The organism is Shinella yambaruensis (assembly GCF_022899355.1).
GTDB classification, from domain to species: domain Bacteria; phylum Pseudomonadota; class Alphaproteobacteria; order Rhizobiales; family Rhizobiaceae; genus Shinella; species Shinella yambaruensis.
In genome coordinates, this window is record NZ_JALJCK010000003.1 from 508,169 (window position 1) to 564,448 (window position 56,280).

Consider the following 56,280-nt stretch of genomic DNA (forward strand, 5'->3'; position numbering starts at 1 on the left):
AGGCCGAAGACGGACCATCCACGCATCACCATCGCCAGGCCGGAGGCATCCACCGGCAGGTCGAAGGAAAAGCGCATCGGCCCGAACCGCTCGACAAGGCGTGCGCCGCTCTGGCTGAGTTCGCTTGAAAAGACATGGCCGGAAAAATCCCGCGTCCAGCACTCGACGCCATCCCTCTCCTCGAAGGAAACGTGCAGGTCGTGCTCGCCCTCCGGCGGAAAGCGCATGACGGCACAGACAAGCCGCGCCAGACGCGACCGTCCCCGCCGCACGCGTCCCCAGCCCGCGGCCCCCGCATCGCCGACAAGGTCGTGCATGTCCCGCACCGGCTGCGGCATCGTGCCGTAGGCCGCGCCGATGACACGGTGGTAAAGCGGCACATAGGGCAGGCTCTCGATCGCGCTATGGAGGGCGAGCCGTTCGAAGTGGGGAGCGAATTGCGCAAGGCTCATCTCGCCCGCCGCCGGCCGCGCGCCCGGCGCAAGGCGTCCCGCCGCGATGGCATCGGCCGCGACATGGGCGGCGATCGTCGGGATCTCCGGGCCGTCGCCATTTTCCGCGATCAGCGTCCAGCGGCGGAGGACCGGCGCCCCCTCGAAAAATCCCTTCACTTCGATCACCATGGCGGAACGATCCGTGCCGAAACGGGCGCTCAGCTTCTGCAGCGGCAGCAGCCATCGAGCGAAGCGCGAAAGCGAGCCCAGCCATCCCCATTTCACCGGCCAGCTCAAGAGCCAGAGCGTCAGGAGCTGAAAGGAGAATTCCGGTCCCGCGCGAAAAATGCTCGCCGGCCGGCCGGGCAGCGACGCCGGAACGATATCGTGATCCGGCACGTCCGCAAGCGCCACCAGCCGCCGGATGGGCGGCCGGCCGGCAACAGCGTAGTCCTGCCGGCGCAACCGGTGCCAGCCCGTCTCCTGCCGCCAGCGCCCGCTGCGCCAGAGGCGCACCGGCTTTCCGACATAGCTGAGGATCGCGGCCGCCACGGAAGCGCCGGCCGTCGCGCGGTTCGAGGCGCTGATCGACATCTCGACCGAGCAAACCCGCTCCATGTCCCGCGCCAGCTCGGCAATGACCGCGCCCGAAAGCGCCGGCACGCTGGAGCCGCCCGAGACCACCACGACACCGGCCGCCCGCGCCGCCGCATCCAGCCGTCCGACACCGCAGACGAAGTCCCGCGCATCCGCAAGGTCGACATAGTGCACCCCGCGCGCGATGCAGGCTTCCGCAACATGGTAGCCGCTGCCCTGAAAGGGTCCGGCCGCATCGATCAGCAGGAAGGGACGATGCGCCTCGAGGACGGGGCCGAGATCGCCATTGCGATCGACGGCAAGCGCCGCTGCATTGGGCAAATCTTCGGCGAGACGCGCCGCCGCCGCCCTGTCGCGGCCCGCGACCAGCACCGCCCAGCCATCCGCCGCCAGCCGCCGGGACAGCCGGGCGCCGAAACCGCCATATCCGCCGAGAACGATGACCCGCTTCACAACACCCGGTCCGCATCCTCCGGCGCGGGGATCCAGCACGCCTCCCGTCGCCCGAACACCCGGTAGCGGTTGCGCGCCAGCCAGCGATAGGCGGGATCGCGCAGGAAGCGCGGGATGAACCGCAGCGCGGACAGCGCCTTCCACGGCCAGCCGAGCCCGGCATAGATCGCCAGCACCGCATCACTGTCCTTGAGCAGCCGGTCGCCATCCACGACGATCATCGATTCGGGATCGGCCGGATCGATGCCGAAGCGGCGGTAGAGCGCTGCGCCGACCGCATTCTGCATGGAGGCAAGACGGAACCGCCGGGCGCGATCGTGCCGGAGCACGAATTGCGCATTGGCCGAGCAGAGAATGCACTCCGCATCGAAGACGATGATCGGGCCTGCCGCGTCGTTCCGGGTCATGTCCTCAACATAGGATGGCGGCGATGCGCCATCAATCCGCAACCGCCGGAGAAAGCCGCTTTTCATAGCGCCAGACCTCCAGATCGAAAGGCCCCTCCGTCGTGTCCAGCCGGTGGACGACGGTCGCGGCAAGGTGCCAGCCGCATTTCTCGTAGAAGCGGGCGGCGCGGTGGTTGCCGATCGCGCAGGCGAGCCAGGCGGTCGCCACGCCACGGGCGGCAAGGCGCCCTTCGGCATCCGCCACGAGCGCGGCGGCAACGCCCCTGCCGCGCCCTGCCGGCGCCACGAAAAGCTGGTCGAGCTCGTCATGCCGGATGGCGCAGAAGCCGAGCGGTGCGTCCGGATCGCCGATCACGCGCACATCCGACAGCATGGCCGTCAGGCGATCGGCAAAACTCTGCCGCGTGCGCAGGCGGGCAAGCGCCGCTGGAAGCACCGCCGCATGCGCATCCTGCCATCCGTCAAACCAGAGCCGCGCCAGCGCCGCGATTTCCGACGGTCCCGGTGTCCTCGTGGTCCATGCCGGCTGCATCCGCTTCTCCCTGACTGGCACGCCGCGATCTTTCAGCGTGTGCCATTGTCGCAAGTCCGCTGCGTTCTTTCGCACGGCATGCTTTAAACGTGGCCGGATGGGCCTTGCAAGTCCGGCCCGTTTGAGGGCTATTCTGCGCGCCAGAAACCTTAAGGGCGAGCCCATGCCGACCACCACCCGCATAGCGAACGACTTCCTGTCGATCGATGTCTCCTCGCTCGGTGCCGAAATGCAGTCGATCACCACCCGGGACGGGGCGGAATGGCTGTGGAACGGCGACGCCACCTTCTGGACGGGGCGCTCGCCGGTGCTCTTCCCGATCGTCGGCAAGGCGCCCGACGATACGCTCTTCATCGACGGCAAGCCCCATGCGATGGCGCAGCACGGTTTCGCCAGGCGACGGGAGTTCTCGCTGGCCGCAGCAAGCGACACGCTGTGCCGCTACAGCCTGGAGGCCTCTGACGAAACCCGCGCCGTCTATCCGTTCGACTTCCTGCTCTCCATCGAGCACAGCCTGGACGGCCCGACCCTCACCGTCGCCGCCGAAGTCGAAAACCGCGGCAGGACCGCCATGCCCTTCGGTCTCGGCTTCCACCCCGCCTTCCTCTGGCCCCTGCCCGGCGCGGCGGGAAGGCCGCATGCCGTGACGCTCGGCAATGCCGGGGAACCGCGGCGCCAGCCGCTGGAGAAGGGCCTGCTGTCGCAAGGCCGCACGCCCTCACCCTTTGCCGCGGGCCGGCTCCGCCTCTCCCCCGATCTTTTCGAGAACGACGCGCTCGTCTTCCCCGAAGGCGCGGGCGACGACCTCGCCTACGGCGCCGAAGGCGGGCCGGCGCTGGCCTTCCGCTTCGAGAACCTGCCGAACCTCGCGCTGTGGACCAAGCCCGGCGCGCCCTTCCTCTGCGTCGAGCCCTGGCACGGCACAGCCGCAGAACTCGGCGGCTCGCGCGAATTGAAAGACCGCCCCTACACAACCGTGCTTGCCGCGGGAGCGCGCGCCCGCTTCGCCTTCACCGTCACCTTCCCCGCCTGAACGCGCAATTCGACGCGCCGGCCCTTCCCTCTTCCCGCCGCACCGCTAGAGTCTCCCCAATGGAATCGGGAGACTTCGCCATGACCGACTTGGAACGCTTCATCGATCAGGGGACCGGCCGGGAGCCTGCCGACATCGTGCTGAAGGGCGGGCAGTTCTTCGATCTCGTGACAGGCGACCTCCTCGCCTCCGACATCGCCATCTCGGGCGATCGCATCGTCGGCACCTGCGGCGACTACGAGGGCCGCGAGGAGATCGACATTTCCGGCCGCATCGTCGTGCCCGGCTTCATCGACACGCATCTGCACATCGAATCCTCGCTCGTCACCCCGCACGAATTCGACCGCTGCGTGCTGCCCTATGGCGTGACGACAGCGATCTGCGACCCGCACGAGATCGCCAACGTGCTCGGCACGGAGGGCATCGCGTTCTTCCTCGACAGCGCGCTGGAGACGATCATGGACATCCGCGTGCAACTGTCGAGCTGCGTGCCGGCGACGCATCTGGAAACGTCGGGCGCGGACCTGCCGATCGAGCGCCTGCTGCCCTTCCGCGACCATCCCAAGGTGATCGGTCTTGCGGAATTCATGAACTTCCCCGGCGTCATCCACAAGGATCCCGTCTGTCTTGCCAAGCTGGAGGCCTTCCAGGGCGGCCATATCGACGGCCATGCACCGCTGCTCTCGGGCAAGGACCTCAACGGCTATCTTGCCGCCGGCATCCGCACCGAGCACGAATGCACCACCGCCGAGGAAGCGCTGGAGAAGATTCGCAAGGGCATGCACATCCTCGTGCGCGAAGGCTCCGTCTCCAAGGATCTCTTGGCGCTGCTGCCGATCATCACCGAGCGCCTTTCGCCCTTCATCGCGCTGTGCACGGACGACCGCAATCCACTCGACATCGCCGAGCAGGGCCATCTCGACTACATGATCCGCACCGCCATCAGCCATGGGCGCGCACCGCTCGCCGTCTACCGTGCCGCCTCGATCTCGGCGGCCAGGGCCTTCGGGCTGCGCGACCGCGGCCTTGTCGCGCCCGGCTGGCGCGCCGACCTCGTCGTCGTCGACACGCTGGAGACCTGCAAGGCGGAGATGGTCTTCTCCGCCGGCCGCAGGGTGGGCGATGGGCTCTTTGAGACGCGCCGGCCCGTCGCACCAGTCGGACTCGACAGCGTCAAGGCCCGCCCGGTCGCCGCCGCCCAGTTCGCCGTGCCCGTCACCGATGACGAAACGCCGGTCATCGGCGTCCTGCCGGGCAAGATCATCACCGAGCACCGCCGCTACCGGCTGCCCACCAAGGGCAACCAGACGACCGTCGATCTCGCGCAGGACATCGTCAAGGTCGCCGTCATCGAGCGTCACGGCAGAAACGGCAACCATGCCAACGGCTTCGTGCAGGGCTTCGGGCTGAAGAAGGGCGCCATCGCCTCGACGGTCGGCCATGACAGCCACAATATCTGCGTCGTCGGCGTCGACGAGGACGACATGGCGCTCGCCGCCAATCGGCTCGGCGAGATCAAGGGCGGCTTCGTCGTGGTGGAGGGCGGCAGGGTGACCGGCGAGATCGCGCTCCCCGTCGCCGGCCTGATGAGCCTCGAACCCTACGAGACCGTCCGCGACACGCTGCACCACCTGCGCCAGGCCGCCTTCGCACTGGGCGCCACGCTGGAGGAACCCTTCCTCCAGCTCGCCTTCCTGCCGCTGCCGGTGATCCCGCACCTGAAGATCTCCGACCGGGGGATGGTGGACGTGGACCGGTTCATGCTGATGGGGTGAGGTTTGCCTTTCCGCGTTCGGTTCCTTCGCATAGAATAGACATGAAAGGAGCGCGACATGACGAAACTGGAGCAGATTGAGAAAAGCGTGTCTGAACTCAGCCCAGAAGAGTTCGACCGGTTTTCCGCATGGTTTGAAGCGCTTCAGGCGGAGCGGTGGGATCGGGACCTTGCCGAAGACACCGCAAACGGCACTCTGGACGAGCTCGCCGAACTCGCTTTGGCTGAATTCCGCAACAATCGGACACGCCCGCTTTGAAGCACCACGCCACGGACACGTTCTGGACGTGTTACGCGGCGCTGCCTTCCCATATACGCGAACAGGCCGACAGGAATTTCGCCCTCCTGAAAGCTAACCCCGCACACCCATCCCTGCAGCTCAAACCCGTTGGCCGCTTTTGGTCGGCCCGGGTGGGCCTTTCCTGGCGCGCCCTTGCCGTCAGGGATGCGGAGACCGACACTCTCGTCTGGTTCTGGATCGGCTCCCATGCCGACTACGACCGGCTCGTCGGACGAAAACGGTAGAACGCTCCCAGAGGGGGACATACCGGCAGACCGTGCTTCCGCAAGGTCAGGAATTGCCGGAAACCCCTACAGCCGCACGCAGGCCATATCCAGCCCGTCCAGCTCGATCGTTCCGTCCTTCAGCTTCGCCCCGAAGCCGGGCACCGACAGGGGGGCGCCGAGTTTCAGCGACTTGGCCGGCACGAATTCGGCCTTTTCATGCGTCAGGTTGAAGACGAAAAGCAGTTTCTCGCCGCCCTTCTCGCGGGTGAAGGCGAGGATGTCGTGGTTGGAGTGCAGGAAGGACATGTCGCCGTCGTGCAGCGTCTCGTGTTCCCTGCGGAAGGCGAGCGTGGCGCGGTAGTGGTTGAACACCGAGCCGGCGATCTTCTCCTGCACGTCGACGGCAAGCCGGGCGTGGTCCTGCGGCACCGGCAGCCAGGGCTTGCCGGTGCTGAAGCCGGCATGGGCCTCGCCGTGCTGCCAGGGCATCGGTGTGCGGCAACCGTCGCGCCCCTTGAAGGCCGGCCAGAAGCGGATGCCGTAGGGATCGCGCAGGTCCTCGAAGGCGAGGTCGGCTTCGGTGAGGCCGAGTTCCTCGCCCTGGTAGAGGCAGATCGAGCCGCGCAGGGTCGACAAGAGGGTGATGGCGAGCTTGGCGATGCGCTCGCGCTCCTCCGGCGCGCGGATGAAGCGGCTGACATGGCGGTTGACGTCGTGGTTGGAAAAGGCCCAGCAGACCCAGCCGTCCGTCACCGCACGCTGGAAGCTCTGCACGCATTTGCGCACATGGTCGGCGGTGAAATCCGGCCCGAGAAGATCGAACGTGTAGCACATGTGCAGCTTGTCGCCGCCGCTCGTATAGTCGGCGACGGTCTTCAGCGAGCGGGCGCCGTCGCCCACCTCCCCCACCGTCGCGCGCCCCTCGTATTCGTCGAGCAACGCGCGGAACCGCTTGAGGAAAGCGACGTTCTCCGGCTGCGTCTTGTCGTAGCGATGGGTCTGCATGCCGTAGGGATTGACGTCCGGCGCATCGAGGCCGACCGCCTCGGGATCGGGCTCGTGGGGCGGGTTGTCGCGCAGCTTCCTGTCGTGGAAGTAGAAGTTCACCGTATCGAGGCGGAAGCCGTCCACACCGCGATCGAGCCAGAAGCGCACGGTCTTCAAAAGCGCCTCCTGCACATCCGGATTGTGGAAATTGAGGTCGGGCTGCGAGATCAGGAAGTTGTGCATGTAATATTGCTTGCGCACGCCGTCCCATTCCCAGCCCGGCCCGCCGAAGATTGACAGCCAGTTGTTGGGCGCCGTGCCGTCGGGCTTGGGATCGGCCCAGACATACCAGTCCGCCTTGGGATTGTTCCGGCTGGAACGGCTCTCGACGAACCAGGGATGCTGGTCTGACGTATGCGAGATGACCTGGTCGATGATGACCTTGAGGCCGAGGCGATGAGCCTCCGCCAGCATGGCGTCGAAATCGGCGAGCGTGCCGAACATCGGATCGACGTCGCAATAGTCCGAGACGTCGTAGCCCATGTCGGCCATCGGCGACTTGAAGAAGGGCGAGAGCCAGATGGCGTCGACGCCGAGCGAAGCGATGTGCCCGAGCCGCTTCGTGATGCCCCGCAGGTCGCCCATGCCGTCGCCGGTCGTGTCCTGGAACGAGCGGGGATAGACCTGATAGATCACCGCCCCGCGCCACCAGTCATCAGCCTTCTTGCGGGGCTTCGCCATGCTTTTTTCGCTCCGGTTTCCAGTTGTCACCGGCAAGATGTAACGCGGCCCCGGCGGGGCGTAAACGGCCGGGACCGCGATTTTTCGAAGGTTGACGCGGGGCCGGTCGATCGGGATGATGCCGGCAAATTCCATAGAGAAGGTTGACCCCATGACCGATGCCGTCACCCTTTCCCCGCAGGAAGCGCGCGACCTTGCCCGAACGGCGCTGATGCGCGTCGGCATGGTGGAGGCCGCGGCGGCGGCCCTCGCCGAGGCGACCGTGGAGGCGGAACTGGCGGGCAAGCCGGCCGTCGGCTTCAGCCATCTGACGGACTATCTCAGAAGTCTCGTGGACGGCAGGATCGCCGGCAAGGCCGAACCGCTCATCACCTCGCCCGTGCCGGCCATCCTGAAATGCGACGCGATGGGCGGCGTGGCGCAGCACGGCTTCTCGATTGCGCGCGAAGAGCTTGCGTCGAAGGCGAAGACCTTCGGCATCGCCGTCTTCACCGTTTGCAACAGTTACACGACCGGGGAACTCGGCTGGTATGCGGCAAACCTCGCGAGCGAAGGCCTCGTCGCCCTCGTCGCGACCAACAGCCATGCCGTGCTGGCCGGCGCCGGCAGCCGCCATCCGGTCTACGGCACCAATCCCCTCGCCTTCGCCGCGCCGCGCGATGACGGCGGGATCCTGCTGATCGACCAGTCGTCGAGCGCGACCGCACTGGTCAATATCCGCGCCGCCGCCGCACGCAGCGAGCCCATTCCGGACACCTGGGCGGTCGATCAGGATGGGCGGCCGACGACCGATCCCTTCGCCGCCATGCAGGGCGCGCTGACCGCCTTCGGCGGCAGCCGCGGCGCCAACATTGCCCTCATGGTCGAAGTCCTGGCCGCGGGCCTTACCGGCGGCAACTGGTCGCTGGACGCCGCCGATTTCCAGGCCGGCGACACCTCGCCGGGTGTCGGGCTGTTCGTCCTGGCGCTCTCGCCGCAGCTCTTCGCCGACAATTTCCCGGCCCGCCTGACGCGGCAGGCGGACAGGCTGTCGACAGACCACAACGTGCACATTCCCGGCCTCGACCGGGTGAAACGGCAGCGCGAGGCCGAAAGCGCAGGCATCCGCTTGCCGCAGCAACTCTTTGACAGTATTTCCTCTTTCCGGCGGAACTAGCCGGGAGGACCTTGGAACATGACGGCACGATTGCTCACGATCGGTGAATGCATGGTGGAACTGATGCAGGCCGAGGGCGGCCTCCTGCGCAAGAGCTTTGCCGGCGACACGTTCAACACCGCCTATTATGCCCGCCAGTACCTGCCCGACGACTGGAACGTCGACTATTTCTCGGCCGTCGGCACCGACATGATCTCCGACGAGATGCTTGCCTTCATGGATGGCCACGGCATCGGCACCGGATATGTCGCGCGCATCGAGGGCCGCTCGCCGGGCCTTTACATGATCCACCTGAAGGACGGCGAGCGCAGCTTCTCCTACTGGCGCTCCGTCTCGGCGGCAAAGCTGCTGGCACGCGACGGCGACCGGCTGCGCGCGGCCATCGACGCGTCCGACATCGTGGTCTTTTCCGGCATCACGCTGGCGATCCTGCCGGCCGAGGATGTCGAGACGCTGCTCGCCGAGCTGCGCCGCGCCAAGGCCGCGGGAAAACGCGTCATCTTCGACCCGAATATTCGCCCGCGTCTTTGGGACGACGCCGAGCGCATGCACGCGACGATCACCGCCGGCGCGCGCGCCGCGACGCTGGTCATGCCGAGCCTCGACGACGAGACGACGCATTTCGGCGATGCCGGGCTGGAGGAAACCATTGCCCGCTACCGCGCGCTCGGCGTCGACGGGCTTGTCGTGAAGGACGGCGCGGAAGGCGCGACCCTCGTCTTCGGCGAGAAGCGCAGCCATGCGCCGTCCGCCAGGGTGGAGAAGATCGTCGACACGACCAGCGCCGGTGACAGCTTCAACGGCGCCTTCCTCGCCCGCCTCGCGACAGGGGCAAACCCCGAGGCGGCGGCGCGCTTTGCCGCGGATGTCGCCGCGGCCGTGATCCAGCATCACGGCGCGCTGGTGGCGAAGGACAAGCTGCCGGAGTGCTGAGGTCACCCGGGCAACGACTCCAGCCCCTCATCCGGCCTGCCGGCCACCTTCTCCCCGTAAACGGGGCGAAGGGGATATGCCGTGCCGGTTTCCCCAATCAATGCCCGCAAGCGCGGCACGTCCCCTCTCCCCGCTTGCGGGGAGAGGGTTAGGGTGAGGGGCAAACGCCATATCCGCCGAAAGGCAAAAAGGCGCTCAGCGCCTCTTCTTCGCCTTGTTCGCGAACGGGTTGTCCGATGCGCGGAAGTGGATGCGGATCGGCACGCCGGGCAGGTTGAAGTCGTTGCGCAGGCCGTTCGTCAGGTAGCGGATATAGGACTCCGGCAGCGCATCGGGGCGCGTGCAGGAGATCATGAAGCCCGGCGGACGGGCCTTCACCTGCGTCATGTATTTCAGCTTGAGGCGGCGGCCGGAAACGGCCGGCGGCGGATGCTGCGTCTGCTGCGCGTCCAGCCAGCGGTTCAGCTTGGCGGTGGAGATGCGGCGGTTCCAGGTGCGGTCCGTGTCGATGACGGCCTGCATCAGCTTGTCGAGGCCGCGGCCCGTCTGGCCGGAAACCGGCACGGCGCGGATGCCGCGCGCCTGCGGCAGGAGGCGATCGGTCTTTTCGCGCAGATCCGCAAGAACGGCCTGCGGGTCATCGATCAGGTCCCACTTGTTGAAGGCGAGCACGGCGGCACGGCCTTCACGCAGCACGAGGTCGACGATCTGGAGGTCCTGCTTCTCGAAGGGGATGGTCGAATCGAAGACGATGACGACCGTCTCGGCAAAACGGATGGCGCGCAGGCCATCGGCGACGGAGAGCTTTTCCAGCTTCTCCTGCACCTTGGCCTTGCGCCGCATGCCGGCCGTATCGAACATCTTGATCGTGCGGCCCCTCCAGTCCCATTCGACGGAGATCGAATCGCGCGTGATGCCGGCCTCCGGGCCGGTCAGGAGCCGGTCCTCGCCGAGGAAGCGGTTGATCAGCGTGGACTTGCCGGCATTCGGGCGGCCGACGATGGCAACGCGCAGCGGCTTCGTCTCATCATATTCCGGCTCGAAATCCTCGTCCTCTCCGGCGCCCTCGGCAGCCGCCTCGGCGCGCACATCGACATCGGTGACGGCCTCGTCGTCCTCGGGAAAGGCGCGGTCCTCGCCAATCGCCGCGACGATGGCGTCGCGCAGGTCCAGCATGCCCTGGCCGTGCTCGGCGGAAATCGGCGTCGGCTCGCCAAGGCCGAGCGTGAAGGCATCGTAGAAACCGCCGTCGGAGCCGCGGGCCTCCGACTTGTTGGCGACGAGCACCACCGGCTTGCCCTTGCGGCGCAGCATGTCGGCAAGCGCCTGGTCGACCGGCGTCAGGCCCATCTTGGCATCGACGACGAAGAGCGAGAGGTCCGCCTCGTCGATCGCCGCCTCCGTCTGGGCACGCATGCGGCCCAGCAGGGTATCGGGCGCGGCCTCCTCGAGGCCGGCCGTGTCGATGATGCGGAATTTCAGGTCGACGAGCCGCGCATCGCCGGGACGGCGGTCGCGGGTGACGCCCGGCGTGTCGTCGACAAGCGCGAGCTTCTTGCCCACGAGCCTGTTGAACAGGGTGGACTTGCCGACATTGGGGCGTCCGACAATGGCGACGGTGAAGCTCATGGATGTGTTCCGTTTCGGTGGCCGGCTAAAGCAATTCCGGTAAAAGGGCGAAGCGGTCTTTCATCCGGAACTGCGTCAAAAACGATACGAGATCAGGAGGACAGCTTGCCGCTTGCGGCGATCAGGTCAAGCAGCATCTGCGCCCGGTTGGCGACGTTGCGCGGGCTCTCGTTGTCGGAAAGGATCGCGTCGAACCATTCCTTGGCGCGCGCATAGTCCTCGTGCTTGTAGGCGGAGAGGCCGAGAACCTCGCGCGCGGAATGGCGCAGCGCGCTCTGGGGCGTGGCAAGCTGCTCGGCTTCGGCGGAAACCTGGTCATAGGTGCCGGTGTCGACGAGGAGATAGGCGGCGCGCAGGCGCGCGGCATCGCGCAGCGCCTGCGGCACGGAACCATCCTTGGCGATCGCCGTGAAGGCATTGACGGCGCCCTGCACGTCCGTCGCCGCCAGCAGCGAGGCGGAGCGCATGCGCGCCAGCACCGGATAGGAGCCGAAGCCGTCCTTCTCCAGTGCGGTCAGAGCGGCGAGCGCCTCCTCGTTCTTGCCCTCGCGGGCAAGCGTCAGGGCGGCCAGGAAGCTGTCGCCGGCGGCCGAGGCCTCGCTGTCGCGCCAGTAGTCGTAGCTCACCTTGCCGATCGTGCCGAGGACGACCAGGACGGCGGCGGCGATGAAGATGCGACCGAAACGCTTCCAGACCAGACGCATCTGGTCGGAGCGCAGTTCCTCGTTCACCTCGCGGATAAAGCTGTCGTCCTGATTTGCCATGTTCTGCCCGGCTCGAATTCACGCTTAAAGTTAGCGCCTTCTACCCCATTTTGGCGGCGTTGTAAGGGGGCAGGCGCGAAAAGCCGGGGATCAGGCGATGATCACGGCAGGGGTGGAACACCGATCACCCATTCGTGAAGCTTGAGGACGATCGCCGCATAGAGCGCAAGGCCGACGACGGCGGAAATCAGATCGTATTTCGCCGAGACGAAGACCGGCAGCCTCGTCTCCCCGGCCGCGATGCGCTTCTTCAGCGTGATGCGCAGGATGACCGCCCAGGCGAGGATCGTCACGAAGAGCAGCACCGAATAGCTCTCGCCATTCGCCAGGAGATGGGCCAGCGCCCAGATCTTGATGGCGACGAGCAGCGGGAACTTCAGCTTCGTGCGGATATGCCCGGCCGGCAGAAAGCCGGCGACGAGACAGATCGAGGCGATCAGCATCAGCGTCAGCGCGATATGCGACAGGAAGGTCGGCGGGAAATAGAGCATCTCGCCGCCATTCTCGCGCGCATCGACGAAACCGTAGGCGATGAGCGCGAGGCTGAGCAGCGAGACGATGCCATGCAGCGCCATCCAGCCCGGCTTGCCGAGGGCGGCGATGCCCGCATTGCGCAGGCCCGGCGCGAAGGGGCGCAGAAGATGGGTGACGATGAAAAGAACAAGACCGGCGATGAGCAACGTCATGAAAATGCCCCTTGAAGAAAAGACGGCCCGCGGCCGTTTCCTCTGGAATAGCCCTCGCACGGCGACAATTCCAGCCCGATCAAAGGATTGCCGCATTCGCGAACCATGAAAACCCCTTTGCAAATTGTCGCGGGTAGCCATGTCGTCTTCAGTCTCGTTCCGGATCGTCCTCCTTCCCCTCGCCGCCGCGCTCGCCGCCGGCCCGGCCCTTGCCAAGGACGACACGATCGAGACCGCTAAGCGCAAGCAGCTCGTCATCGTCTCCTTCGACGGGGCACACGACAACCTCCTGTGGGAGAAGAGCCGCGCCATGGCGAAACGCACCGGTGCGCATTTCACCTATTTCCTCTCCTGCACCTTCCTCTTCCCGAAGGACGAGCGCGCCAATTACCAGGCGCCGCACGAGAAGCGAGGACGCTCCAATGTCGGCTTCTCCCCGGACCGGGAGGACACGATCCTGCGCCTCGGCGAGATCTGGCTGGCAAAGCTCGAGGGCCACGATATCGGCAGCCACGCCTGCGGCCATTTCGACGGCGGCAAATGGAGCGCGGAGGACTGGAAGGCCGAGTTCACCTTCTTCCACGAGACGCTGAAGAACGCCTGGCAGAATGCCGGCGTCGGCGAGCGGGAGCCGGCGGACTGGCAGCGCTTCGTCAAGGAGGACATCAAGGGGTTCCGCGCGCCCTATCTTTCCGCCGGCAGCGGGCTGATCAAGGCGCTGGAGGCACACGGCTTCACCTATGATGCCAGCCTCGTCTCGAAGGGACCCGCCATGCCGGTCGCAAGCGGCGAGATCGCCCGCTTCGCCCTGCCCCTCGTGCCGGAAGGCGCCGCCCGGCGCCCGGTCATCGCCATGGACTACAACCTCTATGTCCGCCATTCCAAGGGCAAGGAGGCGCCGGATAAGAGCGCCGCCTTCGAGGAAAGCACGCTTCAGGCCTATCGAGACGCCTTCACGAAGCAATATGACGGCGAGCGCATCCCCCTCCAGCTCGGCTTCCATTTCGTGGAGATGAACGCCGGCGCCTACTGGCGCGCGCTCGACCGATTCCTGACGGAGACCTGCGGCAAACAGGACGTCGCCTGCGTCAGCTATGCCGAGGCGATGGACATTCTCGCGAAAGAAAAGAAGGCGGCCGGAGCCGCCCTCTGACGGCCAAGCCTACCGCGCCAGCTCCTCGTTGCCGCCAGCCGCGATGAACTGCTGGTCGATGCTCGGCAGCTCCTGCCCATCGATCGCCGCTTCGAAAGCCTTGAGGCGCTTGTGGATCGACTGCAGCTCGATGATCGTCGACCACGAGTTCACAAGATACTGGAACGAGCTGGAGACCTGGCCGAAGGCCGTCAGGATCTGCTGCAGGATGCCGTAGGTGATCTTGCCGGTGACGATGGTCGGCACGAGGATGAAGTAGACGAAGAGGTTGTCGGCCTGCAGATAGAACATGCGGGCGACGTTGAAATAGAGATAGTGGAAATAGAGCCGGAAATAGTTCATCCGGACGTTGTCGAACAGCTCGCGCACCGTCGGGGGCTGGGCCTTGGTCTCGTCGTCCTCGCCATAGACCAGCTCCTTGCGGTAGGCGGCCTCGACACGCTGGTTGCGGAACTCGAGGCCCGGCAGCTTGATCCCCACGAAGGCGAGCAGGAAGGTGCCGAAAGCCGACCAGAGGATCGCCGCCCAGAACAGCGCATGCGGCACTTCGCCGATGACCGGCAGCGGGCCGATATGCACGGAGAGGGCGAAGAGCACCGGCAGGAACGCGATCAGCGTCATCACCGCGTCGATCAGGCTGACGCCGAGGCCTTCGGTGATCGTCGCGAAGCGCATCGTGTCTTCCTGCACGCGCTGCGAGGCGCCTTCGATATGCCGCACGCGCGGCCAGAGCGACATGTAGTAGTTGTTCATCGCCGTGCGCCAGCGGAAGACATAGTGGCTGACGAAGAAGCGCGTGATGACGTAGACGAAGACGCTGATGAAGGCGATCTGGCAGAAGATCAGCATCAGGTCGAAGAAATTCTGTGTGGTCACACCGCCCGTGCCCTGCAGCGCGTTCTGCAGGGTATCGCCGAAGGGGCGGCGCCAGTTGTTGATGGCGAGCGAGACCTGCACGCTGAAATAGGTCGAGAAGATGATGAAGGCCGAACCCCATATCGACCAGTTGGTCCAGGGGTGATCCTTCGCCCGGATCTGCCAGAACAGGCCGAAGAGGCCGGTGCAGATCAGGAAATAGAGATAGAACCAGATGTTGTCCGGCGTCACGAAGTAACCGAGGCCGACCGGCGGTTCCGTGCCGGCCGGCAGCGGCGGCAGGCCGATCAGCGCACCGAAGTTGGCGCCGACCGTGTACCAGGCCGCGATCGAAAGCAGCGTCCAGACGACAAGGGAGGAAAAGAACAGCTTCGGCTGCGGGAAGAAGGAGTGGAACAAGGTGCGAAACTCTCGTTTGCATGGGGCAGCAACGCCGCCGGTTCGCGCAGAACCTAGAGGAGTTTACGCATCGCAACAATCGCCAAGCGCCCGGATTACCGAGATTTAATGGAAGGCGCGCCGCCAAGAACGGTGATGTTCAACGCGAATGTCCCTTTACGCCGGCCCGGACAACGGGGCACCGCTGTAACACCCCGAGCCGCGATGGTCCCGTTGAACGACAAGGCTGGTAAAGACGGTCCCTGGCTTCCCGGTTCAGCCCGGCAGCGTCACCACGAGCGGCCCGTTGCGGGTGGCGACGACCGTGTGCTCGAACTGCACCGTCGGCGCGCTCGGCTCGCTGTAGAGCGTCCACTCGTCGTTGCTGCCGCCTTCCGCCCAGTTGGCGCCGAGCGAGAGGAACGGCTCGACGGTGAAGACGAGGCCTTCCGTCATGCGGCGCTTCTCCTGCGGGTCCGGCCAGGTGGCGATTTCCGTCGGCTCCTCGTGCAGCGAGCGGCCGACGCCGTGGCTGGCGAGGTTGGCGATCAGCGTATAGCGGTTCTTGCGGGCGAATTCGCCGATGGCATTGCCGACCTCGGCGAGCGGCCTGCCGGCCCGCACCGATTTCAGCCCGACCCAGAGCGCGCGCTTGCCGTCGCGGCACAGGCGCTCGACGGCCGGCGTCGACCGCCCGACCGTGAACGAGGCGCCGGTATCGGCGAAATAGCCGTCGAGCTCGGCGGAGACATCGATATTGACGAGGTCGCCGTCGCGGATCACCCGCTCGCCCGGAATGCCGTGCGCCACCTCTTCGTTGATGCTGATGCAGGTCGCGCCCGGAAAGGCATAACAGCTTTCCGGCGCCGAGCGCGCGCCTGCCGCCTCCAGCATGCGCCGGCCGATCAGGTCGAGCTCGGCGGTCGTCATGCCCGGCCGGATGGCGGTCGACATGTGCTGCAGCACATTGGCGCAAATCCGGCCGATGGCCTTCAGGCCGTTGAGGTCTTCATCGTTTTCCAGGGTCATCGCGTCTCTCTTTCGCGGGCCTCTTACCATGCCTGCGCGCCCTTGTCAGGCGGAAGCGGCCACACCGCCCTTCGCGTCGTCCGCCAGCATCTCGCGCACCAGCGGGGCGACCTTCGTGCCGTAGAGCTCGATGCCGCGCAGCACCGCCTCATGCGGCATCGGGCCGATCGCCATCTGCAGCAGGAAGCGGTCGTTGCGGAAGATCCGGTGGTGGGCGACGATCTTCTTCGCCACCGTTTCCGGATCGCCGAGGAAGAGATGGCCGGTCGGCCCGATCGACTGGTCGAACTGCGCCCGGCTCGTCGGCCCCCAGCCGCGCTCGCGGCCGATGCGATTCATCACCTCGGCCTGCGGGCCGTAAAAGGTGTCGGCCGCGGCCGCGGTGGTGTCGGCGATGAAACCGTGCACGTTGATGCTGGTCTTCAGCCCGCCCGCATCCTGCCCGGCGCGGCGCGCGGCCTCGCGGTAGAGATCGAAGAGCGGCGCATAGCGCGACGGCGTGCCGCCGATGATGGCAAGCGCCAGCGGCAGCCCGTAGGCCCCCGCCCGCGCCACCGATTGCGGCGTGCCCCCGACGGCGATCCAGATCGGAAGGCGGCCATGCGCGGGGCGCGGATAGACGCCGAGCCCCGGTAGCGGCGGGCGCATCGTGCCGTTCCACGACACGGTCTCGCTCTCGTTGAGCGCCAGCAGCAGGTCCAGCTTCTCCTCGAAGAGCCGGTCGTAATCATCGAGCGCATAGCCGAAGAGCGGGAAGGATTCGATGAAGGAGCCGCGCCCTGCCATGATCTCCGCCCGGCCGCCTGAAAGAAGGTCGACCGTCGAGAACTGCTGGAAGACGCGCACCGGATCGTCCGAGGAAAGCACCGTCACCGCGCTCGTCAGCCGGATGGTCCTGGTCCGCGCGGCGGCGGCGGCCAGCACGACAGCCGGCGCCGAGGCGGCATAGTCCGCCCGGTGATGCTCGCCGAGCCCGAAGACATCGAGCCCGACCTGGTCGGCAAGCGCGATCTCCTCCAGGAGGTCCTTCAGCCGCCGCTCCCCTTCCCGCCCCTTGTCGGCGGCATTGGGATCGACGTCGGCAAATGTATAGAGGCCAAGTTCCATGGGATATTCCAGGCAAGAGGGATTTACCCAGAGATATGGCCGGCGCAGACGGGTTGAAAGGGCCGTTCGGGAAACAGTGTGTTCACCCGGCGAGCCAGGGGTTCAGCAGGCGGATATCCATGTCCGCGAAATCCGCCACATTGCGCGTAACGAGAATCATGTTGTGAACGTGAGCCGTCGCGCCGATCAAGCCATCCCGCTCCGGCCGCCGATCGGGAACCGACAGTTCCGCGCAGCGCAGCGCCACGGCAAGATCGACCGGAAGGACACGCCCGGCGAAGAATGGCAGCACCACCTCGTCCAGCCAGCGACGGAGAGCCAGTCCTTGCGGCTCGTCCCGGCGTTCCATCTGGCGCACGCCGATCTCCAGTTCGAGCATCGACATTGCCGAGATATGGCAGAGCGGCGGCGGCACAGATTGCGACCAGCGCAAGACATGGGCATCGACACGGCCGGACGAGGTTTTCCGCAGTTCGGACACGACATTCGTGTCGAGCAGATACATCAGCCGAGATCCGCCGGCTTCACGCCGATATCGGAGAGCTTCGGTGGATCGAACTCAACGTCCTCGCCGGACGGCATGGCCAGCAGGTCGGCAAGCGTCTTCTCGCCGCTGATCAACCGCCTGTAATCGTCGATGGAGAGCAGGACGTGGCCCGGCCGGCCACGATCCGTGATGAAGACGGGGCCATTTTCAGCGGCCCTCTTGGCCTTGCCCGTATCCTGATTGAATTCCCGGCTGGACATGACCGTCATGGCGCCCTCCATGTGTAGCAACATTACTACGTATAGAGGGCAATGCAAAGCGTCTTCATCAGAGCCGCGAAGCCACTGCTTCCAGCTGCGTCGCCACCTGGCCCCAGCCCTCGTGGAAACCCATCTTCTCGTGCATCTCGCAGTCCTCGACGGTCCAGTGGCGGGCGATGGCGGTGTAGCGGGTCTTGCCGTCGCCGAGGTCGTCGAAGAGAATCTCGGCGCTGAAGAAGGCCTTTTCGGTGGGCTTCCAGTCGGGGCCGAAGGCATCGGTCGTGATGATGCGCCTGTCCTTTTCCACCTTCAGGAAGATGCCGGTGCTGTCCATGTGGAAACCGTCTGGGCCGGTCATGACCGTGCGGAACTTGCCGCCGTCGCGCGGCTCGATCTCGATGACCGGCGTCTCGTAGGGTTTCGGCGCGAACCATTCCTTCATCAGCTCCGGCGTCGTCCAGGCCTTGAAGAGCTGGGCGGGCGTTGCGTTCAGCACGCGGGTCAGCACCAGTTCGCGGCTGTTGGCGGGCTTGATCTCGGCGTCGGTCATGTCTGTCTCCTCGTTGGATATGTTCGGCGGTTCATTGCAAGGACGCCCGGCGGACAGCCAGTCCGACATCGAAAAGGGGTTATTTTTCGGCTGCGGCCCTTTCGCGCTGCATGCTGTCGAGATGCTGGCGGATATGGGCCGCCTCTGCCGAACTCGTGGCGAGCGCAATGGCGCGGTCGAAGGCTTCGTGCGCCTCGCCATAGCGGCCGAGCTGCTTGAGCAGGCCGCCGCGCAGCCCGTGGAAATAGAAATAGCCGTTCAGCTTGTCGGCAAGCGGCTCGATCAGCGCCAGCGCCGCCTCCGGCCCTTCGCGCTTCGAGACGGCGACGGCGCGGTTGAGCCGCACCACCGGCGAGGGCTGCAGGCGCTCCAGCGTCTGGTAGAGCAGGTCGATCTCGAACCAGTCCGTCTCCGCCGCCGTTTTCGCGCGGGCATGCAGCGCGGCGATCGCCGCCTGGATCTGGAAGGCGCCGGGCGCGCGGTGGCGGATCGCCTTGTCGATCAGCACCAGCGCCTCGTCGATCAGGCTGCGGTCCCAGAGCGAGCGGTCCTGGTCCTCCAGGAGCACGATCTGCCCGTCCTTGTCGAAGCGGGCCGCAAGCCGCGAATGCTGGAGCAGCAGCAGCGCCGTCAGGCCCATGATCTCCGGCTCGGCCGGAAAGAGCTTCAGGAGCAGCCGCGCCAGCCGGATCGCCTCCGCGCAGAAGGGCGTATCCGCCTTGTCGGGAACGCCCGCCGAATAGCCCTCGTTGAAGACGAGATAGATCATCGCCGCGACGAGGCCGAGCCGCTCGGCCCGGGCCACCGCATCCGGCGTCTCGAAGGGAATGCCGGCCGCGCCCACCTTCGCCTTCGCACGGGTGATGCGCTGCTCCATCGCCGCCTCCGAGACGAGGAAGGCACGGGCGATCTGCCGAACCGACAGGCCCGAGACGATGCGCAGCGCCAGCGCGATCTGCTGGGTCGCCGGCAGGTCCTTGTGGCAGCAGACGAAGAGCAGGCGGAGAATGTCGTCCCGGTAATGCGCGCCGTCCAGCCGGTCCGCAAGGTCGCTTTCCGTGTCCTCCAGGTCGGACAGCACCTCCTCCGGCGGCAGCGGCTGGTGCCTGGCGCGCTTGCGCACCTGGTCGATGCCGCTGTTGCGGCCGACGAAGATGAGCCAGGCTGCCGGATCGCGCGGCGGGCCCTTGTCGGGCCAGGTCTTCAGCGCACGCAGGCAAGCCTCCTGATAGGCCTCCTCCGCCATGTCGAGGTCGCGGAAGTAGCGCAACAGCGCCCCCATGGCCTGCGGCCGCGCCGAGGTCAGCGCCAGATCGATCCAGGCAAGCTCTGTCATGTAATGGGTACTCCCGGATTGAAATACTGCAGCGGCCGGACCTCATAGGTGCCGTTGGCCGGATTGACCGCCGAAAGCTCACGGGCAAAGGTGATCGCCTCCTCCAGCGTCTCCACGTCGAGCACGAAGAAGCCGAGGAACTGTTCCTTGGTTTCGGCGAAGGGGCCGTCCATGATGATGTCGTCGGTCGCGCCCTTGCGCACGGTGACGGCCGCCGTCGTCGGCATCAGCCGCGCGACCGGACCGAGCTTGCCCGCCTCGGCATAACGCTGGTTGACCGCCCCGAGATCGGCCATGACCTTCGCGTCGAGCTCCTTGCTCCAGGCGTTGACTTCACTTTCGGCGTCATAACAAAGAACGGCATACAGCATGGTGAACTCCCGTTGGTTGAAAGACGTAGGAGTAGCGTCTCAGCCGACAGGGCGCACCGGAATATTTTTGATGATAGGGATGAAGGCGGGTGATGAGAGCCTAGGAAAGATCGAAATCCGCGGGCGTCAGCCGGCCGGAACGCAGCAGGTGCTGCAGGACAAAAGCGACCGATCGGGCATCGTCGACGGCATCGTGGGCGCGGAGCGAACCCTGGTCGAGACCGTATAACGACATGAGCCCGCTGCTGGGTGTCTTCTGCATATCCTCATACGCCATGCCGCCGCGCAGCAGCAACTTGCACGCATTGTCGAATCGGTTCGCGGCGATGGGCGGCGTAATCCCGGCGACATAGCAACTCGTCGCCAACATGCCGAGTTCGTCCTTGCCCCACGACCAGAGCACCAGGCCGCGCGCATAGTCGGCGAACCGTGCGAGCGCCGTTTTCAGGTCGATTCCGGAAGCATCGATCATGCCGTCGCCAATACCTGTCAGCGCCGTGAGGAAGGGATCGATCGCGCAGCGGCGGCCATACCTGTCGCGCGGCTCCACATAAACGTTGAACGCGTCTTCGATTTCGAAATCACCGGCCAGCCGAAGCTTGACCGCCCCGATCTGCACCACCAGCGGATCAGGATCGTAAGGCCCGCACCAGAGCCGCCGCTGAGCGCCTTCGGCCGAGAGAAACTCGCAATCGAAAATCACCGCCGCTTCAGGCATCACGCTCTCCCCGTCACCATCAGCCGCACAGGCAGTTGCCGGTAGCCTATCCGTTGCTCAGCGTACGCCGCACCGCGTCCTTCCAGCCCTTGATCTTCACCGCACGGGTCTTCTCGTCCATCTTGGGCTCGAAGCGCGTATCCCGCGCCCAGGACTTGGCGAACCCCTTGCGGTCCGGCCACACGCCCGCGCGCTGGCCGGCGAGCCATGCGGCGCCCAGCGCGGTCGTTTCCAGGATGGTCGGACGGTCGACGGGCGCGTCGAGGATGTCGGAAAGGCGCTGCATGGTCCAGTCGGAGGCGACCATGCCGCCGTCGACGCGCAGCACCGTTTTCTTGCCGTTCGCCTTCCAGTCCTTGTGCATGGCGTCGAGCAGGTCGCGCGTCTGGTAGCAGACGGCCTCCAGCGCGGCGCGGGCGAATTCCGCCGGCCCCGTATTGCGCGTCATGCCGTAGATGGCGGCGCGGGCGTCGGGGTCCCAGTGCGGCGCGCCGAGGCCGGTGAAGGCGGGCACGAGGTAGACGTTCTGCGTCGGATCGGCCTTGGCGGCAAGGTCGCCGGTGTCGGGCGCGGCCTTGATGACCTTCAGCCCGTCGCGCAGCCATTGCACGGCCGCCCCGGCGATGAAGATCGAGCCTTCCAGCGCATAGGTCGTCTCGCCGTCGAGCCGGTAGGCGATGGTGGTGAGCAGCCGGTTCTTCGAGCGCACCATGTCGGTGCCGGTGTTGAGCAGCGCGAAGCAGCCGGTGCCGTAGGTGGACTTCATCATGCCGGGTTCGAAGCAGGCCTGGCCGATGGTCGCCGCCTGCTGGTCGCCGGCAACGCCGAGGATCGGGATTTCCGCGCCGAACAGGCCCTTTTCCGTCACGCCGAAATCGGCGGCGCAGTCGAGCACGTCGGGCAGCATCGCCTTCGGCACGCGCAGGATGTCGAGCAGCTCGTCGTCCCAGGCGTTGGACGCGATGTTGTACATCAGCGTGCGGCTGGCATTGGTGGCATCGGTGACATGGGACTTGCCCCCCGTCAGCCGCCAGATCAGGAACGTGTCGATCGTGCCGAAGCATAGGTGCCCGTGGGCAGCCCGCGCGCGGGCGCCCTTCACGTTGGAGAGCATCCAGGAGAGCTTGGTGCCCGAGAAATAGGGATCGAGCAGCAGGCCCGTCTTCCTGGTGAAGGTCTTTTCGAGGTCCTGCTTCTTCAGCTTCTCGCAATAGGAGGCGGTGCGGCGGTCCTGCCAGACGATGGCATTGTGGATCGGCCTGCCGCTCTCGCGCTCCCAGACGACGACCGTCTCGCGCTGGTTGGTGATGCCGATGGCGGAAATGTCGGAGGCGGCAAGGCCCGCCTTCTTCAGAGCGGCCTTGACGGACCAGACGACGCTGTCCCAGATTTCCTCCGGATCGTGCTCGACCCAGCCGGACTGCGGAAAATGCTGCGTGAATTCCTTCTGGCCGGAACCGACGACCTTCTGCTTGCCGTCGAAGACGATCGCCCGGCTCGATGTGGTGCCCTGATCGATCGCGAGAACATATCCGCCCATCTCTTCCTCCCAGCTGCGGGTCGCTCCCAGACCCTTCGGAATCTTCAATACGATACTAAAACGAATGTCAAAGGAAAATAAAACGCAAGTCGCGCTCTGCCCTCAGCGGGACTGTACCGCGCGGAAAACGCAATTGTCATCGCGCGAGTTTTGGGCGTAGGCTACCGCAACGCAGCATGATCGGGAGACAGCAAGCATGAAAAGCGTCGTCGTAACGGGCTCCACCAGCGGCATCGGCCTTGCCATCGCCACGGCCTTCGCCGAAAGCGGCGCCAATGTCGTCATCAACGGGTTCGGCGCGGCGGACGAGATCGAGGCGATCCGCGCAAGGCTCGACGGCCTCGGCAAGGGACGCGTGCTCTATCATCCCGCCGACATGACGAAGCCGCACGAGATTTCCGACCTCGTCGAGACGGCGGTGGAGACATTCGACGGCGTCGACATCCTCGTCAACAATGCCGGCATCCAGCACGTCGAGAAGATCGAGGATTTCCCGGTGGAGAAGTGGGACCAGATCATCGCGATCAACCTCTCCAGCTCCTTCCACACGATCCGCGCCGCCATTCCGCACATGAAGCGCAAGGGCTGGGGCCGCGTCATCAACGTCGCCTCGGCGCACGGCCTCGTCGCCTCGCCATTCAAGTCCGCCTATGTGGCCGCGAAACACGGCATCATGGGCCTGACAAAGACCGTCGCGCTGGAAGTCGCCGAGAACGGCATCACCGTCAACGCCATCTGCCCCGGCTACGTGCTGACGCCGCTCGTCGAAAAGCAGATCCCCGACACGGCCAGGGCCCGCGGCATCAGCGAGGCTGAGGTGAAGTCCGACGTCATGCTGAAGTTCCAGCCGACCAAGGAGTTCGTCGGGGTCGACGAGGTCGCGGCCATCGCGCTTTTCCTCGCCTCCGATGCGGCAAAGTCGATCAACGGCACCCATATATCGGTGGATGGCGGCTGGACCGCCCAGTAGAAACGGAAGCGCGGGCACCCTGTGTATCCGCGTGTTCGCGATGGCGGGGCACCGTGCTCCGCCACAGGCCGCCCCTTCCCGGCGGCGGCCAAACCGCCCCACGCCCAGGCGCGTATCGGCCATCGGACGGCTGAGGGCCGTCAAAGAAGGATGACATGAACTTTCTGCAGGACAGTCTGGAGGGCTTTCTCGCCCGGGAACACCGCGTCGTCATCGTCGAGGTCACCGCCGCCAAAGGTTCGACCCCGCGCGACGAAGGCACGTTCATGCTGGTGGCGCCGACGGAAATCCACGGCACCGTCGGCGGCGGCCAGCTCGAATACGACGCCATCGAGAATGCGCGAAAGATGCTGGCGGATGCCGGCGGCGAGGCGAGGCTCGACATTCCGCTCGGCCCCGAGATCGGCCAGTGTTGCGGCGGGCGCGTCGAGCTCACCTTCACCTTTGCCGACGCGCAGGCCCGCGAGGCGCTTGAGGCACGCCTTGCCGAAGAGGAACGGCGCAAGCCGCAGGTCTGGGTCTTCGGCGCCGGCCATGTTGGCCGGGCGCTGGCGGATGCGCTGACCATGCTGCCGCTCAACATCTTCGTGGTGGAGGCGCGCCAGAGCGAGCTCGACCAGCTCACCTCCGAGGTGCACCATCGCCTTGCCGCCCTGCCGGAGGCGCTGGTCGCCGACATTCCGCCGGGCTCTGCCGTCGTCATCGTCACCCACGACCATGCGCTGGATTTCCTGATCGGGCAGGAAGCGCTTGCCCGTACCGACCTTGCCTATGTCGGCATGGTCGGCTCGACGTCGAAACGCGCCTCCTTCCTGCACCATCTGGAACGGCAGGGCATCGACCGCAGCGCGGCCGACCGGCTGGTCCTGCCGATCGGCGGCACGGCGGTGGACGACAAGCGCCCGGCGGTCATCGCCGCGATGACCGCGTCGGAAGTGCTGCTCGCCTTCGCCGCCTGGCGGCAGAAGGGGGACGCCCCCACGGCGGCAGGCTAGCCGCGACCGTCGAGAAAGCCGAGATCGCGCTTCATGTAGTCGGAAAGCTCGCTCGGATCGAGGCGGGGGACGCGCTTGCGCTGCCGCCTCAAGAAGACGCGGGAGAGCTTATGCCAAAGGCTTTCCTTGCGAAACGGCAGGCGGGCCGCCGGCGCCTGATCGACGATACATGTCATGGTAAAACCTCGTAAATTCCATTCATTGGCTTGCAGGATGCGCCGAAAGATGATGGAATTCCAATCGAAGCTTCGTCTGTATCCATAAAGAGAACTTGGCCTTGAAGATGTCGCGCAACTTCCCGCTCAATGCGCTTCGCGTCTTCGAGGCGGCCGCGCGGCATGCCAGCTTCACCCGCGCCGGCGACGAGCTCGGCATGACGCAGACCGCCGTCAGCTACCAGATCAAGCTTCTGGAGGAGACGCTCGGCGAGACGCTGTTCCTGCGCCAGCCGCGGCAGGTGATGCTGAGCGAGGCCGGCGAGCGGCTGGCCCCCAAGGTGGCCGAGGGGCTGACGAAACTGGCCGAAGCGGTGGCGGACCTGCGCGGGGCGGCCGAGCAGAAGCTGCACATCCATTCGACGCCCACCTTCGCCACGCAATGGCTGAGCCGCACGCTCGGCGACTTCCAGCTCAAGCACCCGACCATCGCCGTCCGGCTTTCCACCTCGCAGGAGCTGATCGACTTTGCCCGGGAAGAGGCGGATGTTTCGATCCGCTGGGGCAAGGGCGACTGGCCGGGCCTCACCTGCCACCGCGTCATGCGCATGGACTTCGCCCCCATGCTGAGCCCGGCGCTGGCCGAGACGATCGGCGGCATAGGGGAGCCGGCGGACCTCCTGAAACTGCCGATCATCAGCCCGCTGGACATCTGGTGGCGCACCTGGTTTTCCGCCGCGGGCATCGACGATCCGGGCCTCGAACGGTTTCCCCCGAACGAACTCGGCGTGCAGACGATCGACGCCCAGGTGGCGATGGCCGGCCAGGGCGTCGCGATCCTCAATCCCGGCCACTTCCGGGCGGAGGTCGCCGCCGGCCAGCTCTACCAGCCCTTCGAGCTGACCTGCAACGATGGCCGCGACTACTGGCTCGCCTATCCGGAAAACCGCCGCAACATCCTGAAGATCCGTGCCTTTCGCGACTGGATCCTCGCGACGATGCCGGCAGCGGTCTGACCGCTACGCCCTGGCGTCCAGTTCGGGATAGTGGCGGAAGAGGTCGCTTTCGTTGCCGGGAAGCCTGCGATCGCTGGCGAGATAGGCGCTGATCCGCGAGTGCCCGGCGACCGCGGCGCAGAGCGCCTTGATCTTCGGATAGCGCGGATAGAGCCCGTCCATCAGCACAGGGAAGGCGTAGGCGAGGCCGTCCATGACCTGGAACAGCGAGAGATCCGCATAGCTGAGCCTGTCGCCGACGAGATGCGTTTGACCCTCCGGGTTTCGCGCAAGGATGCCCTCGAACCAGTCGAGGAATTTCGGAACGCGCTGCGCGCGGAATTCCGCCGCCCGCCGCAGCGATTCGGGCTTCTGGTTCTCGTAGTACTCCCCCGCCCCGATGGGATGGTGGACGTCATGGCCCTCCAGGACGAAGTCGGCGATGGTCAGCTGGATCTGATGCGTCCAGAGCCGCAGCCGCGGCTCGCGGGGCGCAAGGTCGAGCTTGTCGCCGAGATAGAGCAGGATGGCCGCCACCTGCCCGACGACCACGTCGCCGTCCCTCAGGAAGGGCGGCGCAAAGGAAGGCGTGGCCACCTCCCGGCTTACCTTCGACAGGATGCCGTCGCCCTCCTCGCGCGCGACGTCGCGATAGGGCGCACCGGCCGCCTCCAGCGCGAGGCGGATATATTCTCCGCGCCCCTGGATGCCGGTCCAATAGTACAGTTCGTAGGTCATGGCGCAAAACACCCTTGGCCGGGCGGCGGTTCCGCCCGGGGCGAATTTTCGGGCGCACCGCAATCGAAATCAGCGGGATAGCCGTTTGGACCGCCCTTCCCTCGCCGCCGATTATTGCGCAATGTGCGCGGTGCGGAAAGAGCATGAGGGGACGCGCCGATGTATGAATATGCCATCGCCTGGGAATGGCTGACCTTTGCGGTCCGCTGGCTGCATGTCATCACCGCCATCGCCTGGATCGGCTCGTCCTTCTATTTCATCGCGCTCGATCTCGGCCTCGTGAAGCGGCCGCATCTGCCGGCCGGCGCCTATGGCGAGGAGTGGCAGGTCCACGGCGGCGGCTTCTACCACATCCAGAAATACCTGGTGGCGCCGGCCTCGATGCCCGAGCACCTCACCTGGTTCAAATGGGAAAGCTACATGACCTGGCTTTCCGGCTTCGCACTGCTCTGTCTCGTCTATTACGGCGGCGCCGACCTCTTCCTGATCGACCGCTCGGTGCTCGACGTCTCGACGCCGGTCGCCGTCCTCATCTCGCTCGCCTCGCTGGCACTCGGCTGGATCCTCTACGACCTTCTCTGCAAGTCGCCGCTCGGCAGGAACACCTGGGGGCTGATGCTCGTCCTCTATTGCATCCTCGTCGCCATGGCCTGGGGCTACACGCAGGTCTTCACCGGCCGGGCCGCGTTCCTCCATCTCGGCGCCTTCACGGCGACGATCATGTCGGCCAACGTCTTCTTCATCATCATGCCGAACCAGCGCGTCGTCGTCGCCGACCTCATCGCCGGCCGCACGCCCGATCCGAAATACGGCGTCATCGCCAAGCAGCGTTCCACGCACAACAACTACCTGACGCTGCCCGTCATCTTCTTCATGCTGTCGAACCACTATCCCCTCGCCTTCGCGACGGCCTTCAACTGGATCATCGCCGCGCTGGTCTTCCTGATGGGCGTGACGATCCGGCACTGGTTCAACACGACCCATGCCCGCAAGGGCAAGCCCACATGGACCTGGCTCGTCACCGCGCTCCTCTTCCTCCTCATCATGTGGCTTTCCACCGTGCCGAAGGTGCTGACCGGCGAAAGCGCGAATGCCGGTCTTCCCCCCTCCGCGCAGCGGTTCGCATCGAACGGCCATTTCCCGGCGGTGCGCGATCTCGTCTCCACCCGCTGTTCGATGTGCCATGCCGCCGAACCCGTCTGGGAGGGGCTTCGCGCGGCGCCGAAGGACGTGGTGCTCGAAAGCGAAACGGCGATTGCCCTCCATGCCCGCGAGATCTATCTGCAGGCCGGGCGCAGCCATGCCATGCCGCCGGGCAATGTCACCGGCATGACGAGGCAAGAGCGCGCCCTGATCACCGCCTGGTTCGAAACCGCAGCAGAAGGACGCTGACCGCCATGACGACAACCCTCATCCGCGGACGCCTGCTCTCCTTCCTCCGCCGCCCGGTCGCGATCGACGATACGGCAAGCTATCGCTACGAGGAGGACGGCGGCCTGCTGGTGGAGGACGGGAAGATCGCCGCCGTCGGCCCCTATGCGGACATGCGCGCGGCTGCGCCCGCCGAGGTGGAGGAGATCGACCATCGCCCGCATCTCATCCTGCCCGGCCTCATCGACACGCATCTGCATTTCCCGCAGATGCAGGTGATCGGCTCCTATGCCGCCAACCTCTTGGAATGGCTGAACACCTATACCTTCCCGGAGGAATGCCGCTTCGTGGAGAGCGAGCATGCCGCCCGCATCGCCCGCCACTTCTACGACGAGATGATCCGCCACGGCACGACGACCGCGGTCGCCTATTGCTCCGTGCACAAGACCTCCGCCGACGCCTATTTCGCCGAGGCGCTGAAGCGCGGCATGTGCATGGTGGGCGGCAAGGTGATGATGGATCGCAACGCGCCGCAAGGCCTGCTGGACACGCCCGAAACGGGCTATGACGAGACGCGCGCCGTGATCGCCGAATGGCACGGCAAGGGCCGCAACCATGTCGCCATCACCCCGCGCTTCGCCATCACCTCGACACCGGCGCAGATGGAAATGGCGGCCGCGCTCGCCCGCGAATTCCCGGACCTCCACATCCAGACACACCTTTCCGAAAACCACGACGAGATCCGCTTCACCCGCGAGCTCTATCCCGATGCGCTCGACTATACGGATGTCTATGCGAAACACGGCCTGCTGGGCCCGAAAAGCCTGTTCGGCCATTGCATCCACCTCTCCGAGCGGGAAGCGGATGCGATGAGCGAGGCGGGCGCCGTCGCGGTGCACTGTCCCACCTCCAACCTCTTCCTCGGCTCCGGCCTCTTCCCCCTCAAGGCGCTGTCGCGCCGGGAGAGGCCGGTGCGCATCGCCGTCGCGACGGATGTCGGCGGCGGCACGAGCTATTCGATGCTGAAGACGATGGACGAGGCCTACAAGATCCAGCAGCTGCTCGGCGAGCGGCTGAACCCGTTCGAGAGCTTCTACCACATGACGCTCGGCAATGCCGAGGCGCTGTCGCTCGAGGACCGCATCGGCACGCTGGACGCCGGCACGGACGCCGACTTCGTGGTGCTGGATGCCGCCGCCACACCTGCCATGGCGCTGAAGATGGAAGTGGTGCGCTCGCTGGCGGACGAACTCTTCCTGCTCCAGACGCTCGGCGACGACCGGGCCGTGCGCGAGACCTACGTAGCCGGCAAGCCCGTGAAGGCGGTGCTCTAACTGCCGCGATAGGTGGAGTAGCCGTAGGCCGAGAGCAGCAGCGGGACGTGGTAGTGGCTCGACGGATCTGCGACGCCGAAGCGCAGGGGTATGCGGTCGAGGAAGGCGGGATCGGTGGTGACCGCCCCCGTCGCGCGCAGATAGTCGCCGGCGTGGAACACCAGCTCATAGGTGCCGGCCATGAAGCCGACGCCCTCGACCAGCGGGGCGTCGACGCGCCCGTCGCTGTTCGTCACCCGGGTCACGATGTGCTGGTGCTCGCCGTTCTCGATCCAGAAGAGATCGATCGTCAGGCCGGCCGCGGGCTTGCCGAGCGCGGTGTCGAGGACATGGGTCGTAAGGCGGCCGGGCTTGTTCATGGGTTCCTCAGGGATGCTCGATGATGAAGGGCTCGTCGAAGAAGAACTCTTCCAGGTTGACGCCGCCGCCGAGGCGGTCGACCACGAGGAAATCGCTCACCGCGTCGAGGGTCATCAGCGGATGGTGCCAGACGTTGCGGCGATAGTTGACGCCCTGACGCCCCCCGGCGCGGAAGACCTGCGGCCGGCCCGGCCTGCCGCCCTCGTCCGCCGCCACCACGACCAGCCAGGGCCGGTCGTCGATCGGCGAGAAGCTCTGGCTGCCGAAGGGATGGCGCTCCATCATGCCGACGGCATAGGGGAAGGCCCTTGGGCTGCCGCGGAAGAGGTTGATGATGACCTTCGCATCCTCGCCGACGGCCTCGGCCTCGGCGAGCGCATGGTAGCGCTCGGTATTGCCGCCGTTGATATGGCGCATCGTGGCGGGATCGGCCTCGATCACCGTGCCGAAGGGGGCGAAGGCTTCCTGGGTCAGGGGCCGGATCGTCAGTTTCTCAGCCATGAGACAGCCCTCCCGGGAAGAGGAAGGGCGGTCTTTGGTGGTCGGGCATGTTCATTCTCCGGGGAGAGCAGCGGTCAATCTGAGGAGCGCGATGCGCTCCACCTGGGTTTTGGCGGTTTCGAACTCCGCCGCCGCCGTGTTGCCGATGCGGGCCTCGAAGGCGGCGAGGATGTCGTCCTTGGTAAGCCCTTTCACCGCAATGATGAAGGGGAAGCCGAACTTTTCCGTATAGGCGGTGTTGAGCTCGGTGAAGCGGGCGTGCTCGGCCGGAGAGAGCCGGTCGAGGCCGGCACCGGCCTGCTCGTTGCGGCTGTCCTCCGTCAGCTCGCCGGCGATCGCCAGCCTGCCGGCAAGATCCGGATGGGCACGCAGCACGCCAAGCTGCTCGGCCTCGCTCGCCGTGCGGAAGGCCTCGACGAGCGCGGCATGCACGCCCGCTGCCGTCAGCGGCAGGGCGACGGCGCCGGCATCGAGCGCGCGCTCGGCGATGAAGGACGAATGCTCGAAGACGCCGCCGAAACGGGCGAGGAAATCGGCCCGGTCGATCATGCGCCCTTCCCCTTCGACGGGTGGTGGTTCTCGATCCAGTGGCGCGCGATGTCGATGCGCCGCGGGATCCAGATCTTCTCATGGCCGAGCACGTAATCGACGAAGCGGGCGAGCGCGGCGGCGCGGCCGGGCCGGCCGACGAGGCGGCAGTGCAGGCCGATGTTCAGCATCTTCGGGCTGCCTTCGGCGCCCTCCTGGTAGAGCACGTCGAAGGCGTCCTTCAGGTAGGTGAAGAACTGGTCGCCGGTGTTGAAGCCCTGGGGCGTCGCAAACCGCATGTCGTTGGTTTCGAGCGTATAGGGGATGATCAGGAAGGGCTCGCCGTCGAGGCCCGGCACCCAGAAGGGCAGGTCGTCCGCGTAGGAATCGGAGGAATAGACGAAGCCGCCCTCCTCCATGACCAGGCGCAGCGTGTTGCCGGAGGGCTTGCCCTGGTACATGCCGAGCGGATGGGAGCCGGTCAGCTCCTTGTGCAGGCGCACGGCCTCGCGGATGTGCTCGCGCTCTTTTTCTTCCGAGAAGTCCTTGTATTCCAGCCAGCGGTAGCCGTGGCTGGCGATCTCCCAGCCGGCTTCCTTCATGGCGGCGACGGCTTCCGGGTTGCGCGCCATGGCGAGCGTCACGCCGTAGACGGTGGTCGTGACGTTGCGGCTGGTGAACAGGCGATGCAGGCGCCAGAAGCCGGCACGCGAGCCGTATTCGTAGATCGATTCCATGTTGAGGTTGCGCTGTCCCGGCCAGGGCTGCGCGCCGACGATTTCCGAGAGCAGGCACTCCGACGCGCCGTCACCGTCGAGGATGCAGCTTTCGCCGCCCTCCTCATAGTTGATGACGAACTGCACGGCGATGTTGGCATCGCCCGGCCAGCGCACCTTGGGGGGCGTGCGGCCGTAGCCGATCAGGTCGCGCGGATAGGTCTTCTCAGTCATTCGATCACCTCGACAATGGGCGGAACCGGTGCAGCGGACGGCCGGAAGCCGAATTGAATCCGATGCATACCCTCATGAAAGGAACCATTACCGCCTCGGCCCGTTTCCTGTCCATCACAAGCAAGGAGAAACACCTATGGCCATGCAGGATGCAAACATTCGCGAAACCCAGGATCTGATCGCCAGCGACAAGGTGGAGGGCACGAGTGTCTACGGGGCCGACGGCAAGCATATCGGCTCGGTGGAGCGTCTGATCCTCGACAAGCGCAGCGGTCACGTCTCCTACGCGGTGCTCAGCTTCGGCGGCTTCCTCGGCCTCGGCCAGGACCACTACCCCCTGCCCTGGGCGAAGCTGAGCTATGACGAAGGCCTCGGCGGCTATCGCGTCGACGTGACGAAGGAGCAGGTCGAGCGCGCACCGCACTATGAAAGCGATGCCGAATACGACTGGAACCGCCGCAACGGCAAGGTGATCCACGACTATTACGGCGTGCCGCCCTACTGGATGTAAGCACGGGTCACATCCGTCCGGCTTCCTCGAAGTGGGCCGCGACGGTGAAGGAGGGCGGTACGCCAAGCGTGCCGCCCTTGATTTCGTCCAGCACCGCGCGCGCCAGTTCATGCGCCAGGCCGAAGCTCACCTTGAAGCCGCCGGTCATCAGGCTGACGGTCGGGTGATCGGGATGGCGGCCGACCATCGGCTCGCGGCCGATCGCCTTGGGCCGCAGCCCTGCCCAGCGCTCCACGACCGGCGCTTCCGCCAGAACCGGCGCCATCTGCCGTGCCCTGGCGATCAGCGCGTCGAGAAGCCCGTCAGTGCCGGAGGGATCGGCAAAGCTGTTTTCGCTGGTGCTGCCGATAGCGATGAGGCCGTCCTCATGCGGCACGATGTAGAGCCCGTCGGCAAAGATCACCGGCAATGCCGGATCGACGGGCGCCCGAAGCAGCGCCGCCTGCCCCTTCACCGCGCTCCCCACCGGCCTTGCCAGCGGGGGAACGAGCGGCGCGAGCAAGGCGAAGGTCTCGATGCCGGCTGCCAGCACGCAATGGCCGAAGGCCAGACTGGCGCCATCCTCGAACCGGGCGATGCCATTCGCCGGGTCCAGCGCGGAAAGCCCCGCGCCTTCGCGGATCGTGACATTCGGCAGGCGCGCGAGCGCGGCCCGCAAGGCCGCGAGCAGCGCGCGGGGCGCAAGGCGGGCGGCGAGATGATCATGGACGAGCCCCGAAGCCATCGCCGTTTCCGCCGGCCATCCCGCGACGGGGGACGCGTCCAGTACCTCGAAGGCGAAGGTGCGGCCGGGCATCGTCCAGACGGAAAGCGCATCCTGCGCATGGCGGAGCGCGATGGCGCGGTTGTGGGGCTTCGGAAGGGGGATGAGGCGGCCGGAGCGGCGATAGCCCGCGGAAAGCCCGGTTTCGGCCTCCAGCGCTGCGATCTCCGCCTCGAGCGAAACCAGCGCGGCGAACTGGAAGGCCTTCTTGGCGTTCCAGCGATCCGGCAGATGCGGCATCAGCGCGCCGAGCACGCCGCCGCTGGCGCCTGCGCCGATCGCCCGCCGCTCGGCAAGGTGCACGGACAGGCCCTGCCGGGCGGCAAGAAGCGCGGTCCACAGGCCCATCACCCCGCCGCCGGCGACGATGAGGTCCACGGCCGGTTGACCGGCGGCCTTCCCGCGATTATCGGCATTCGCCATGGCTGACCACAATCCTGAAAACACGCCGCAGACCGAAGCCGTCCTCGATTGGCACGACGGCGATATGCCCTATTCCCGGGCCTTTGACGACCACTTTTATTGCCGCAGCGACGGCCGGCTGGAATGCGGCCATGTCTTCCTCGCCGGCAACGGGCTGCCGGACCGCTGGCAACGGAAAGCACCTTTCCGCATCGCCGAACTCGGCTTCGGCACCGGCCTCAACCTCTGCGAGACCTGGCGGCAATGGCGCGGAACCGCGCCGGAAGGCGCAAGCCTCCACTTCACCTCCTTCGAGCGTTTCCCCATGGCGCGCGCCGATATCGCCCGGGCACTCGCGCACTGGCCGGAAATCGAGCACGAACGCACGATCCTGGCCGACAAATGGCCGGATGCACCGGCCGGGCGCGTCGAGATCGACCTTGCGCCCGGTGTCCGCCTCACCGTGGTCTGCGGCGCGGCGCTGGAAAGCCTCGGGAACGAGACGACACCCTTCGACGCCTGGTTTCTCGACGGTTTCGCGCCTGCGCGCAATCCGGACATGTGGTCGGCCGAGCTGATGGCGGCGGTCTTCCGGCTGACCGTTCCCGGCGGGCGCTTCGGCACCTATGCGGCGGCCGGCTTCGTGCGGCGCAACCTTGCTGCCGCCGGTTTCGTCGTGGAACGCCGGCCGGGTTTTGCGGGAAAGCGGGAAATGCTGTGCGGGGAAAGACCGGTCGGCTGAACGCTCACGACAGCGTGCCGGTCACGGCGTCCCTGCCGCTGCGCTTCAGCCAGCGGTCGAGCTTTTCTTCGAGCTTCTCGATGCTGATCGGCTTCGTCAGGTAATCGTCCATGCCCGCGGCCAGGCAGTCCTCGCGATCGCCATCGAGCACATGGGCGGTGACGGCGACGATCGGCACCCGGCGGCCGGAGCCGCTTTCGATCGCGCGGATCGCACGGCTCGCCTGCAGACCGTCCATCACCGGCATGGAGATGTCCATCAGGATCATGCCGGGGCGGGACGCGCGGAAAACCTCCACCGCCTCCTGCCCGTTTTCCACCAGCCGGAAGCGCAGGCCGGAGGCCATCAGCATCTGGGTGAAGAGGATCTGGTTGACCTCGTTGTCCTCGGCCACGAGGACATCGAGGATTTCGCCTTCGGCGGCCGCGACCCCGGAGGTGGCCGCATGCGGGCGCAGCGGCAGGACCTTGCCCTCGCCTGCGCCTTGCGCCGGAGCCTTCGTTCCGCGCATCGCCCGCAGCACCTCGGACACCGTCTCGCGCAGCAGGTCGGCCCGCACGGGCTTCATGAGATGGGCCTGGATATCCGGCGAGGCGAGCAGCCTGTCATCGGCCGGCAGGGTCATGGATGTGAGCATGATCACAGCGATGCCGGCGGTTCGAGGCCCTTCCCGCAACGCCCGCACGAAATCGAAGGCACGCTCCGGGTGGTAGTCGAGCAGGACGGCATCCACCGAGACGCCCATGTCGCCTGCCGCGGCGAGGACGGCAAGCGCCTCCGTCTCGGAGCCGACGGCGGTCGCGTCGAAACCCCAGTCGAGCAGCATGTCGTGCGCGGCCTTGCGGGAGAGGTCGTGCCCGTCGACGACGAGGATGCGCGCGCCCGGCGCCCTGGCCGGCACGATGCGGGCCGGCAGGGCGGCGACGGCGAGCGCCATCGGCAGGCGCACGGTGAAGGCCGAACCGCTGCCGACCTCGCTGGTCGCCGTGAGCGTGCCGCCGAACAGGCGCGTCAGCCCGTCGGTGATGGCGAGGCCGAGCCCGGTTCCCTCGTGGCGGCGGGTCGAGGAAGCGTCGACCTGCGAGAACTTCTCGAAGATCGATTCCATCTTCTCGGCCGGAATGCCCGCCCCCGTATCCTCGACGCGGATGATGATCTCCACGCCGCCATCCCCGCCTGTCTGCGCGGAAAGATCGATGAGGACATGCCCGCGGTCGGTGAACTTGACGGCGTTGCCGACGAGATTGGTGACGATCTGGCGGAAACGGCCCGCGTCGCCCATCACCACGGCCGGCATGTTGGCAGCGCCGCGCACGACGAGCTCGATGTCCTTCTCCGCCGCCTTAGCCGACAGCAGCGTCGCGACATCCTCGATCGCCTCCACCGGATTGAAGGCGGTGGCACGCAGCGTCATCTGGCCGGCATCGATCTTCGAGAAGTCGAGGATGTCGTTGATGATGGTGAGCAGCGCATTGCCGGACTTCACCATGATGTCGATGAAGGTCTTCTGCCGCGTATCGAGGTTCGATTTGGCGAGCAGCTCCGCCATGCCGAGCACGCCGTTCATCGGCGTGCGGATTTCATGGCTCATATTGGCGAGGAACTCCGACTTCGCCTTGTCGGCCGTCTCGGCGCGGGTGACGAGGCGGCGCAACTCGTCCTCGCGGCTCTTGAGGTCCGTGATGTCGGAAAAGACAATGACGTCGCGGCCGCGGCTCGTCGGGGTCACGTCGAGACGCAGCCAGCGCTGGTAGCCGCTGAAGACCGTCAGCGACGCCGGCTTGCCGGTGAAGAGGATTTCCCCGAACCGGCTGGCATCGACGGGCTCCTCGCCGAGGAAGCCGGCGATGTCACGGTCGATGCAGCTTTGCAGCACGTCCTTGACGAGCGCGCCCGGCTGCAGCAACTCGCGCGGCATGGCGATCATCGCGGACAGCGCCTCGTTGGAAAGCACCACCACGCCGTCCTCGATGATGAGGAGGCCCTGGCTCATCGAGGAGACCGCGTCCTTCACGAGGCTGCCGACCTCCTCGAGGGCGCTGCGGGTCTCCAGCACCTCGCGCTCGCGCTCGCGCCGCTCGGTGATGTCGATATAGGTCAGGAGGCAGCGGCCGCCGGAGATCGCACAGCCGGCCTCGATCACCGTCCGGCCGCTGGCATAGGCGACCTCGCGCGCCGGCGTCTCGCCAGCCCGGATACCGGAAATGCACGCCTCGTAGGCCTCGGCAAGCGTCCCCTCTTCCCCGTAGGCGCCGCCCTGCGCCTGCTGGAAGCGCAGGAGATCGCCCAGCGGGCGGCCTTTCATCGGCGGCAGCGCGCCATCCCACAGCTCCTCGAAGGCGCCGTTCACCAGTTCGATATTGCCGGCCACATCGACGACGACGATGCCGACAGGCAACGATTCGACGATGCTTTCGAGGTCCGCCTTGGCGCCCTCCGCCTCGCGTTGGGCGTCGATCAGCTGGCCTTCGCGCTTCTTCAGCACCGTGGTGTCGGTGATCGAGCCGATGAGATAGCGCTTCTCGTCCAGCGTCGTGACGCGGCAGAGACGCGAGATCGTCGGCAGCACCGAGCCGTCCGGCCGGACATGATCGATCTCGGCTTCAAGCAGCTCGCCGGTATCGAGCACGAGCTGGTTCTGCGCGTGGAACTTCTCGCCCTGCCCCGGAAACATGTCGAGCGTGGTGAGGCCGAGCAGTTCTTCCGGCTGGCGGCCCGTCAGCGCGACATAGGCGCGGTTGGCGAAGATCATGCGCTGGTTCTCGTCGCGCATGAAGCTTGCGACCGGAAGCTCGTCGAGCAGCGCCCGGTAGAGGCTGATCTCCTGCGAATGCTGCTTCAGCCGCCCTTCGCTCTCCTTCAGCGCCGTCACGTCGAGGCGCAACGCAACGAAGGTGCCATCCGGCCGGCGCTGCGTGACGAGGCGGATCCAGCCGCCGGCAAGGCGGACGACGCATTCGTGCAGCGGCAGGTCATAGCAGGCAAGCCGCGCGGCGACCCAGTGCTCGCGCTCGTCCTCGGACGTGTGTCCCACTTCGATATCGTGCAGCGCGCGCGTGAGCGCGGCGAGGCTGACGGGGCCGTCCGCAAGCGTGCCGACGAGCAGCCGGTAGAACTCCCGCATGCTGCGATTGGTGTATCGCAACCGGTTGTCGGCACCGAAGACGGCGACCCCCGCCCCGAGCGCATCGAGCGCATCCTCCACAGGCTCGCCAGACGCGGCATCGCCGCGCTCCCCGGCCGCTGCGTCCGCCAGCCGCGCCGCAACGCCATTCAGATTGGCGGCGGCACAGATCGTGGCGGCCGTCCCCTCGACCGAGGGCGTGAAAAGGCCGACGAGCACCGAGAGGGTCGGGGAGATCCGCTCGCGCTTCATGGCGATATCGAAGCTGCCGCCGCCGAAGGGGTGCAGATAACGGGCCCGCTCGGGGTTTCCGAAGATCAGGCAGCGGCGTTCCGGATCGTCGCGGTCGCCATGGCCCGGCGCCTCGCCGCTTTCGTCGCTGGTAAGGCCGATCATCTCCGCGGGACCGTGGCCGAAGAGGCGCGCATAGGCCTCGTTCACCGCCAGATAGCGCAACTCGCTGCTTTTGACATATGCCGGATACGGGTGTTCGCGAACGCGCGCACAGGCCGCCACCAGCAATTCGTCTTGAGTTTCAGCCACGCCACGCGCTCCCCGAAGCAGGACGGAGGGAGAGATTCATACCCCTCGGGGGGTACCACTAATCCTTGAACGGATGGTTAACCTTTCGTTGCCGGAAGTGACGCATCTAGGAAGGCGCATCCCGAAACCGCTTATCCACCAGGGCATTTGGCTGTCGCAAATGGCGGAGCATGCCGTTGCAGGACATGCGACAAAAGCGCGAGGCAAACCAGACCGGGGCTGCGCTGCACATGGGCGACGTGATCAAACTCGAAAGTCACCTCGAACAACCGGAGGCGTCCGAGACGCCCGTCGAGCGCCGGCGCCGCAGCGGCGGGCGCAGCGCAGAGCGCATCCGCCGGCCGACGGCCACCTCCAGATACCTCAATCTCGTTAACACGACGGCTTCCTCCACGGTGCTTTCCGAGGATGCGCTGGAGGCCGTGCATCAGGCATCGCTCACCATCCTCGAAGAGATCGGCATGGACATCATCCTGCCGGAGGCGCGCGAGCGCATGAAGGCGGCCGGCGCCGAGGTGACGCCCGGCACGGACCGCGTGCGCTTCGACCGCGGGCTCATCCTGGACATGATGGCCTCCGTCCCGCCCGCCTTCACGATGCATGCGCGCAATCCCCTGCGCAATGTCGAGATCGGCGGCAACAACCTCGTCTTCGCGCAGGTTGCCTCCGCCCCCTTCGTCGCCGACCGCGACGGCGGCCGGCGCGCCGGCAACCAGGAGGATTTCCGCAAGCTGGTGAAGCTCGCCCAGTCCTACGACGTCATCCACACGACGGGCGGCTATCCGGTCGAGCCGGTCGACATCCACGCCTCCGTCCGCCATCTCGACTGCCTGTCGGACCTGGTGACGCTGACCGACAAGGTGTTCCACGTCTATTCGCTCGGTAGGCAGCGCAATCTCGACGGCATCGAGATCGCCCGCATCGGCCGCGGCATCTCGATGGAGCAGATGGAGCGCGAGCCCTCGCTCTTCACCATCATCAACACCTCCTCGCCGCTGCGGCTCGACGGGCCGATGCTGCAGGGCATCATCGAGATGTCGTCGCGGGGTCAGGTCGTGGTGGTGACGCCCTTCACGCTAGCCGGCGCCATGGCGCCGGTGACGATCGCGGGCGCCGTCGTGCAGCAGAATGCCGAGGCGCTGGCCGGCATCGCCTTCACGCAGATGGTGCGGCGCGGCGCGCCGGTCATGTATGGCGGCTTCACCTCCAATGTCGACATGAAGACGGGCGCGCCCGCCTTCGGCACGCCGGAATACATGAAGGCGGTGATCGCCGGCGGCCAGCTCGCCCGCAAGTACAACATCCCCTATCGCACCTCGAACACCAATGCCTCCAACACGCTGGATGCACAGGCCGCCTATGAATCCGCCTTTTCCCTCTGGGCGCTGACGCAGGGCGGCGGCAACTTCATCATGCATTCGGCCGGCTGGAGCGAGGGCGGCCTGACGGCCTCCTTCGAGAAGTTCATCCTCGACGTGGACATGCTGCAGATGGTGGCCGAATATCTGGCGCCGCTCGATGTCAGCCCGGACGCGCTGGGCATTGAGGCCGTGCGGGACGTCGGCCCGGGCGGCCACTTCTTCGGCACGCCGCACACGCTCGCCCGCTACGAGACGGCGTTCTACGCCCCGATCCTCTCGGACTGGCGCAATTTCGAGACATGGACGGAAGCCGGCCGGCCGACCACCTACGATCATGCCAACCGGGTCTTCAAGGAAAAGCTCAACGCCTACGAGAAGCCGCCGCTCGACCCGGCGATCGAGGACGAACTGGAAGCGTTCGTCGCCAAGCGCAAGGAAGAGGGCGGCGTTCCCACGGATTTCTAAGGGTTTTCTCCTACGACCTCAGGCATCGAACATGATGGAGCGGACGGAGGAGATCAGCTTCTCCGTCGGCAGGTTGGAAAAGTTCTTGTCGATCTCGGCCATGGTCAGCGTGCGCGACTTGTCGGAGAGCTTGTTGCGCAGGTCGCCGAGCGTCTGCGGCGCGGCGCAGACCACGAGCCGATCGAAGGCGCCTTCGGCGGCGTAGTCGTCGATGCGGCCGGCGACTTCCGCTGTGAACTTCAACTGTTCCTCCCGCACGGGATCGCTCGAATATTCCATGGCGGAACGGCCAGGACCGACCGAGGAATGGCTGCGGCCGGGCTTGTCGGCCATGATGTCCTGCGCCTTCTTCGGCTCCCAGCGAAAGACCTCCTGCTCCGGGCTCTGCTGGCCATCCTTCAACAGGTTCACCCCTTTGAGCAGGCGGGCCTGGTTGCCGTCAGCGGCGAGAATCCAAGTCGTAGCGGTCATGTTTCACTCCCGTAGCGAGGTTCATGGACAGGCAGACGAATCCGCCCTGCGCAACATCCAACAGGATTGTGGCAGGATGCGCGTTGATCCAACGCAACGGCCGGGCGCATGTTCCGGGTGGCATCGATAACGAACCTGTTGGAAAGCGGTGTCCGTCCCCTATCCCCGCGCCGCCATGGTTCGCTAGGGTACGGCAAAGGACAGGAGAACCCCGTGGCCGAACCGCTGAAGAACCTGCTGCATCCCGGACTGGTGAAGGAGATGGCGGAGCACGTCTCCCGGGCCGCGCCGGATTTCGACGCGGACCGCTTCACGCGGCTTGCCACGGACGGCATGGCGGCGCTGGAGCTGATGCAGCGCGCCGAACGGATCAAGGACGCGCTGGTGCAGACGCTGCCCGCCGACTATGCGGCCGCTGCAAAAATCCTTCGAAGGGCACTGCCGCAGGAGGAGGGCCCGGGGCTTTCCGGCTGGGCCCTGCTGCCGGTCAACCAGTTCGTCGCGCAACAGGGCCTGCAGCATTTCGACCTGTCGCTCGCCCTCCTCAAGGCATTGACGCCGCATTTCACGGCGGAATTCGGCATCCGCCGCTTCATCCATGCCGAGCAGGACCGGGCGCTTGCGGAAATCTCGGGCTGGACGACCGATCCCGATCATCACGTCCGCCGGCTTGCCAGCGAAGGCACCCGCCCGCGCCTGCCCTGGGCGATGCGCCTGCCGGCGCTGGTCAGGAACCCGGCCCCGGTCCTGCCGATCCTTGTTGCGCTCCTCGACGATCCGGAAGACTATGTGCGCCGCTCCGTCGCCAACAGTCTCAACGACATCGCCAAGGACCATCCGGCCCTCGTCGCCGATTTCGTCGAGCGGCACATCGAGGGCGCCTCCGCCGAGCGCCGGCAGTTGCTGCGCCATGCCTCGCGCACGCTCCTGAAGAAGGGTGATGCGAAGGCGCTCGCCAATTTCGGCTTTGTGGCGGCCAGGGGCATCGGCGCGGCCCTCACCCTTGCTGCCCCCGCTATCGTCTTCGGCGACAAGCTCGGCTTTTCCATCGTGGTGACGAACGCGGATGCGGCGCCACAGCGGCTGATGATCGACTATGCGATCCACCATGTGAAGGCGAACGGCACACTGGCGCCCAAGGTCTTCAAGTGGAAGCAGCTCGACCTGTCGGCCGGCGCCAGCCAGACGATCGGGAAGGATCATGCGATCCGGGCGATCACCACGCGGCGCTACTATCCCGGAAAACACCGCATCGAGATCCTGATCAACGGCACGGTCTGCGCCGCGGCCGACTTCGACCTGCACATGGCGTAGGGGCAACTCTTTTCGCACCTGCGAAAACTAAGGCTTGACTTTTCACCACAAAACAACGACATGAGCCGCAGCGTCGCCCTTCGGCCGCCGCGTGAGCGAGCCTGAGATTTCCCCGCAACGGGATACGAAGAAGGACAAGCGCAAGAGAACGATCCGCCTCCCATTTGCGGATGACTGCGCAGACGACTGCCAACCAACCCACAAGTTCCCAATTCACGCGGGGTTCTTGACGCCAGACGAAACCGGAAGCGCATGGTGCGGTTCCGGCCCGAAGCAGTTCAAGCAAAAGCGTGACGCGATCTTGCCTCCGGAACTGCGGTCGGGACAGTCGCCTGGCGCCCCGAAAGGTATCAGACTTGACCACGTTCCACGACCTCGGCCTCTCGAAGACCATCGTCGCCACGCTCTCCGCCCTCGGCTTTGAAAAGGCAACGCCGATCCAGGAAAAGGCCATCCCGCTCGTCCTCGAAGGCAGCGACCTGATCGGCCTTGCCCAGACCGGCACCGGCAAGACGGCCGCCTTCGGCCTGCCGATGATCGAAAAGCTTCTCGCCGAGGCCCGTCGCCCCGACCCGCGCAACATCCGCGCCCTCATCCTCGCCCCGACCCGCGAACTGGTGAACCAGATCGCCGACAACCTGCGCGACTTCGTGAAGAAGACGCCGCTGCGCGTCGTCACCGTCGTCGGCGGCGCCTCCATCAACAAGCAGTCGGAAATGCTCTCGCGCGGCACCGACATTCTCGTCGCCACCCCCGGCCGCCTGCTCGACCTTGTCGCCCGCAAGGCCGTGACGCTGACGCAGGCCCGCTACCTCGTGCTCGACGAGGCCGACCAGATGCTCGACCTCGGCTTCATCCACGACCTGCGCAAGATCTCCAAGCTCGTGCCGAAGAACCGCCAGACGCTGCTCTTCTCGGCCACCATGCCCAAGCTGATCGCCGAGCTTGCCGGCGAATACCTCGTCAACCCGAAGAAGGTCGAGGTCACCCCGCCCGGCAAGGCTGCCGACAAGGTGGAGCAGTACGTGCACTTCGTGCCCGGCAAGGACCAGAAGACGCAGATCCTCAAGCAGACACTCACCGCCAATCCGGATGGCCTGTCGCTCGTCTTCTCGCGCACCAAGCATGGTGCGGAAAAGCTGATGAAGCATCTCGACCATATCGGCTTCAAGGCCGCCTCCATCCACGGCAACAAGAGCCAGGGCCAGCGCGAGCGCGCCCTCAAGGCCTTCCGTGACGGCGAGATCCGCGTGCTGGTCGCCACCGACGTCGCCGCCCGCGGCATCGACATCCCGGGCGTCACCCACGTCTACAACTACGACCTGCCGGAAGTGCCGGACGCCTATGTCCACCGCATCGGCCGCACGGCCCGCAACGGCCGCGACGGCATCGCCATCGCCTTCTGCGCGCCGGACGAAGCGCATCTCCTGCGCGACATCGAGAAGCTGATGGGCATCAAGATCACGGTCGCCAGCGGCGAGGCCCCGGCCATCGTGACGGCCGGCCCCGGCGGCAAGTCGCGCAAGGGCCGCAACAATGGCGGCGGCCAGCGTTCCGGCAACGGCCGCGCCGCCCAGCGCCCGCAGCGCAAGCCCTTCGGCGATGGCACGCAGGCCGCTTCCGAGGGCGGCGCCCCGGCTGCCGGCAAGCGCGCCCATGGCGGCCGCCCACAGCAGAAGCAGGGCGAGCGCCAGAACCGCAACCACGGTGGCGGCAACGGCCAGGGCCGCCCGAACCACCACGGCAAGCCGCGCCGGCCGGAAGGCCAGCGCCGCGAGCAGGCGTAAGCAGGTTGATCAGAAGATGAGCAAACGGCGGGCTTCGGCCCGCCGTTTTCGTTTGGGCCAACCACCGGCGTCGCGGTGTCGCGTGGATCCTCGGGTCAAGCCCGAGGATGACGAAAGAAGAGAGGTTTGCAGGCTCAAGGCAACGAGGCCGCATACCGCACGGTTTGACGAGCGGGCAGCCTCACCCCCCTCCGTCGTCCTCGACCTCCGAGCCGAGGATCCACGCGACCGCCACCTACTCCGCCGGCGCGACATCCTTGCGGTTGGTGAGATAGACCCCGATAACGACGATCACCGTGCCGAGGATCATCGGCACCGTCAATTCCTCGCCGAAGACGGCGGCGGCCTGGAGGGCGGCGATCGGCGGCACGAGGTAGATGAGGGAGGCCGCGCGGGAAACCTGGCCGCGACGGATGAGGTAGAGCAGCAGCAGGACCGCCCCCATGGAGATGCCGAGCACCGACCAGGCGAGCAGCGCGACGAAGGCCAAGCCGACATCGACATGCAGGCTTTCCAGGCAAAGCGCGAAAGGCACGGTGACGATGAGCGCCCCGACATATTGCAGCGTCGCGATGGCCCGGATGTCGCCGGCCTGGAGGTGCTGCTTCTGGTAGATCGTGCCGTAGGTGACGGCGGCCATGCCGAGCATGTTGACGACGATGGCGAAGGCCGGGATTGCCGCGGCCCCCTGGCCGAAGAATTTCGGCAGCACCGCCAGCAGCACGCCGAGGAAGCCGAGACAGAGGCCGGCCTTCTGCGTCGGGCTCAGCCGCTCGCCGATGAAGAAGGGGGCGGCCAGCGCCGTCATCAGCGGCTGGAGCGCCGCGATGATGGAGGAGAGCGCCGCCGGCACGCCCTCGCCGATCGCCCACCAAACCGCCCCGAGGTAGAGGCCGTGCAGGAAGGCGCCGGAGACGAAGGCATGCGCGATCGTGCGCCGGTCGCGCGGCCAGGCGACGCCGGACGCAAGGCACAGGCCGGCGAACAGAATGGCGGCGGCGGCATAGCGGATGCTCAGAAACGTCAGCGGCTCGGAGACGATGGCGCCGAACTTCGCGACGACCCAGCCGGTCGACCAGAGCAGGACGAAGATGGCCGGAGCCAGGCGATCGAGGGACATGGGACTTCCGGCGAAAGGACAATCGGTGCGCGAGCGATAGGCGCCGCCTCCGCGATGGTCAAAGGAATTTCCTTGATGATTAGGTTCAACGAAAGATCGGGCGGAACGGCTTTTCGGCATCTGCCCATGTTTTCGGCAGGACCGGCCCCGGCAGCGTCCCGCGGATCGGCACGGCGCGGGCAGCGGCATGTTTCCCTTGCAGAAAAAACCGTCTTGCCGGCCGGTTTAGCCGCCTTCAAAGCGGTGTGAGAATTCTTTCCTGCTAATTGAGCATGGTTCTTGCATTGCCCGGGATGTTGTACTCAAATGGCGAGAAATGGGGAACACGCCTTTGGCATTTGATGAAATGATGAATGCGGACCAAGGTCCGCGGCAGCCATACGAAAACTACCATGACTGGTACGAAGGACAGGATCGGGCTCGCCTGATCGCCAAATCCAGGGACGCCGAGAACCTCTTTCGAAAGACCGGCATCACCTTCGCGGTCTACGGACACGAGGACAGTTCCGAGAAACTCATCCCCTTCGACATCATCCCCCGCATCATTTCCGGCCGAGAATGGCGCAGGCTCGCCCAGGGCATCGAACAGCGGGTCATCGCCCTCAACGCCTTCCTCGACGACATCTACCACAAGCAGGAGATCATCAAGGCCGGCCGCGTGCCGCGCGAACTGATCGAGCGCAACGAAGCCTTCCTGCCGCAGATGATCGGCTTCAAGCCGCCGGGCGGCGTCTATACCCACATCGTCGGCACCGATATCGTGCGCACCGGCGAAGACCAGTTCTACGTGCTTGAGGACAATGCCCGCACCCCATCCGGTGTCAGCTACATGCTGGAGAACCGGGAAACCATGATGCAGATGTTCCCGGAGCTGTTCCACATCAACAAGGTGCGGCCGGTCGAGGACTATCCGAAGCTCCTGCGCCAGAGCCTCGCCTCGCTCGCCCCGCCCGGCTGTTCGGGCAAGCCGCGTGTCGCGGTGCTGACCCCCGGCATCTTCAACTCGGCCTATTATGAACACGCCTTCCTCGCCGACATGATGGGCGTGGAACTGGTCGAGGGCTCGGACCTGCGCGTCGTCGACGGCAAGGTGAAGATGCGCACCACCCGCGGCTACGAGGCGATCGACGTGCTCTACCGCCGCGTCGACGACGATTTCCTCGATCCCCTCACCTTCCGGCCGGATTCCGCCCTTGGCATTCCCGGCATCATGGATGTCTACAAGGCCGGCAACATCACCATCGCCAACGCCCCCGGCACCGGCATTTCCGACGACAAGGCGATCTATTCCTACATGCCCGAGATCGTCGAGTTCTATACGGGCCGCAAGGCGATGCTTGAGAACGTGCCGACCTGGCGCTGCTCGGAAGAGGACAGCCTGAAATACGTGCTCGAGCACCTGAGCGAACTGGTGGTGAAGGAGGTGCATGGCTCGGGCGGCTACGGCATGCTCGTCGGCCCCACCGCCTCGAAGAAGGAGTGCGCGGCCTTCGCCGAAAAGCTGAAGGCCCGGCCGGCGAACTATATCGCCCAGCCGACGCTGTCGCTCTCCACAGTCCCGATCCTTGTCAACAAGGGCATCGCGCCGCGGCACGTCGACCTCCGGCCCTATGTGCTCGTTTCCGACAAGGTGCAGATCATTCCCGGCGGGCTCACCCGCGTGGCGCTGAAGGAAGGCTCGCTGGTGGTCAACTCCAGCCAGGGCGGCGGCACGAAGGACACCTGGGTACTGGAGGACTGAGCCGATGCTGGGACGAACTGCAAACGGCCTCTACTGGATGTTCCGCTATATCGAGCGGGGCGAGAACATCGCCCGCCTCATCGATGCGGGCCTGCGCATGGCGCTGACGCGCACCGGCTCCTCCGACGAGGACTGGGACGGCGTCCTGCAAAGCGCCGGCGTGCGCGAGGATTTCGACACCGTGCACGGCAAGCTGACGAGCGCCGACGCGATCGACTACCTCCTGCGCGACCGCTCGAACCCGTCGAGCGTGATGTCCTGCATCGAATCGGCGCGCAACAACGCCCGCATGGTGCGCACGGCGCTGACCCGGGAGACCTGGGAAGCCACCAACGAGTGCTGGATCGAGTTCAAGGACATGCTCGCCAAGCGCGTCCGTCCGGCGGAAATGCCGGAGGTGATCGACGCGATCAAGCGGCGCACCGGCCTCATCCGCGGCGCCTTCCACGGCACCATGCTGCGCGACGACATCTATAATTTCTCGCGCATCGGCACCTTCATCGAGCGGGCGGACAACACCGCGCGTATCCTCGACGTCAAATATTACGTTCTCCTGCCGGCGATCGCGAAGGTCGGCTCCTCGCTCGACAACATGCAATGGGAATCGATCCTGCGCTCGGTCTCCGCGCACCGCTCCTACAGCTGGGTCTATGACGGCGACTATTCCTCGACCAACATTTCCGACTTCCTGATCCTCAACGACCGCATGCCGCGCTCGCTCGCCTACAGCTACGACAAGATCGTCAGCAATCTCGGCTATCTCGCAAAGCTCTACGGCGACAACCACGCGGCGCACGAAACGGCCTCCGCCACGCTGATGCTGCTGAGAAGCCGCACCATCGACGACATCATGGAACAGGGGCTCCATGAGTTCATCGAAGAGTTCATCGTGCACAACAACCGCCTCGGAGAGGAAATCTCCGAAGGCTACCGCTTCTATCGATAGGGCTGGCGAGCGATGCGACTGAAGATCAGCCACACGACCGAATATCACTATGAAGATCCGGTGCAGTATTCCCTGCAGCGGCTTCGCCTGACGCCGAAGACGCAGCCGGGCCAGATCGTTCGCGCATGGGCGACCACCGTGCACGGCGCGCGGCTGGAGGCCGGCTATACCGATCACTTCGGCAATCATGTCGATCTCGTCAGCACCAATGCCGAGCAGGTGGCGATCCGCATCGTCGCGGAAGGCGAGGTGGAGACGGAAGACCGCGCCGGCGTCTTCGGACCGCACCAGGGCTTCGTGCCGCTCTGGCTCTATCTGCGCGAAACGCCGCTGACCAGGCCCGGCAAGCTGGTCCGCGACCTTGCCAAATCTGCCAGCGGCGAGAATGAGCTCGCGCACATGCATGCGCTGATGGCCGCCATCCACGAGACCGTCGCCTACAAGCCGGGCGAAACCGCCTCCGACACTACGGCCGAGCAGGCCCTGGAGAAGAAGCAGGGCGTCTGCCAGGACCACGCCCATGTCTTCCTTTCCGCCGCGCGCCATCTCGGCCTGCCGGCCCGCTATGTCTCGGGCTACCTGCTGATGGAAACGCCCGAGCAGACGGCAAGCCATGCCTGGGCGGAGGTGCACCTGCAGGGCCTCGGCTGGGTCGGCTTCGATGCAGCCAACAAGATCTGCCCGGATGCACGCTATGTGCGCCTGTCGACCGGCCTCGACTACAAGGACGCCGCTCCCGTTTCCGGCATGGTGCTCGGGCACTCGGCCGAAACGATGAGCGTCGCCATCACGGTGGCGCCCGCCGGACAGAGCCAGTCGCAGAGCCAGAGCTGACCGGCCGGACTTGAATCAGGATGCGCAAAACGCGCCGTAAATCCCTGAATCGAATCACAGGCCCTTAAATCGAAATCGCTTTAAGGGCCTGTGCCGATGCTTTAACGCGCTGCCGTTTCGAGCAGGCGGCAGAGTTTCACCAGCGCCGCATCGTAACCATCGCTGGTGACGCCGCGGCAGCGCTTGATGAGCTGCATACGCTCGCCGCCGGAAAGCCGCGAGAATTCGCGCACGACGGTGCGGTCATCCGGATCGGTGCGCCACCGGTCGTCGTCGCCGGGCGTGCGCGGGTCGCGGCGATCCGGCCGGGTGAACGCGTCGTCGTCGCCGAGGCTGACATCGACATCCGCATCGACGAGGCCGCGCCCGCCCACCGTCGCACCGACCCCGGCCGCAAGACCGTCATGCCCGCCGACCGTTGCCCGGATATCCGCATCGGCAAGGCTGTCCGAGCCGCCGACATTGGCCTTGGCACGCGCATTCACGCCGTCCCGCCCGCCAACGCCCGCTTTCACATCTGCATCGGCAAGCCCCCGGCTGCCGCCGACATTCGCCTTGGCATCGGCCTTGAGGCCATCCCGGCCGCCGGCCCGCGCCCGGACATCCGCGTCGACGAGCCCTCTGCTGCCTCCGACCCGGGCATCCGCACCGGCCTTTATGCCGCCGACGCTGACACCGACGCCGAGCCCGAGGCCATCCCGCTTGCCGCGATCGGCCGCCTGCGCCGGCAGGGCAAGAACCGCCGCGACCAGCACACCGGCCGAGAGGCGGAGAAGCGATTTGCGATTTGACGTTCCAGACATGGGAACCTCCCTTTCGTGACCGGCCCGGGAGTGGACCGGCCTTGCGAAACGAAGGTCGAACGACCGCGCGCAGTTCCGCACGGATGCAACCGACGCGGTGCAAAGGGAAAGGAAACCTTGCGACAGGCGGGAAAACGCGCACAAGCGTGCCGAAATGAGACAAAGGGCGCGATCCGAGGACCGCGCCCGAAAACTCAATGGCTGTCCTTGCCGACCGCGCTGCCGCGGCAGCCCTTGAGGAAATCGAGGTCGGCGCCGGTATCGGCACCCTGGACGTGCTGCTGGTGCAGCCAGGCGTAGCCGGAGGTGGGCAGGTCGTGGTTCGGCGTCCATGCAGCAAGCCGGCGCGCCAGTTCCTCCTCGGAAATGTCGAGATGCAGGCGCCGGTTCGGCACGTCGAGCTCGATCATGTCGCCGTTCCTGACGACCGCAAGCGGCCCGCCGACGGCCGCTTCCGGGGAGGTGTGCAGGACGACGGTGCCATAGGCCGTGCCCGACATGCGCGCGTCGGAGATGCGCACCATGTCAGTGATGCCCTTTTTCAGCACCTTCGGCGGCAGGCCCATATTGCCCACCTCGGCCATGCCCGGATAGCCCTTCGGCCCACAGTTCTTCATGACCATGACGCAGGTCTCGTCAATGTCGAGAGCGTCATCGTTGATCTTGGCCTTGTAGTCGTCGATGTCCTCGAACACGACCGCCCTGCCCCGGTGCGTCAGAAGATGCGGCGAGGCGGCCGAGGGTTTCAGCACCGCCCCCTTCGGCGCGAGATTGCCGCGCAGCACGACGATACCGCCCGATTGCGTCAGCGCCTTCTCCGCCGGCAGGATCACGTCCTCGTTCCAGTTGACGACGTCCTTGACCTCGTCCCACATCGCCTCGCCCGATACCGTCAGCGCGTCCTTGTGCAGAAGGCCGGCCTCGCCGAGGCGCTTCAGCACCACCGGCAGGCCGCCGGCATAGAAGAACTCCTCCATCAGGTACTTGCCAGAGGGCATCAGGTTGACGACGGTCGGCACGTCGCGGCCGCAGCGGTCCCAGTCGTCCAGCGTCAGGTCGACGCCGACCCGGCCGGCGATGGCGAGCAGATGGATCACCGCATTGGTCGAGCCGCCGATGGCCGCATTGGTGCGGATGGCGTTCTCGAAGGCGTCCTTCGTCAGGACGTCCGACGGCTTCAGGTCGTCCTTGACCATCTGGACGATGCGCCGGCCGGTAAGCTGCGCCATCACCCTGCGACGCGAATCGACCGCCGGGATCGCGGCATTGCCGGACAGCGCCATGCCCAGCGCCTCGGCCATGGAGGCCATGGTGGAGGCCGTGCCCATCGTGTTGCAGGTGCCCGACGAACGGCTCATCGACGCCTCGGCCTCGAGGAACTCGGCCTGCGTCATCTCGCCGGCCTTCACCATCTCGGAGAATTTCCACAGATGCGTGCCCGAGCCGACGCGCTCGCCGCGGAAATAACCGTTCAGCATGGGACCGCCGGTGACGACGATCGACGGCAGGTCCACCGAGGCCGCGCCCATCAGGAGGGACGGCGTGGTCTTGTCGCAGCCGACCATCAGCACGCAGCCGTCCATCGGCTGGCCGCGGATCGCCTCCTCCACCGCGAGCGCGGCGAGGTTGCGGTACATCATCGCCGTGGGACGGAAGGTGTTTTCCGAGGCCGAGAACACCGGCACTTCGAGCGGGAAGCCGCCCGCCTCCCAGACGCCGGCCTTCACCTTCTCGGCGAGCTCGCGCAGGTGGCCGTTGCACGGCGTCATGTCCGACCAGGTGTTGAGGATGCCGATGACGGGGCGACCGTCGAACAGGTCGTGCGGGTAGCCCTGGTTCTTCATCCAGCCGCGATGGTAGATCACGTCGCGGCTGGTGCCGCCGTACCATTCCTGCGATCTCAGCCTGCGCGGCCATTCGGCTTTCTTCTTCATCTTTCCAGTCCTTGAAGGGGCCGTCCGGCGCAGGGCACCGGCCGGCCTTTGTCTCACGCCAGGGTGTAGGCGGTCTTGACGGTTGTGTAGAATTCGCTGGCATAGCGGCCCTGCTCGCGCGGGCCATGGGACGAGCCCTTGCGCCCGCCGAAGGGCACATGGAAATCGACGCCCGCCGTCGGCAGGTTGACCATGACCATGCCGGCCTCCGCATTGCGCTTGAAATGCGTGGCATGCTTGAGGCTGGTCGTGGCGATGCCGGAGGAGAGGCCGAACGGCGTGTCGTTGGCGACGGCGAGCGCTTCCTCATAGTCCTTGACGCGGATGACCGCGGCGACCGGGCCGAAGATCTCCTCGCGCGAAATGCGCATGTCGTTCGTCGCCTCGGTGAAGAGCGCCGGCGCGAGGTAGAAGCCGGGCGTGTCCCGCTTCAGGCGCTCGCCGCCGAAGGCAAGCTTCGCGCCTTCCTTTTGGCCGATCTCGATATAGTCCGTGTCCTGCTTGAGCTGGCTCTCGTCGACGACCGGGCCGATATGCGTGCCGGCCTTCAGGGCATCATCGACGACGACGCTCTTCAGCCGCTCGCCGACGGCGGCGACGAATCTGTCATGGATGCCTTCCGTCACGATGACGCGCGAGGAGGCCGTGCAGCGCTGGCCGGTGGAGAAGAAGGCCGAGTTGACGGCGGCTTCCACGGCGACGGAAAGGTCCGCGTCGTCGAGCACGACGAAGGGGTTCTTTCCGCCCATCTCCAGCTGGTACTTGCGGTTATGCTCGACGGAGGCGAGCGCGACGCGTTTTCCGGTGCCGGTGGACCCCGTGAAGGTGATGGCGTTGACGTCGGGACTGTCGAGCATGGTCTGGCCGACGACGGAGCCCTTGCCCATGACGAGGTTGAGCACGCCCTTCGGCAGGCCGGCACGCACGAGGATATCGACAATGGCCCAGGAACAGCCGGGCACAAGTTCGGCGGGCTTGAAGACAACCGTGTTGCCATAGGCGAGCGCCGGCGCGATCTTCCAGGCCGGGATGGCGATCGGGAAGTTCCAGGGCGTGATGATGCCGACGACGCCGACCGGCTCGCGGGTGATCTCGACGCCGATATTCGGGCGCACCGAAGGCAGCGTCTCGCCGGCAAGGCGCAAGGTTTCGCCCGCGAAGAAATCGAAGATCTGGCCGGCGCGCACCGTCTCGCCGATGCCTTCGGCCAGCGTCTTGCCCTCCTCGCGCGAGAGCAGCCGGCCGAGCTCGTCCTTGCGGGCCAAAATCTCGTCGGCGGTCTTCCTGAGGATCGCATGGCGCTCCAGGATGCCGGAGCGCGACCAGGCCGGAAACGCGGCCTTGGCCGCTCCGATCGCCGCCCTGGTGTCCTCGGCGGAGGCGCGGGCATATTCGCCCACCACTTCGTCCGTGTTCGACGGGTTGATGTTCCGGATCGCGTCCGTGCCGACCCATTCGCCGGCAATCAGGTTCTGGTGGAGCGTCATGGGCAAGGCCTCCTGTCTGTCCCGTCCCGCACGAAGGCGGCACATCCCCTACAATTGGCGGATTTCGATCTCTTCTTCCCTGGCAATCGCCAAGGGATTGCGCAGCGGCAGGCCGAAACCGTCGGCTCCGATCTCGAACACATCCCCCGCCTCGGTGCGGATGCCGTCGCCGAAGGAGAGCGTCGCCGTGCCGAACATATGAACATGGATATCGCCCGGGGCACGGAACAGGCCGTATTTGAAATGGTGGTATTCGAGGTTGGCGAAGGTGTGGGACATGTTCGCCTCGCCGGAGACGAAGGGCTTTTCCCACAGAACCTTGCCGCCGCGGACAATGCGCGAGAAACCGCGGATATCGTCCGGCGCGGCGCCGACGCGGATCTCCGGTCCGAAGCTCGCCTGGCGAAGCTTCGAATGGGCGAGGTAGAGATAGTTGATGCGCTCCGTCACATGGTCGGAGAATTCGTTTGACACGGCAAAGCCGATGCGGAAGGGCGCGCCGTCGGCGGCGATGACATAGATACCGGCCATTTCCGGCTCCTCGCCGCCATCGAGCGCGAAGGAGGGCGAGGTGAGCGGGCTACCCGGCGCCACCGCCTGCGTGCCGTTGCCCTTGTAGAACCATTCCGGCTGCACGCCCTTTTCGCCGGGCTTCGGCTTGCCGTTTTCAAGGCCCATGCGGAACATCTTCATGGAATCGGTCAGGGTCTCCTCGGCCGCCTCCGCCGCCTTCTTGTGCATGGAATCGCGCGTGGCCGCGGAGCCGAGATGGGTGAGGCCCGTACCGGTCAGGTGGAGATGGGCGGCGTCCGGATGGGTGATCGGCGAGAGCAGCCGGCCCGCGGCATAGGCCGCCTCCAGATCGACGGCCTCGCCGAGGCCCTTCGCGTCGATGACGGCCTTCAGGGACTGCCCGCTGTTGGCGGCTTCCATGGCGAGCGCGTAGACGCTGTCCGCCCCCTTCACCGCGCGGCCCTCGCCACCCTCCTCGCGCACGACCACCGTGATCGAACCGTCGGCATTTGCGACCTGTGACATCAGCATTTTCGTTTCCTTCCTGAAGCCTGGACCCGGCCAAAGCTCCGCACCTGCGGGGACAGACGTCACCGCACTGGCCGCATCCGCAGCCGGTCAAACACGTTTGCAATCCTTGGGCGGACCGGTGTTCCCCGGTCAGCCCTTGTTCTTGTTGTAGACGTCGAAGAACACGGCGGCGAGCAGCACCAGGCCCTTGATGAGCTGCTGGTAGTCGATGCCGATGCCCATGATCGACATGCCGTTGTTCATGACGCCCATGATGAAGGCGCCGATGACTGCGCCGGTGATCTTGCCCACGCCGCCCGAGGCCGAGGCACCGCCGATGAAGCAGGCCGCGATGACGTCGAGCTCGAAGCCGACGCCGGCCTTCGGCGTCGCCGAGTTGAGGCGGGCCGCGATGATCATGCCGGCGAGCGCGGCGAGCGCCCCCATGTTGACGAAGGTGTAGAAGGTCAGCCGCTCGGTGTTGATACCCGAGAGCTTCGCCGCTTTCTCGTTGCCGCCCATGGCGTAGATGCGCCGGCCGATCGTCGTGCGGGTCGTGACGAACGTGTAGAGTGCGATGAGCAGGCCCATGACGACGAGAACGTTCGGCAGGCCGCGATAGGTCGAGAGCTGGAAGCCGAGAAAGATCGCCACCGCGCTGATGATCGCCATCTGAACGGCGAAGAAGGCGAAGGGCTCGTTCTCCGTCTCGTGCAGCGCGTTCATGCGGCGCTCGCGAAGCCCGGCATAGATGGCATAGCCGACCAGCAGGATGACGACGAGAAGGGCGAAATAGTTCTTGATGAGGCTGGTCGCGGGGTCCGTGAGCGACAGGAAATCCGGCACGAAGCCCGTGGAGAGGATCTGGAAGTCCTTCGGGAACGGGCCGACCGGACGGCCGCCGAGCACGACATAGGTCATGCCGCGGAAGACGAGCATGCCGGCAAGCGTGACGATGAAGGACGGGATCTTCTGGTAGGCGACCCAATAGCCCTGCGCCGCGCCCATCAGGGCCCCGACGAAAATGCAGAGCGGCACGACGATGATCGCCGGCATTCCCCATTTCACCAGCATGATCGCCGAGATCGCGCCGATGAAGGCGACGATGGATCCGACCGAGAGGTCGATATGCCCCGCCACGATGATCAGCAGCATGCCCAGCGCCATGATGACGATGAACGAGTTCTGCAGCACCAGATTGGTGATGTTGACCGGGCGGAAGAGCACGCCCTGGGTAATGACCTGGAAGAAGATCATGATCACGACGAGCGCGACGAGCAGGCCGTATTCGCGGATGTTCCTGCGCAGATAGTCTCCCACCGAAGGCTGGGTTGTCTTGGTCGCGGTATCGGTGGACATCAGTGTTTCTCCCCGGAGCGCATGATGGCGCGCATGATGGATTCCTGGCTCGCTTCCGCCTTGGAAAGCTCGGCCACGATGCGTCCTTCGTTCATGACATAGATGCGATCGCAGGTCCCGAGCAGTTCCGGCATCTCCGACGAGATCATCAGGATGCCCTTGCCCTCGGCGGCAAGCTGGTTGATGATTGTATAGATTTCGAACTTGGCGCCGACATCGATGCCGCGCGTGGGTTCATCGAGGATCAGAACCTCGGGATTGGTGAAGAGCCATTTCGACAGCACGACCTTCTGCTGATTGCCGCCCGAAAGATTGACCGCTTCCTGATAGATCGAGTGCGAGCGGATGCGCAGCTTCTGGCGATAGCCGGAGGCGACCTTGGCCTCCTGCCGGTTGTCGATGACCGTCGCCTTCGAAACGCCGCCGAGATTGGCGAGCGTCGTGTTGTGCATGATGTTGTCGATCAGCACGAGGCCGAGCTGCTTGCGGTCCTCGGTCACATAGGCAAGGCCGGCCTCGATCGCCTTCGGGATCGTGCTCACATCCACCGGCTTGCCGCGCATGAAGACGTCGCCGGTGATCTTGTGCCCCCAGCTCCTGCCGAAGAGGCTCATCGCCGTTTCGGTGCGTCCCGCGCCCATCAGGCCGGCAATGCCGACCACCTCGCCGGCACGCACGGCGAAGCTGACGTCGTGCAGGAACTGCCGGTCGCGGTGGTGCTGGTGGAAGACGTTCCAGTTCTTCACCTCGAGCAGCGTCTCGCCGATCTTCGGCTCGCGCGGGGGATAGCGGTCCTCCATCTCGCGGCCGACCATGCCCTTGATGATGCGGTCCTCGGAAATGTCCTCGTGATGACAGTCCAGCGTCTCGACGGTGCCGCCATCGCGCAGGATGGTGATCTGGTCGGCGACCTTTTTGATCTCGTTCAGCTTGTGCGAGATGATGATCGAGGTCATGCCCTGGCTGCGGAACTCCATGAGCAGCTTCAAAAGCGCGTCGGAGTCCTTCTCGTTCAGCGAGGCGGTCGGCTCGTCGAGGATGAGCAGGCGCACCTTCTTGGAGAGCGCCTTGGCGATCTCGACGAGCTGCTGCTTGCCGACGCCGATATCGGTGATCAGCGTGCCCGGCGGCTCCCTAAGGCCGACCTTGTCGAGCAGTTCCTGCGTGCGGCGGAAGGCGAGCTTCCAGTCGATCACGCCGTTCGTCGCCACCTCGTTGCCGAGGAAGATGTTCTCCGCGATCGACAGCAGCGGCACCAGCGCCAGCTCCTGGTGGATGATGATGATACCCAGATGCTCGCTGTCGGAGATCGTGGAGAAGCGGCGGACCTCGCCGTCGAAATGGATGTCGCCCTCGTAGGAGCCGGCCGGATAGACGCCGCTCAGCACCTTCATGAGGGTGGATTTGCCGGCGCCGTTCTCGCCGACAAGGGCGTGGATCTCGCCTTCGCGGACCTTCAGGTTGACGTTGTCGAGGGCCTTCACACCCGGAAACGTCTTCGTGATGCCGCGCATTTCGAGAAGGGTCTTGCTCATGTAACAGTTTCCAGCGGCCGGCCAACCCCATAGAGGGGAAAGCGAGCCTATTCGCTCTGCGATCCGGAGAAAAGAGGGTTCGCGCTGGTCGGCGCGAACCCGGAGTGGGAAGAAACGATCAGTTCTTGATCTGGTCGGCCGTGTAGTAGCCCGAGTCCGTGACGAGGATCTGTTCCGCGTTGGACTTGTCGACGGCGACGGGCTTCAAGAGGTAGGACGGAACGACCTTGACGCCGTTGTCATAGGTCTTGGTGTCGTTCACTTCCGGCTCCTTGCCGTCGAGGATCGCGTTGACCATGCCGACCGTGACCTTGGCGAGCTCGCGCGTGTCCTTGAAGACCGTCGAATACTGCTCGTCGGCGAGGATCGACTTGACGGAAGGCAGCTCGGCGTCCTGGCCGGTAACGACGGCCATCGGCTGGTCGCCCGAGCCGTAGCCGACGCCCTTCAGGGCCGACAGGATGCCGATGGACAGACCGTCATAGGGCGAGAGCACGCCATCGACGCGGCCGTCGGTGTAGGTCGAGGAGAGCAGGTTCTCCATGCGGGCCTGCGCGACCGCGCCGTCCCAGCGCAGCGTGCCGACGGTTTCCATGCCGGTCTGGCCCGACTTGATGACGATGTCGCCGCTGTCGATCAGCGGCTGGAGAACCGACATCGCGCCGTCATAGAAGAAGAAG

53 protein-coding genes (2 of these 53 only partly in view) are annotated in these 56,280 nt (G+C 65.9%); 19 read left to right on the forward strand and 34 right to left on the reverse strand.

Annotation, left to right across the window (positions count from 1 at the left end; all coding sequences use genetic code 11):
* The 3 genes in view from MUU56_RS09620 to MUU56_RS09630 are tightly spaced (at most 31 nt apart) and all read right to left on the reverse strand, a layout consistent with a single transcriptional unit that may run on beyond the window.
* Nucleotides 1–1,484: the 5' portion of a saccharopine dehydrogenase family protein gene (locus tag MUU56_RS09620; RefSeq protein ID WP_244767079.1), read on the reverse strand. The gene continues 139 nt to the left of window position 1, outside the view; only the first 1,484 of its 1,623 coding nucleotides appear in the window; its start codon is at nt 1,482–1,484; the stop codon falls past the left edge of the window.
* Nucleotides 1,481–1,891, reverse strand: a complete 411-nt coding sequence (locus MUU56_RS09625) for a thiol-disulfide oxidoreductase DCC family protein (protein ID WP_244767080.1) — start codon at nt 1,889–1,891, stop codon at nt 1,481–1,483. The genes MUU56_RS09620 and MUU56_RS09625 overlap by 4 nt, the downstream gene beginning before the upstream one ends.
* A 31-nt stretch (nt 1,892–1,922) precedes the next feature.
* Nucleotides 1,923–2,423, reverse strand: coding sequence for a GNAT family N-acetyltransferase (locus MUU56_RS09630; protein ID WP_244767081.1), 501 nt, complete (start codon nt 2,421–2,423; stop codon nt 1,923–1,925).
* Nucleotides 2,424–2,586: 163 nt separating this feature from the next.
* Between MUU56_RS09630 and MUU56_RS09635 the strand changes: the two genes are divergently transcribed.
* The 3 genes from MUU56_RS09635 (at nt 2,587) to MUU56_RS09645 (ending at nt 5,489) form a co-directional block, all read left to right on the forward strand.
* A complete protein-coding gene (locus MUU56_RS09635; RefSeq protein ID WP_244767082.1) occupies nt 2,587–3,456 on the forward strand; it encodes an aldose 1-epimerase family protein in 870 nt (289 codons plus the stop codon).
* 80 nt (nt 3,457–3,536) lie between these two features.
* Nucleotides 3,537–5,231 (forward strand): adenine deaminase, encoded by a 1,695-nt coding sequence (gene ade / locus MUU56_RS09640; protein ID WP_244767083.1) that lies wholly within the window; start codon nt 3,537–3,539, stop codon nt 5,229–5,231.
* A 57-nt stretch (nt 5,232–5,288) separates the two neighbouring features.
* Nucleotides 5,289–5,489 carry a hypothetical protein gene (locus tag MUU56_RS09645; protein WP_244767084.1) on the forward strand — a complete coding sequence of 67 codons (201 nt, stop codon included), beginning with the start codon at nt 5,289–5,291 and terminating at the stop codon, nt 5,487–5,489.
* Nucleotides 5,490–5,821: 332 nt separating this feature from the next.
* On the opposite strand, the gene bglA is transcribed toward MUU56_RS09645, so the two are convergent.
* Complete coding sequence (bglA, locus tag MUU56_RS09655; protein ID WP_244767086.1) at nt 5,822–7,465, reverse strand: beta-galactosidase BglA; 1,644 nt, start codon at nt 7,463–7,465, stop codon at nt 5,822–5,824.
* Between the two features lie 151 nt (nt 7,466–7,616).
* On the opposite strand from bglA, the gene MUU56_RS09660 reads away from it, so the two are divergent.
* Both MUU56_RS09660 and MUU56_RS09665 read left to right on the forward strand, forming a co-directional pair.
* The gene (locus MUU56_RS09660; protein WP_244767087.1) at nt 7,617–8,621 is read left to right on the forward strand and encodes an Ldh family oxidoreductase; all 1,005 of its coding nucleotides are present in this window, start codon (nt 7,617–7,619) and stop codon (nt 8,619–8,621) included.
* An 18-nt stretch (nt 8,622–8,639) separates the two neighbouring features.
* Nucleotides 8,640–9,554, forward strand: coding sequence for a sugar kinase (locus tag MUU56_RS09665; protein ID WP_244767088.1), 915 nt, complete (start codon nt 8,640–8,642; stop codon nt 9,552–9,554).
* Between the two features lie 195 nt (nt 9,555–9,749).
* Here MUU56_RS09665 and der read toward each other — a convergent pair whose 3' ends face one another.
* From der to MUU56_RS09680, 3 genes are all read right to left on the reverse strand, one after another.
* Entirely contained in the window at nt 9,750–11,183 is a 1,434-nt protein-coding gene (der, locus tag MUU56_RS09670; RefSeq protein ID WP_244767089.1) for a ribosome biogenesis GTPase Der, read from the reverse strand.
* 92 nt (nt 11,184–11,275) lie between these two features.
* Complete coding sequence (locus MUU56_RS09675) at nt 11,276–11,947, reverse strand: tetratricopeptide repeat protein (protein ID WP_244767090.1); 672 nt, start codon at nt 11,945–11,947, stop codon at nt 11,276–11,278.
* A gap of 101 nt (nt 11,948–12,048) precedes the next feature.
* The gene (locus MUU56_RS09680; RefSeq protein WP_244767091.1) at nt 12,049–12,633 is read right to left on the reverse strand and encodes an NnrU family protein; all 585 of its coding nucleotides are present in this window, start codon (nt 12,631–12,633) and stop codon (nt 12,049–12,051) included.
* A 139-nt stretch (nt 12,634–12,772) separates the two neighbouring features.
* On the opposite strand from MUU56_RS09680, the gene MUU56_RS09685 reads away from it, so the two are divergent.
* The gene (locus MUU56_RS09685; RefSeq protein ID WP_280530990.1) at nt 12,773–13,786 is read left to right on the forward strand and encodes a polysaccharide deacetylase family protein; all 1,014 of its coding nucleotides are present in this window, start codon (nt 12,773–12,775) and stop codon (nt 13,784–13,786) included.
* 9 nt (nt 13,787–13,795) lie between these two features.
* Here the strand turns inward: MUU56_RS09685 and sbmA are convergent, their stop codons facing one another.
* From sbmA to glpK, 10 genes are all read right to left on the reverse strand, one after another.
* Nucleotides 13,796–15,061 carry a peptide antibiotic transporter SbmA gene (gene sbmA / locus MUU56_RS09690; protein WP_244767092.1) on the reverse strand — a complete coding sequence of 422 codons (1,266 nt, stop codon included), beginning with the start codon at nt 15,059–15,061 and terminating at the stop codon, nt 13,796–13,798.
* Between the two features lie 255 nt (nt 15,062–15,316).
* Entirely contained in the window at nt 15,317–16,069 is a 753-nt protein-coding gene (gene map / locus MUU56_RS09695; protein ID WP_244767093.1) for a type I methionyl aminopeptidase, read from the reverse strand.
* A gap of 45 nt (nt 16,070–16,114) precedes the next feature.
* Nucleotides 16,115–17,176 carry an LLM class flavin-dependent oxidoreductase gene (locus tag MUU56_RS09700; RefSeq protein ID WP_244767094.1) on the reverse strand — a complete coding sequence of 354 codons (1,062 nt, stop codon included), beginning with the start codon at nt 17,174–17,176 and terminating at the stop codon, nt 16,115–16,117.
* 82 nt (nt 17,177–17,258) lie between these two features.
* Complete coding sequence (locus MUU56_RS09705) at nt 17,259–17,681, reverse strand: type II toxin-antitoxin system VapC family toxin (protein ID WP_317633297.1); 423 nt, start codon at nt 17,679–17,681, stop codon at nt 17,259–17,261.
* Nucleotides 17,681–17,932 (reverse strand): type II toxin-antitoxin system Phd/YefM family antitoxin, encoded by a 252-nt coding sequence (locus tag MUU56_RS09710; protein ID WP_244767095.1) that lies wholly within the window; start codon nt 17,930–17,932, stop codon nt 17,681–17,683. Before MUU56_RS09710 ends, MUU56_RS09705 begins: the two co-directional genes overlap by 1 nt.
* Nucleotides 17,933–17,990: 58 nt before the next feature.
* A complete protein-coding gene (locus tag MUU56_RS09715; RefSeq protein ID WP_244767096.1) occupies nt 17,991–18,473 on the reverse strand; it encodes an SRPBCC family protein in 483 nt (160 codons plus the stop codon).
* A 79-nt stretch (nt 18,474–18,552) separates the two neighbouring features.
* Nucleotides 18,553–19,809 carry an RNA polymerase sigma factor gene (locus tag MUU56_RS09720; RefSeq protein ID WP_244767097.1) on the reverse strand — a complete coding sequence of 419 codons (1,257 nt, stop codon included), beginning with the start codon at nt 19,807–19,809 and terminating at the stop codon, nt 18,553–18,555.
* Nucleotides 19,806–20,180: a YciI family protein gene (locus MUU56_RS09725; RefSeq protein ID WP_244767098.1), complete on the reverse strand. Its 375-nt coding sequence runs from the start codon at nt 20,178–20,180 to the stop codon at nt 19,806–19,808. The genes MUU56_RS09720 and MUU56_RS09725 overlap by 4 nt, the downstream gene beginning before the upstream one ends.
* Nucleotides 20,181–20,280: 100 nt before the next feature.
* Nucleotides 20,281–20,898, reverse strand: a complete 618-nt coding sequence (locus tag MUU56_RS09730) for a 3'-5' exonuclease (protein WP_244767099.1) — start codon at nt 20,896–20,898, stop codon at nt 20,281–20,283.
* A 46-nt stretch (nt 20,899–20,944) separates the two neighbouring features.
* The gene (gene glpK, locus MUU56_RS09735; RefSeq protein ID WP_244767100.1) at nt 20,945–22,438 is read right to left on the reverse strand and encodes a glycerol kinase GlpK; all 1,494 of its coding nucleotides are present in this window, start codon (nt 22,436–22,438) and stop codon (nt 20,945–20,947) included.
* A gap of 196 nt (nt 22,439–22,634) precedes the next feature.
* Between glpK and MUU56_RS09740 the strand changes: the two genes are divergently transcribed.
* Nucleotides 22,635–23,408 (forward strand): 3-hydroxybutyrate dehydrogenase, encoded by a 774-nt coding sequence (locus MUU56_RS09740; protein WP_244767101.1) that lies wholly within the window; start codon nt 22,635–22,637, stop codon nt 23,406–23,408.
* Nucleotides 23,409–23,563: 155 nt separating this feature from the next.
* Entirely contained in the window at nt 23,564–24,403 is an 840-nt protein-coding gene (gene xdhC / locus MUU56_RS09745; protein WP_244767102.1) for a xanthine dehydrogenase accessory protein XdhC, read from the forward strand.
* On the opposite strand, the gene MUU56_RS09750 is transcribed toward xdhC, so the two are convergent.
* On the reverse strand, nt 24,400–24,579 hold the full coding sequence (locus MUU56_RS09750) for a hypothetical protein (protein ID WP_244767103.1): 180 nt from the start codon (nt 24,577–24,579) through the stop codon (nt 24,400–24,402). The two genes, xdhC and MUU56_RS09750, sit on opposite strands and share 4 nt — an antisense overlap.
* Before the next feature lie 101 nt (nt 24,580–24,680).
* On the opposite strand from MUU56_RS09750, the gene MUU56_RS09755 reads away from it, so the two are divergent.
* The gene (locus MUU56_RS09755) at nt 24,681–25,574 is read left to right on the forward strand and encodes a LysR substrate-binding domain-containing protein (RefSeq protein WP_244767104.1); all 894 of its coding nucleotides are present in this window, start codon (nt 24,681–24,683) and stop codon (nt 25,572–25,574) included.
* Nucleotides 25,575–25,577: 3 nt separating this feature from the next.
* Here the strand turns inward: MUU56_RS09755 and MUU56_RS09760 are convergent, their stop codons facing one another.
* On the reverse strand, nt 25,578–26,291 hold the full coding sequence (locus MUU56_RS09760; RefSeq protein WP_244767105.1) for a glutathione S-transferase: 714 nt from the start codon (nt 26,289–26,291) through the stop codon (nt 25,578–25,580).
* 159 nt (nt 26,292–26,450) lie between these two features.
* On the opposite strand from MUU56_RS09760, the gene puuD reads away from it, so the two are divergent.
* Nucleotides 26,451–27,683 carry a urate hydroxylase PuuD gene (puuD, locus tag MUU56_RS09765; protein ID WP_244767106.1) on the forward strand — a complete coding sequence of 411 codons (1,233 nt, stop codon included), beginning with the start codon at nt 26,451–26,453 and terminating at the stop codon, nt 27,681–27,683.
* 5 nt (nt 27,684–27,688) lie between these two features.
* Nucleotides 27,689–28,996, forward strand: coding sequence for a guanine deaminase (guaD, locus tag MUU56_RS09770; RefSeq protein WP_244767107.1), 1,308 nt, complete (start codon nt 27,689–27,691; stop codon nt 28,994–28,996).
* Here guaD and uraH read toward each other — a convergent pair.
* From uraH to puuE, 4 genes are read right to left on the reverse strand one after another with little or no spacing between them, the layout of a single operon-like run.
* Nucleotides 28,993–29,355, reverse strand: coding sequence for a hydroxyisourate hydrolase (gene uraH / locus MUU56_RS09775; RefSeq protein WP_244767108.1), 363 nt, complete (start codon nt 29,353–29,355; stop codon nt 28,993–28,995). The two genes, guaD and uraH, sit on opposite strands and share 4 nt — an antisense overlap.
* Nucleotides 29,356–29,362: 7 nt before the next feature.
* Nucleotides 29,363–29,857 (reverse strand): ureidoglycolate lyase, encoded by a 495-nt coding sequence (locus tag MUU56_RS09780; protein WP_244767109.1) that lies wholly within the window; start codon nt 29,855–29,857, stop codon nt 29,363–29,365.
* Between the two features lie 51 nt (nt 29,858–29,908).
* A complete protein-coding gene (uraD, locus tag MUU56_RS09785) occupies nt 29,909–30,406 on the reverse strand; it encodes a 2-oxo-4-hydroxy-4-carboxy-5-ureidoimidazoline decarboxylase (protein ID WP_244767110.1) in 498 nt (165 codons plus the stop codon).
* The gene (gene puuE / locus MUU56_RS09790) at nt 30,403–31,335 is read right to left on the reverse strand and encodes an allantoinase PuuE (RefSeq protein WP_244767111.1); all 933 of its coding nucleotides are present in this window, start codon (nt 31,333–31,335) and stop codon (nt 30,403–30,405) included. The genes uraD and puuE overlap by 4 nt, the downstream gene beginning before the upstream one ends.
* 136 nt (nt 31,336–31,471) lie before the next feature.
* On the opposite strand from puuE, the gene MUU56_RS09795 reads away from it, so the two are divergent.
* Complete coding sequence (locus tag MUU56_RS09795) at nt 31,472–31,846, forward strand: PRC-barrel domain-containing protein (protein WP_064330851.1); 375 nt, start codon at nt 31,472–31,474, stop codon at nt 31,844–31,846.
* Between the two features lie 7 nt (nt 31,847–31,853).
* Here the strand turns inward: MUU56_RS09795 and MUU56_RS09800 are convergent, their stop codons facing one another.
* Entirely contained in the window at nt 31,854–33,032 is a 1,179-nt protein-coding gene (locus MUU56_RS09800) for an NAD(P)/FAD-dependent oxidoreductase (RefSeq protein ID WP_244767112.1), read from the reverse strand.
* Here MUU56_RS09800 and mnmC2 point away from each other — a divergent pair.
* Complete coding sequence (gene mnmC2, locus MUU56_RS09805; protein ID WP_244767113.1) at nt 33,031–33,753, forward strand: tRNA (5-methylaminomethyl-2-thiouridine)(34)-methyltransferase MnmC2; 723 nt, start codon at nt 33,031–33,033, stop codon at nt 33,751–33,753. The two genes, MUU56_RS09800 and mnmC2, sit on opposite strands and share 2 nt — an antisense overlap.
* 4 nt (nt 33,754–33,757) lie before the next feature.
* Here mnmC2 and MUU56_RS09810 read toward each other — a convergent pair whose 3' ends face one another.
* The gene (locus tag MUU56_RS09810; protein WP_244767114.1) at nt 33,758–37,420 is read right to left on the reverse strand and encodes a PAS-domain containing protein; all 3,663 of its coding nucleotides are present in this window, start codon (nt 37,418–37,420) and stop codon (nt 33,758–33,760) included.
* 230 nt (nt 37,421–37,650) lie between these two features.
* Here MUU56_RS09810 and MUU56_RS09815 point away from each other — a divergent pair, with 230 nt between their 5' ends.
* Nucleotides 37,651–39,246: a trimethylamine methyltransferase family protein gene (locus MUU56_RS09815; protein WP_244767167.1), complete on the forward strand. Its 1,596-nt coding sequence runs from the start codon at nt 37,651–37,653 to the stop codon at nt 39,244–39,246.
* Nucleotides 39,247–39,264: 18 nt separating this feature from the next.
* On the opposite strand, the gene MUU56_RS09820 is transcribed toward MUU56_RS09815, so the two are convergent.
* Nucleotides 39,265–39,717 (reverse strand): host attachment protein, encoded by a 453-nt coding sequence (locus MUU56_RS09820; RefSeq protein ID WP_244767115.1) that lies wholly within the window; start codon nt 39,715–39,717, stop codon nt 39,265–39,267.
* A gap of 213 nt (nt 39,718–39,930) precedes the next feature.
* On the opposite strand from MUU56_RS09820, the gene MUU56_RS09825 reads away from it, so the two are divergent.
* Together MUU56_RS09825 and MUU56_RS09830 are read left to right on the forward strand one after the other, a co-directional pair.
* Nucleotides 39,931–41,031: a DNA alkylation repair protein gene (locus tag MUU56_RS09825; protein ID WP_244767116.1), complete on the forward strand. Its 1,101-nt coding sequence runs from the start codon at nt 39,931–39,933 to the stop codon at nt 41,029–41,031.
* 356 nt (nt 41,032–41,387) lie between these two features.
* Nucleotides 41,388–42,818 carry a DEAD/DEAH box helicase gene (locus MUU56_RS09830; protein WP_244767117.1) on the forward strand — a complete coding sequence of 477 codons (1,431 nt, stop codon included), beginning with the start codon at nt 41,388–41,390 and terminating at the stop codon, nt 42,816–42,818.
* A 235-nt stretch (nt 42,819–43,053) separates the two neighbouring features.
* Here MUU56_RS09830 and MUU56_RS09835 read toward each other — a convergent pair whose 3' ends face one another.
* Nucleotides 43,054–43,938, reverse strand: a complete 885-nt coding sequence (locus MUU56_RS09835; RefSeq protein WP_244767118.1) for a DMT family transporter — start codon at nt 43,936–43,938, stop codon at nt 43,054–43,056.
* A gap of 346 nt (nt 43,939–44,284) precedes the next feature.
* On the opposite strand from MUU56_RS09835, the gene MUU56_RS09840 reads away from it, so the two are divergent.
* From MUU56_RS09840 to MUU56_RS09850, 3 genes are read left to right on the forward strand one after another with little or no spacing between them, the layout of a single operon-like run.
* Entirely contained in the window at nt 44,285–45,679 is a 1,395-nt protein-coding gene (locus tag MUU56_RS09840; protein WP_244767168.1) for a circularly permuted type 2 ATP-grasp protein, read from the forward strand.
* 4 nt (nt 45,680–45,683) lie between these two features.
* Nucleotides 45,684–46,625: an alpha-E domain-containing protein gene (locus MUU56_RS09845; RefSeq protein WP_244767119.1), complete on the forward strand. Its 942-nt coding sequence runs from the start codon at nt 45,684–45,686 to the stop codon at nt 46,623–46,625.
* Between the two features lie 12 nt (nt 46,626–46,637).
* Nucleotides 46,638–47,459: a transglutaminase family protein gene (locus MUU56_RS09850; RefSeq protein WP_244767120.1), complete on the forward strand. Its 822-nt coding sequence runs from the start codon at nt 46,638–46,640 to the stop codon at nt 47,457–47,459.
* Between the two features lie 101 nt (nt 47,460–47,560).
* Here the strand turns inward: MUU56_RS09850 and MUU56_RS09855 are convergent, their stop codons facing one another.
* From MUU56_RS09855 to chvE, 7 genes are all read right to left on the reverse strand, one after another.
* Nucleotides 47,561–48,262: a hypothetical protein gene (locus MUU56_RS09855; protein ID WP_244767121.1), complete on the reverse strand. Its 702-nt coding sequence runs from the start codon at nt 48,260–48,262 to the stop codon at nt 47,561–47,563.
* 194 nt (nt 48,263–48,456) lie between these two features.
* Nucleotides 48,457–50,196, reverse strand: a complete 1,740-nt coding sequence (gene araD / locus MUU56_RS09860; RefSeq protein WP_244767122.1) for an L-arabinonate dehydratase — start codon at nt 50,194–50,196, stop codon at nt 48,457–48,459.
* Nucleotides 50,197–50,249: 53 nt separating this feature from the next.
* Nucleotides 50,250–51,683 (reverse strand): aldehyde dehydrogenase family protein, encoded by a 1,434-nt coding sequence (locus MUU56_RS09865; RefSeq protein ID WP_244767123.1) that lies wholly within the window; start codon nt 51,681–51,683, stop codon nt 50,250–50,252.
* A 48-nt stretch (nt 51,684–51,731) separates the two neighbouring features.
* Nucleotides 51,732–52,727 (reverse strand): AraD1 family protein, encoded by a 996-nt coding sequence (gene araD1 / locus MUU56_RS09870; RefSeq protein WP_244767124.1) that lies wholly within the window; start codon nt 52,725–52,727, stop codon nt 51,732–51,734.
* Between the two features lie 129 nt (nt 52,728–52,856).
* Nucleotides 52,857–54,065, reverse strand: a complete 1,209-nt coding sequence (gene mmsB, locus MUU56_RS09875; protein ID WP_244767125.1) for a multiple monosaccharide ABC transporter permease — start codon at nt 54,063–54,065, stop codon at nt 52,857–52,859.
* Complete coding sequence (gene mmsA / locus MUU56_RS09880; protein ID WP_244767126.1) at nt 54,065–55,600, reverse strand: multiple monosaccharide ABC transporter ATP-binding protein; 1,536 nt, start codon at nt 55,598–55,600, stop codon at nt 54,065–54,067. The genes mmsB and mmsA overlap by 1 nt, the downstream gene beginning before the upstream one ends.
* 118 nt (nt 55,601–55,718) lie before the next feature.
* Nucleotides 55,719–56,280 carry the 3' portion of a multiple monosaccharide ABC transporter substrate-binding protein gene (gene chvE / locus MUU56_RS09885; RefSeq protein ID WP_244767127.1) on the reverse strand. It continues 512 nt past the right edge of the window, so only the last 562 of its 1,074 coding nucleotides appear in the window; its start codon lies beyond the right edge, outside the window — the gene reads right to left on this strand; its stop codon occupies nt 55,719–55,721.

Bases quoted from the DNA above. Each gene is read 5' to 3' on its own strand.
- MUU56_RS09625 (WP_244767080.1), bottom strand. From the start codon at position 1,891: ATGACCCGGAACGACGCGGCAGGCCCGATCATCGTCTTCGATGCGGAG.
- MUU56_RS09630 (WP_244767081.1), bottom strand. From the start codon at position 2,423: ATGCAGCCGGCATGGACCACGAGGACACCGGGACCGTCGGAAATCGCG.
- MUU56_RS09635 (WP_244767082.1), top strand. From the start codon at position 2,587: ATGCCGACCACCACCCGCATAGCGAACGACTTCCTGTCGATCGATGTC.
- ade (WP_244767083.1), top strand. From the start codon at position 3,537: ATGACCGACTTGGAACGCTTCATCGATCAGGGGACCGGCCGGGAGCCT.
- MUU56_RS09645 (WP_244767084.1), top strand. From the start codon at position 5,289: ATGACGAAACTGGAGCAGATTGAGAAAAGCGTGTCTGAACTCAGCCCA.
- bglA (WP_244767086.1), bottom strand. From the start codon at position 7,465: ATGGCGAAGCCCCGCAAGAAGGCTGATGACTGGTGGCGCGGGGCGGTG.
- MUU56_RS09660 (WP_244767087.1), top strand. From the start codon at position 7,617: ATGACCGATGCCGTCACCCTTTCCCCGCAGGAAGCGCGCGACCTTGCC.
- MUU56_RS09665 (WP_244767088.1), top strand. From the start codon at position 8,640: ATGACGGCACGATTGCTCACGATCGGTGAATGCATGGTGGAACTGATG.
- der (WP_244767089.1), bottom strand. From the start codon at position 11,183: ATGAGCTTCACCGTCGCCATTGTCGGACGCCCCAATGTCGGCAAGTCC.
- MUU56_RS09675 (WP_244767090.1), bottom strand. From the start codon at position 11,947: ATGGCAAATCAGGACGACAGCTTTATCCGCGAGGTGAACGAGGAACTG.
- MUU56_RS09680 (WP_244767091.1), bottom strand. From the start codon at position 12,633: ATGACGTTGCTCATCGCCGGTCTTGTTCTTTTCATCGTCACCCATCTT.
- MUU56_RS09685 (WP_280530990.1), top strand. From the start codon at position 12,773: ATGTCGTCTTCAGTCTCGTTCCGGATCGTCCTCCTTCCCCTCGCCGCC.
- map (WP_244767093.1), bottom strand. From the start codon at position 16,069: ATGACCCTGGAAAACGATGAAGACCTCAACGGCCTGAAGGCCATCGGC.
- MUU56_RS09700 (WP_244767094.1), bottom strand. From the start codon at position 17,176: ATGGAACTTGGCCTCTATACATTTGCCGACGTCGATCCCAATGCCGCC.
- MUU56_RS09705 (WP_317633297.1), bottom strand. From the start codon at position 17,681: ATGTATCTGCTCGACACGAATGTCGTGTCCGAACTGCGGAAAACCTCG.
- MUU56_RS09710 (WP_244767095.1), bottom strand. From the start codon at position 17,932: ATGACGGTCATGTCCAGCCGGGAATTCAATCAGGATACGGGCAAGGCC.
- MUU56_RS09715 (WP_244767096.1), bottom strand. From the start codon at position 18,473: ATGACCGACGCCGAGATCAAGCCCGCCAACAGCCGCGAACTGGTGCTG.
- MUU56_RS09720 (WP_244767097.1), bottom strand. From the start codon at position 19,809: ATGACAGAGCTTGCCTGGATCGATCTGGCGCTGACCTCGGCGCGGCCG.
- MUU56_RS09725 (WP_244767098.1), bottom strand. From the start codon at position 20,180: ATGCTGTATGCCGTTCTTTGTTATGACGCCGAAAGTGAAGTCAACGCC.
- MUU56_RS09730 (WP_244767099.1), bottom strand. From the start codon at position 20,898: ATGCCTGAAGCGGCGGTGATTTTCGATTGCGAGTTTCTCTCGGCCGAA.
- glpK (WP_244767100.1), bottom strand. From the start codon at position 22,438: ATGGGCGGATATGTTCTCGCGATCGATCAGGGCACCACATCGAGCCGG.
- MUU56_RS09740 (WP_244767101.1), top strand. From the start codon at position 22,635: ATGAAAAGCGTCGTCGTAACGGGCTCCACCAGCGGCATCGGCCTTGCC.
- xdhC (WP_244767102.1), top strand. From the start codon at position 23,564: ATGAACTTTCTGCAGGACAGTCTGGAGGGCTTTCTCGCCCGGGAACAC.
- MUU56_RS09750 (WP_244767103.1), bottom strand. From the start codon at position 24,579: ATGACATGTATCGTCGATCAGGCGCCGGCGGCCCGCCTGCCGTTTCGC.
- MUU56_RS09760 (WP_244767105.1), bottom strand. From the start codon at position 26,291: ATGACCTACGAACTGTACTATTGGACCGGCATCCAGGGGCGCGGAGAA.
- puuD (WP_244767106.1), top strand. From the start codon at position 26,451: ATGTATGAATATGCCATCGCCTGGGAATGGCTGACCTTTGCGGTCCGC.
- guaD (WP_244767107.1), top strand. From the start codon at position 27,689: ATGACGACAACCCTCATCCGCGGACGCCTGCTCTCCTTCCTCCGCCGC.
- uraH (WP_244767108.1), bottom strand. From the start codon at position 29,355: ATGAACAAGCCCGGCCGCCTTACGACCCATGTCCTCGACACCGCGCTC.
- MUU56_RS09780 (WP_244767109.1), bottom strand. From the start codon at position 29,857: ATGGCTGAGAAACTGACGATCCGGCCCCTGACCCAGGAAGCCTTCGCC.
- uraD (WP_244767110.1), bottom strand. From the start codon at position 30,406: ATGATCGACCGGGCCGATTTCCTCGCCCGTTTCGGCGGCGTCTTCGAG.
- puuE (WP_244767111.1), bottom strand. From the start codon at position 31,335: ATGACTGAGAAGACCTATCCGCGCGACCTGATCGGCTACGGCCGCACG.
- MUU56_RS09795 (WP_064330851.1), top strand. From the start codon at position 31,472: ATGGCCATGCAGGATGCAAACATTCGCGAAACCCAGGATCTGATCGCC.
- mnmC2 (WP_244767113.1), top strand. From the start codon at position 33,031: ATGGCTGACCACAATCCTGAAAACACGCCGCAGACCGAAGCCGTCCTC.
- MUU56_RS09800 (WP_244767112.1), bottom strand. From the start codon at position 33,032: ATGGCGAATGCCGATAATCGCGGGAAGGCCGCCGGTCAACCGGCCGTG.
- MUU56_RS09815 (WP_244767167.1), top strand. From the start codon at position 37,651: ATGGGCGACGTGATCAAACTCGAAAGTCACCTCGAACAACCGGAGGCG.
- MUU56_RS09820 (WP_244767115.1), bottom strand. From the start codon at position 39,717: ATGACCGCTACGACTTGGATTCTCGCCGCTGACGGCAACCAGGCCCGC.
- MUU56_RS09835 (WP_244767118.1), bottom strand. From the start codon at position 43,938: ATGTCCCTCGATCGCCTGGCTCCGGCCATCTTCGTCCTGCTCTGGTCG.
- MUU56_RS09840 (WP_244767168.1), top strand. From the start codon at position 44,285: ATGATGAATGCGGACCAAGGTCCGCGGCAGCCATACGAAAACTACCAT.
- MUU56_RS09845 (WP_244767119.1), top strand. From the start codon at position 45,684: ATGCTGGGACGAACTGCAAACGGCCTCTACTGGATGTTCCGCTATATC.
- MUU56_RS09850 (WP_244767120.1), top strand. From the start codon at position 46,638: ATGCGACTGAAGATCAGCCACACGACCGAATATCACTATGAAGATCCG.
- MUU56_RS09855 (WP_244767121.1), bottom strand. From the start codon at position 48,262: ATGTCTGGAACGTCAAATCGCAAATCGCTTCTCCGCCTCTCGGCCGGT.
- araD (WP_244767122.1), bottom strand. From the start codon at position 50,196: ATGAAGAAGAAAGCCGAATGGCCGCGCAGGCTGAGATCGCAGGAATGG.
- MUU56_RS09865 (WP_244767123.1), bottom strand. From the start codon at position 51,683: ATGACGCTCCACCAGAACCTGATTGCCGGCGAATGGGTCGGCACGGAC.
- araD1 (WP_244767124.1), bottom strand. From the start codon at position 52,727: ATGCTGATGTCACAGGTCGCAAATGCCGACGGTTCGATCACGGTGGTC.
- mmsB (WP_244767125.1), bottom strand. From the start codon at position 54,065: ATGTCCACCGATACCGCGACCAAGACAACCCAGCCTTCGGTGGGAGAC.
- mmsA (WP_244767126.1), bottom strand. From the start codon at position 55,600: ATGAGCAAGACCCTTCTCGAAATGCGCGGCATCACGAAGACGTTTCCG.